At 59.6% G+C, this 55,986-nt stretch carries 53 protein-coding genes, 1 pseudogene and 1 riboswitch (2 of these 55 running past the window's edge); of the genes and pseudogenes, 34 read left to right on the top strand and 20 right to left on the bottom strand.

Going from position 1 to position 55,986, the window contains the following annotated elements; translation table 11 throughout:
- From ACEN8Z_RS23820 to gcl, 7 genes are all read right to left on the bottom strand, one after another.
- A protein-coding gene (locus ACEN8Z_RS23820) for an ion transporter (protein WP_007983287.1) crosses the window boundary here: on the bottom strand, nucleotides 1-642 show its 5' portion. The gene continues 183 nt to the left of window position 1, outside the view; only the first 642 of its 825 coding nucleotides appear in the window; the start codon lies at nucleotides 640-642; the stop codon falls past the left edge of the window.
- Between the two features lie 21 nt (nucleotides 643-663).
- Entirely contained in the window at nucleotides 664-1,578 is a 915-nt protein-coding gene (locus tag ACEN8Z_RS23815) for an urea transporter (RefSeq protein ID WP_495595865.1), read from the bottom strand.
- Between the two features lie 150 nt (nucleotides 1,579-1,728).
- Nucleotides 1,729-3,144 carry a pyruvate kinase gene (gene pyk / locus ACEN8Z_RS23810; RefSeq protein WP_007983282.1) on the bottom strand — a complete coding sequence of 472 codons (1,416 nt, stop codon included), beginning with the start codon at nucleotides 3,142-3,144 and terminating at the stop codon, nucleotides 1,729-1,731.
- Nucleotides 3,134-4,414: a glycerate kinase type-2 family protein gene (locus ACEN8Z_RS23805; protein WP_007998049.1), complete on the bottom strand. Its 1,281-nt coding sequence runs from the start codon at nucleotides 4,412-4,414 to the stop codon at nucleotides 3,134-3,136. The genes pyk and ACEN8Z_RS23805 overlap by 11 nt, the downstream gene beginning before the upstream one ends.
- Before the next feature lie 160 nt (nucleotides 4,415-4,574).
- The gene (locus ACEN8Z_RS23800) at nucleotides 4,575-5,468 is read right to left on the bottom strand and encodes a 2-hydroxy-3-oxopropionate reductase (RefSeq protein ID WP_116263121.1); all 894 of its coding nucleotides are present in this window, start codon (nucleotides 5,466-5,468) and stop codon (nucleotides 4,575-4,577) included.
- Between the two features lie 123 nt (nucleotides 5,469-5,591).
- Nucleotides 5,592-6,374, bottom strand: coding sequence for a hydroxypyruvate isomerase (gene hyi, locus ACEN8Z_RS23795; protein WP_116263120.1), 783 nt, complete (start codon nucleotides 6,372-6,374; stop codon nucleotides 5,592-5,594).
- A 143-nt stretch (nucleotides 6,375-6,517) separates the two neighbouring features.
- Nucleotides 6,518-8,293: a glyoxylate carboligase gene (gene gcl, locus ACEN8Z_RS23790; protein WP_495595864.1), complete on the bottom strand. Its 1,776-nt coding sequence runs from the start codon at nucleotides 8,291-8,293 to the stop codon at nucleotides 6,518-6,520.
- Between the two features lie 281 nt (nucleotides 8,294-8,574).
- Between gcl and ACEN8Z_RS23785 the strand changes: the two genes are divergently transcribed.
- Both ACEN8Z_RS23785 and ACEN8Z_RS23780 read left to right on the top strand, forming a co-directional pair.
- Nucleotides 8,575-9,015 (top strand): GlcG/HbpS family heme-binding protein, encoded by a 441-nt coding sequence (locus tag ACEN8Z_RS23785; protein WP_495595863.1) that lies wholly within the window; start codon nucleotides 8,575-8,577, stop codon nucleotides 9,013-9,015.
- Nucleotides 9,016-9,229: 214 nt separating this feature from the next.
- Nucleotides 9,230-9,688 carry an REP-associated tyrosine transposase gene (locus ACEN8Z_RS23780; RefSeq protein ID WP_495598186.1) on the top strand — a complete coding sequence of 153 codons (459 nt, stop codon included), beginning with the start codon at nucleotides 9,230-9,232 and terminating at the stop codon, nucleotides 9,686-9,688.
- Nucleotides 9,689-9,797: 109 nt separating this feature from the next.
- Here ACEN8Z_RS23780 and ACEN8Z_RS23775 read toward each other — a convergent pair whose 3' ends face one another.
- Nucleotides 9,798-10,406: a TetR/AcrR family transcriptional regulator gene (locus ACEN8Z_RS23775; protein ID WP_108231338.1), complete on the bottom strand. Its 609-nt coding sequence runs from the start codon at nucleotides 10,404-10,406 to the stop codon at nucleotides 9,798-9,800.
- Between the two features lie 134 nt (nucleotides 10,407-10,540).
- Between ACEN8Z_RS23775 and ACEN8Z_RS23770 the strand changes: the two genes are divergently transcribed.
- Nucleotides 10,541-11,455, top strand: a complete 915-nt coding sequence (locus tag ACEN8Z_RS23770; protein WP_495595862.1) for a DUF808 domain-containing protein — start codon at nucleotides 10,541-10,543, stop codon at nucleotides 11,453-11,455.
- Between the two features lie 127 nt (nucleotides 11,456-11,582).
- On the opposite strand, the gene ACEN8Z_RS23765 is transcribed toward ACEN8Z_RS23770, so the two are convergent.
- Nucleotides 11,583-12,371: an MlaA family lipoprotein gene (locus ACEN8Z_RS23765; protein WP_495595861.1), complete on the bottom strand. Its 789-nt coding sequence runs from the start codon at nucleotides 12,369-12,371 to the stop codon at nucleotides 11,583-11,585.
- Nucleotides 12,364-13,662, bottom strand: coding sequence for a serine/threonine protein kinase (locus ACEN8Z_RS23760; RefSeq protein ID WP_442098048.1), 1,299 nt, complete (start codon nucleotides 13,660-13,662; stop codon nucleotides 12,364-12,366). The genes ACEN8Z_RS23765 and ACEN8Z_RS23760 overlap by 8 nt, the downstream gene beginning before the upstream one ends.
- A 225-nt stretch (nucleotides 13,663-13,887) precedes the next feature.
- On the opposite strand from ACEN8Z_RS23760, the gene ACEN8Z_RS23755 reads away from it, so the two are divergent.
- On the top strand, nucleotides 13,888-14,256 hold the full coding sequence (locus ACEN8Z_RS23755; RefSeq protein ID WP_495595860.1) for a hypothetical protein: 369 nt from the start codon (nucleotides 13,888-13,890) through the stop codon (nucleotides 14,254-14,256).
- Nucleotides 14,257-14,379: 123 nt separating this feature from the next.
- Here the strand turns inward: ACEN8Z_RS23755 and ACEN8Z_RS23750 are convergent, their stop codons facing one another.
- Nucleotides 14,380-15,975: a glycoside hydrolase family 17 protein gene (locus tag ACEN8Z_RS23750; RefSeq protein WP_495595859.1), complete on the bottom strand. Its 1,596-nt coding sequence runs from the start codon at nucleotides 15,973-15,975 to the stop codon at nucleotides 14,380-14,382.
- Between the two features lie 288 nt (nucleotides 15,976-16,263).
- Here ACEN8Z_RS23750 and ACEN8Z_RS23745 point away from each other — a divergent pair, with 288 nt between their 5' ends.
- The 3 genes from ACEN8Z_RS23745 (at nucleotide 16,264) to ACEN8Z_RS23735 (ending at nucleotide 19,367) form a co-directional block, all read left to right on the top strand.
- The gene (locus ACEN8Z_RS23745) at nucleotides 16,264-17,115 is read left to right on the top strand and encodes a glycine betaine ABC transporter substrate-binding protein (protein ID WP_033052380.1); all 852 of its coding nucleotides are present in this window, start codon (nucleotides 16,264-16,266) and stop codon (nucleotides 17,113-17,115) included.
- Nucleotides 17,116-17,400: 285 nt separating this feature from the next.
- The gene (locus ACEN8Z_RS23740; RefSeq protein WP_007998061.1) at nucleotides 17,401-17,712 is read left to right on the top strand and encodes a DUF485 domain-containing protein; all 312 of its coding nucleotides are present in this window, start codon (nucleotides 17,401-17,403) and stop codon (nucleotides 17,710-17,712) included.
- Nucleotides 17,709-19,367, top strand: a complete 1,659-nt coding sequence (locus ACEN8Z_RS23735) for a cation acetate symporter (protein WP_495595858.1) — start codon at nucleotides 17,709-17,711, stop codon at nucleotides 19,365-19,367. Before ACEN8Z_RS23740 ends, ACEN8Z_RS23735 begins: the two co-directional genes overlap by 4 nt.
- A 487-nt stretch (nucleotides 19,368-19,854) precedes the next feature.
- Here ACEN8Z_RS23735 and gltA read toward each other — a convergent pair whose 3' ends face one another.
- A complete protein-coding gene (gene gltA / locus ACEN8Z_RS23730) occupies nucleotides 19,855-21,144 on the bottom strand; it encodes a citrate synthase (RefSeq protein ID WP_007977501.1) in 1,290 nt (429 codons plus the stop codon).
- Nucleotides 21,145-21,507: 363 nt separating this feature from the next.
- Between gltA and sdhC the strand changes: the two genes are divergently transcribed.
- The 12 genes and pseudogenes from sdhC to ACEN8Z_RS23670 form a co-directional block, all read left to right on the top strand.
- A complete protein-coding gene (gene sdhC, locus ACEN8Z_RS23725) occupies nucleotides 21,508-21,882 on the top strand; it encodes a succinate dehydrogenase, cytochrome b556 subunit (RefSeq protein WP_033052382.1) in 375 nt (124 codons plus the stop codon).
- Nucleotides 21,876-22,244, top strand: a complete 369-nt coding sequence (gene sdhD, locus ACEN8Z_RS23720; RefSeq protein ID WP_007977503.1) for a succinate dehydrogenase, hydrophobic membrane anchor protein — start codon at nucleotides 21,876-21,878, stop codon at nucleotides 22,242-22,244. Before sdhC ends, sdhD begins: the two co-directional genes overlap by 7 nt.
- 3 nt (nucleotides 22,245-22,247) lie before the next feature.
- Nucleotides 22,248-24,020 (top strand): succinate dehydrogenase flavoprotein subunit, encoded by a 1,773-nt coding sequence (gene sdhA, locus ACEN8Z_RS23715; protein WP_007998069.1) that lies wholly within the window; start codon nucleotides 22,248-22,250, stop codon nucleotides 24,018-24,020.
- An 11-nt stretch (nucleotides 24,021-24,031) separates the two neighbouring features.
- Nucleotides 24,032-24,736: a succinate dehydrogenase iron-sulfur subunit gene (locus tag ACEN8Z_RS23710; RefSeq protein WP_007998071.1), complete on the top strand. Its 705-nt coding sequence runs from the start codon at nucleotides 24,032-24,034 to the stop codon at nucleotides 24,734-24,736.
- A gap of 253 nt (nucleotides 24,737-24,989) precedes the next feature.
- Entirely contained in the window at nucleotides 24,990-27,821 is a 2,832-nt protein-coding gene (locus tag ACEN8Z_RS23705) for a 2-oxoglutarate dehydrogenase E1 component (RefSeq protein WP_495595857.1), read from the top strand.
- 42 nt (nucleotides 27,822-27,863) lie between these two features.
- Nucleotides 27,864-29,081, top strand: coding sequence for a 2-oxoglutarate dehydrogenase complex dihydrolipoyllysine-residue succinyltransferase (odhB, locus tag ACEN8Z_RS23700; RefSeq protein ID WP_007984589.1), 1,218 nt, complete (start codon nucleotides 27,864-27,866; stop codon nucleotides 29,079-29,081).
- A 98-nt stretch (nucleotides 29,082-29,179) separates the two neighbouring features.
- The gene (lpdA, locus tag ACEN8Z_RS23695; RefSeq protein ID WP_007998079.1) at nucleotides 29,180-30,616 is read left to right on the top strand and encodes a dihydrolipoyl dehydrogenase; all 1,437 of its coding nucleotides are present in this window, start codon (nucleotides 29,180-29,182) and stop codon (nucleotides 30,614-30,616) included.
- A gap of 181 nt (nucleotides 30,617-30,797) precedes the next feature.
- Nucleotides 30,798-31,964, top strand: a complete 1,167-nt coding sequence (gene sucC, locus ACEN8Z_RS23690; RefSeq protein WP_003223015.1) for an ADP-forming succinate--CoA ligase subunit beta — start codon at nucleotides 30,798-30,800, stop codon at nucleotides 31,962-31,964.
- A complete protein-coding gene (gene sucD / locus ACEN8Z_RS23685; protein WP_003223019.1) occupies nucleotides 31,964-32,845 on the top strand; it encodes a succinate--CoA ligase subunit alpha in 882 nt (293 codons plus the stop codon). Before sucC ends, sucD begins: the two co-directional genes overlap by 1 nt.
- Nucleotides 32,846-33,200: 355 nt before the next feature.
- Nucleotides 33,201-34,514 carry a branched-chain amino acid transport system II carrier protein gene (gene brnQ / locus ACEN8Z_RS23680; RefSeq protein ID WP_495595856.1) on the top strand — a complete coding sequence of 438 codons (1,314 nt, stop codon included), beginning with the start codon at nucleotides 33,201-33,203 and terminating at the stop codon, nucleotides 34,512-34,514.
- Between the two features lie 247 nt (nucleotides 34,515-34,761).
- Nucleotides 34,762-35,499 (top strand): DUF599 domain-containing protein, encoded by a 738-nt coding sequence (locus ACEN8Z_RS23675; protein ID WP_007998084.1) that lies wholly within the window; start codon nucleotides 34,762-34,764, stop codon nucleotides 35,497-35,499.
- Between the two features lie 20 nt (nucleotides 35,500-35,519).
- Nucleotides 35,520-35,636: pseudogene (locus tag ACEN8Z_RS23670) on the top strand (MAPEG family protein); the annotation flags it as partial.
- Nucleotides 35,637-35,703: 67 nt separating this feature from the next.
- On the opposite strand, the gene ACEN8Z_RS23665 reads toward ACEN8Z_RS23670, so the two are convergent.
- Nucleotides 35,704-35,973 (bottom strand): hypothetical protein, encoded by a 270-nt coding sequence (locus ACEN8Z_RS23665; RefSeq protein ID WP_495595855.1) that lies wholly within the window; start codon nucleotides 35,971-35,973, stop codon nucleotides 35,704-35,706.
- A gap of 158 nt (nucleotides 35,974-36,131) precedes the next feature.
- On the opposite strand from ACEN8Z_RS23665, the gene ACEN8Z_RS23660 reads away from it, so the two are divergent.
- The 4 genes from ACEN8Z_RS23660 (at nucleotide 36,132) to ACEN8Z_RS23645 (ending at nucleotide 39,838) form a co-directional block, all read left to right on the top strand.
- Nucleotides 36,132-36,608: a PaaI family thioesterase gene (locus ACEN8Z_RS23660; protein WP_495595854.1), complete on the top strand. Its 477-nt coding sequence runs from the start codon at nucleotides 36,132-36,134 to the stop codon at nucleotides 36,606-36,608.
- A complete protein-coding gene (locus tag ACEN8Z_RS23655; protein WP_007984572.1) occupies nucleotides 36,605-37,057 on the top strand; it encodes a PaaI family thioesterase in 453 nt (150 codons plus the stop codon). The genes ACEN8Z_RS23660 and ACEN8Z_RS23655 overlap by 4 nt, the downstream gene beginning before the upstream one ends.
- 81 nt (nucleotides 37,058-37,138) lie before the next feature.
- The gene (htpG, locus tag ACEN8Z_RS23650; RefSeq protein ID WP_495595853.1) at nucleotides 37,139-39,043 is read left to right on the top strand and encodes a molecular chaperone HtpG; all 1,905 of its coding nucleotides are present in this window, start codon (nucleotides 37,139-37,141) and stop codon (nucleotides 39,041-39,043) included.
- 66 nt (nucleotides 39,044-39,109) lie between these two features.
- Complete coding sequence (locus ACEN8Z_RS23645) at nucleotides 39,110-39,838, top strand: dienelactone hydrolase family protein (protein ID WP_007998095.1); 729 nt, start codon at nucleotides 39,110-39,112, stop codon at nucleotides 39,836-39,838.
- 160 nt (nucleotides 39,839-39,998) lie between these two features.
- On the opposite strand, the gene ACEN8Z_RS23640 is transcribed toward ACEN8Z_RS23645, so the two are convergent.
- The 5 genes from ACEN8Z_RS23640 to purM form a co-directional block, all read right to left on the bottom strand.
- Nucleotides 39,999-40,859 (bottom strand): pirin family protein, encoded by an 861-nt coding sequence (locus ACEN8Z_RS23640; protein ID WP_495595852.1) that lies wholly within the window; start codon nucleotides 40,857-40,859, stop codon nucleotides 39,999-40,001.
- Nucleotides 40,860-40,921: 62 nt separating this feature from the next.
- The gene (locus ACEN8Z_RS23635; RefSeq protein ID WP_008049704.1) at nucleotides 40,922-41,338 is read right to left on the bottom strand and encodes an OsmC family protein; all 417 of its coding nucleotides are present in this window, start codon (nucleotides 41,336-41,338) and stop codon (nucleotides 40,922-40,924) included.
- A 141-nt stretch (nucleotides 41,339-41,479) separates the two neighbouring features.
- Nucleotides 41,480-42,193 (bottom strand): DUF3108 domain-containing protein, encoded by a 714-nt coding sequence (locus ACEN8Z_RS23630; protein WP_442098058.1) that lies wholly within the window; start codon nucleotides 42,191-42,193, stop codon nucleotides 41,480-41,482.
- An 8-nt stretch (nucleotides 42,194-42,201) separates the two neighbouring features.
- A complete protein-coding gene (gene purN / locus ACEN8Z_RS23625) occupies nucleotides 42,202-42,852 on the bottom strand; it encodes a phosphoribosylglycinamide formyltransferase (protein ID WP_116263219.1) in 651 nt (216 codons plus the stop codon).
- Entirely contained in the window at nucleotides 42,852-43,910 is a 1,059-nt protein-coding gene (gene purM, locus ACEN8Z_RS23620) for a phosphoribosylformylglycinamidine cyclo-ligase (protein ID WP_007984558.1), read from the bottom strand. Before purM ends, purN begins: the two co-directional genes overlap by 1 nt.
- Nucleotides 43,911-44,294: 384 nt before the next feature.
- Between purM and ACEN8Z_RS23615 the strand changes: the two genes are divergently transcribed.
- From ACEN8Z_RS23615 to ACEN8Z_RS23590, 6 genes are all read left to right on the top strand, one after another.
- Entirely contained in the window at nucleotides 44,295-45,347 is a 1,053-nt protein-coding gene (locus ACEN8Z_RS23615; protein WP_495595851.1) for a DUF2066 domain-containing protein, read from the top strand.
- A 36-nt stretch (nucleotides 45,348-45,383) separates the two neighbouring features.
- Complete coding sequence (locus ACEN8Z_RS23610) at nucleotides 45,384-46,457, top strand: AI-2E family transporter (RefSeq protein ID WP_007998106.1); 1,074 nt, start codon at nucleotides 45,384-45,386, stop codon at nucleotides 46,455-46,457.
- Nucleotides 46,458-46,688: 231 nt separating this feature from the next.
- Nucleotides 46,689-47,393 (top strand): DnaA regulatory inactivator Hda, encoded by a 705-nt coding sequence (hda, locus tag ACEN8Z_RS23605; protein WP_007998108.1) that lies wholly within the window; start codon nucleotides 46,689-46,691, stop codon nucleotides 47,391-47,393.
- A 222-nt stretch (nucleotides 47,394-47,615) separates the two neighbouring features.
- A complete protein-coding gene (locus ACEN8Z_RS23600; RefSeq protein ID WP_108231357.1) occupies nucleotides 47,616-48,263 on the top strand; it encodes an NlpC/P60 family protein in 648 nt (215 codons plus the stop codon).
- 165 nt (nucleotides 48,264-48,428) lie between these two features.
- On the top strand, nucleotides 48,429-48,965 hold the full coding sequence (locus ACEN8Z_RS23595) for a C40 family peptidase (protein ID WP_495595850.1): 537 nt from the start codon (nucleotides 48,429-48,431) through the stop codon (nucleotides 48,963-48,965).
- Nucleotides 48,966-48,983: 18 nt separating this feature from the next.
- A complete protein-coding gene (locus ACEN8Z_RS23590) occupies nucleotides 48,984-49,646 on the top strand; it encodes an O-methyltransferase (protein WP_495595849.1) in 663 nt (220 codons plus the stop codon).
- 109 nt (nucleotides 49,647-49,755) lie between these two features.
- Here the strand turns inward: ACEN8Z_RS23590 and ACEN8Z_RS23585 are convergent, their stop codons facing one another.
- Both ACEN8Z_RS23585 and ACEN8Z_RS23580 read right to left on the bottom strand, forming a co-directional pair.
- Complete coding sequence (locus tag ACEN8Z_RS23585) at nucleotides 49,756-51,069, bottom strand: PQQ-dependent sugar dehydrogenase (RefSeq protein ID WP_495595848.1); 1,314 nt, start codon at nucleotides 51,067-51,069, stop codon at nucleotides 49,756-49,758.
- Between the two features lie 67 nt (nucleotides 51,070-51,136).
- Nucleotides 51,137-51,721, bottom strand: coding sequence for a hypothetical protein (locus ACEN8Z_RS23580; protein ID WP_495595847.1), 585 nt, complete (start codon nucleotides 51,719-51,721; stop codon nucleotides 51,137-51,139).
- A gap of 153 nt (nucleotides 51,722-51,874) precedes the next feature.
- A riboswitch (cobalamin riboswitch) is annotated at nucleotides 51,875-52,107 on the top strand.
- A gap of 82 nt (nucleotides 52,108-52,189) precedes the next feature.
- Between ACEN8Z_RS23580 and cobO the strand changes: the two genes are divergently transcribed.
- The 5 genes in view from cobO to cobD are tightly spaced (each overlapping or abutting the next) and all read left to right on the top strand, a layout consistent with a single transcriptional unit that may run on beyond the window.
- Nucleotides 52,190-52,801 carry a cob(I)yrinic acid a,c-diamide adenosyltransferase gene (gene cobO, locus ACEN8Z_RS23575; RefSeq protein ID WP_008001272.1) on the top strand — a complete coding sequence of 204 codons (612 nt, stop codon included), beginning with the start codon at nucleotides 52,190-52,192 and terminating at the stop codon, nucleotides 52,799-52,801.
- Nucleotides 52,798-54,135, top strand: coding sequence for a cobyrinic acid a,c-diamide synthase CobB (locus ACEN8Z_RS23570; RefSeq protein WP_495595846.1), 1,338 nt, complete (start codon nucleotides 52,798-52,800; stop codon nucleotides 54,133-54,135). The genes cobO and ACEN8Z_RS23570 overlap by 4 nt, the downstream gene beginning before the upstream one ends.
- The gene (gene bluB, locus ACEN8Z_RS23565) at nucleotides 54,132-54,782 is read left to right on the top strand and encodes a 5,6-dimethylbenzimidazole synthase (protein WP_495595845.1); all 651 of its coding nucleotides are present in this window, start codon (nucleotides 54,132-54,134) and stop codon (nucleotides 54,780-54,782) included. The genes ACEN8Z_RS23570 and bluB overlap by 4 nt, the downstream gene beginning before the upstream one ends.
- Nucleotides 54,779-55,687, top strand: a complete 909-nt coding sequence (cbiB, locus tag ACEN8Z_RS23560) for an adenosylcobinamide-phosphate synthase CbiB (RefSeq protein ID WP_442098070.1) — start codon at nucleotides 54,779-54,781, stop codon at nucleotides 55,685-55,687. Before bluB ends, cbiB begins: the two co-directional genes overlap by 4 nt.
- Nucleotides 55,680-55,986, top strand: the 5' end (the start) of a protein-coding gene (gene cobD, locus ACEN8Z_RS23555) for a threonine-phosphate decarboxylase CobD (RefSeq protein WP_495595844.1). 686 nt of this gene lie beyond the right edge of the window; 307 of the gene's 993 nt are visible here — the first part of the coding sequence; the start codon lies at nucleotides 55,680-55,682; its stop codon lies off the right edge, out of view. The genes cbiB and cobD overlap by 8 nt, the downstream gene beginning before the upstream one ends.

Below are 55,986 nucleotides of genomic sequence, written 5' to 3'. Positions count from 1 at the left end.
CATCGACGAGATGACCTGGCCCAGGGCGGTCTTGGGCACGATGTCGCCGTAACCGACGGTGGTCAGGGTGACGATCGCCCAGTAGATGCCCTTGGGAATACTGGTGAAGCCATGTTGCGGACCTTCGACCACGTACATCAAGGTGCCGAACACGATGACCAGAGTGCAGACGCTGAGCAGGAACACGAGGATTTTCTGCTTGCTGCCGCGCAAGGCATCGAGCAGGTAATGGGCTTGTTTGAGGTAGGGACCGAGCTTGAGCACGCGGAAGATCCGCAGCATCCGGATGATCCGGATGATCAGCAAGTACTGGGCATCGCTGTAGTACAGCGCGAGGATGCCGGGCACGATGGCCAGCAGATCCACCAGCCCATAGAAACTGAACGCGTAGTGCAGCGGTTTGGGCGAGCAGTACAGGCGCAGGATGTACTCGCCGAGGAAAATGATCGTGAAGCCCCACTCGATGTACGCCAGCAGGCTGGCGTAGTTCTGGTGGACGTCATCGATGCTGTCGAGAATCACCACCACCAGGCTGGCGAGGATGATCAGCAGCAGGGTGGTGTCGAAACGTCGCCCGGCGACGGTGTCGGTCTGGAAAATAATCACGTACAGGCGATTACGCCACGTGTCGTTGCTGATCATGCACATCGCCTTGGCCGCAAATCAGCGCAGCCTAGGTTGATTCTCCCCGGGAGCGCAAGGTGCGCTTTCGACCGTGGCTTTGCCGAGCATTTGCACAACGCAGCGGATCAGCCAGCAGGCAAGAATGAACGGCGCAGTCAGCGTAGGCAGACCGATGGCGGCAAACACCGGCGTCAGCAACAGCGCCAGGCCAATGCCAACCAGCGGCAGCCACGGTTGGCAACGCCGCGAGCTGAAGGCGAGGGCGGCCAGCACGGCGTTATAGCCACCGAGGCCGAGCAGTGCGGTGTAGAAATCGTGGTGCAGCAGGCTCCAGCCCATGCCCGCGACAGACGCCAGCAATGCCCAGCAAAATGCGCGGCGATCGGTGATCAGCAAACCGGCGGCAATCATCGCACCGGCCAGCGGATGACCGAGGAACATCACCTGGCCGATGCCTTTGAGTGGTGCGGCGAGCATGTTCAGCGTGCTGACTTCGATCAAATGCGGCTCTGTCGAGGGCGTGGCGAAGCACAGCAGCAACCAGCCCAGCCCGACGAAGGGCGCGGTGTAGGCTGGCAGGCATTGGCTGAACCGGACGCGCTTGAGCCACTGCTGGGTGATCATCGCACTCAGACCGCCGGCGGCCAGAATCAGTGGCGGCATCATCGCCGACCAGGGGAAGTACAGGCTCAGCAACAGACCGAGCAGAACGCCGTTGTAGCTGAACAATCCGGCCTGACGGTCAGCCTTGGCATAGTTGCGGCGTTGCGCGGTGAGCAACCCGGCGACACCGCCGAGCAAGGCGCCGCCGAGCAAGGCGGGCGCAGTGAACAGGATGGCCAGGACGCACAGCAGGCCGCACAGCGGATTGCGCTGGAGGAAGATCTGGCTGAAGCCGTTGAGCAATGCTTCGGCCCAGTCGGGGCAGTGGGTGTTGAAATGGTTGGCAGGCATGATGAAGTCTGTGGTGTTTCCAGTGATTCGTGTCGCCTGCTTCGCGAGCAAGCCCGCTCCCACATTGAATCTTTGTTCAGTCATTGATTCTGTGGTGCACACAGATCAACTGTGGGAGCGGGCTTGCTCGCGAAGAGGCCAGTTCAAGCGCTAGATCAATGTCTCGATACGCAAAGAGTTAGTCGATCCCGGCTGCCCAAACGGCACACCGGCGGTGATCAATAACGTGTCGCCACGCTGCGCCATGCCCTGGGCCTGGGCGATCTCCAGCGCTGTGGAGCAGACTTCATCGACCTGACGCAGGCGATCGTTGACCACCGAGTGCACGCCCCACGCCACACTCAGGCGACGGGCGGTCTGCAGGTTCGGTGTCAGGTTGAGGATCGGCACCGTCGGCCGCTCCCGCGCCGCACGCAGGCTCGACGCGCCGGACTCGCTGTAGTTCACCAGCACCGCCACCGGCAGCACGTTGCTGATACGGCGAATGGCGCAGCTGATCGCGTCGGAAACAGTCGCCTCGGCTTTTGGCCGGCTGACGTCGAGTTGAGTCTGATAGTCCGGACCGTTTTCCACCTGGCGGATGATCTTGCTCATCATCTGCACGGCTTCAAGCGGGTATTCGCCGGACGCGGTTTCTGCCGACAGCATCACCGCGTCCGCACCTTCGGCCACGGCGTTGGCCACATCGGTGACTTCGGCGCGGGTTGGCGCGGGCGAGAAGCGCATCGACTCCAGCATCTGCGTGGCCACCACCACCGGCTTACCGAGCTGGCGGCAGGTGCTGATGATGTTCTTTTGAATCTGCGGCACGCTTTCGGCCGGCACTTCCACGCCCAGGTCACCACGGGCGACCATGATCGCATCGCTCAATTCGGCGATCTCGCGCAGTTGTTCGACGGCCGAGGGCTTCTCGATCTTGGCCATCAGGAAGGCCTTGTCGCCGATCAGGGTGCGGGCTTCGCGAATGTCGTCCGGACGTTGCACGAACGACAGCGCCACCCAGTCCACCCCCAGCTCCAGACCGAAGGTCAAGTCGCGGCGATCCTTGGCGGTCAGCGGGCTCAGGTCGAGCACCGCTTGCGGTACGTTCACGCCTTTACGGTCCGACAGTTCGCCGCCATTGAGCACGGTGGTGTCGATGGCGTCGGCGTACTTGGTCACCACCCGCAGACGCAACTTGCCGTCGTCCAGCAGCAGGTCCATGCCCGGCTCCAGGGCCGCGATGATTTCCGGGTGTGGCAGGTTGACCCGGCGCTCATCGCCCGGCGTGGCATCGAGGTCCAGGCGCAAGGCCTGGCCACGCACCAGTTGCACTTTGCCTTCGGCGAACTTGCCGACCCGCAGTTTCGGGCCTTGCAGGTCCATCAGAATGCCCAATGGATAATTCAGCTGGCGCTCGACTTCACGAATCCACTGAAAACGCTGGGCGTGGTCGGCGTGATCGCCATGGCTGAAGTTCAGGCGGAAGATGTTGACCCCGGCCAGCACCAGTTCGCGGATGTCGTCGATCCCGTCGATGGCCGGGCCGAGCGTGGCGAGGATTTTGACCTTTTTGTCAGGCGTCATGTTTAGTGCTCTCGAGGATCAGGATGGCGCGGAAGTCATTGACGTTGGTGCGGGTCGGCTCGGTAACGATCAGGGCGTCGAGAGCCTCGAAATAGCCGTAGCCATTGTTGTTGTCCAACTCGTCGCTGGCGCTCAGGCCCATTGCTGCGGCGCGGGCGTAGCTGTCCGGGGTCATGATCGCGCCGGCGTTGTCTTCGGAACCGTCGATGCCATCGGTATCGCCGGCCAGGGCATACACGCCGGGCAGGCCCTTGAGGCTGTCGGTCAGGCTCAGCAGGAACTCGGCATTGCGCCCGCCACGGCCGTTGCCGCGTACGGTGACGGTGGTTTCGCCGCCCGAGAGAATCACGCAGGGCGCAGCCAGTGGCTGGCCATGCAGCACGATTTGTCGCGCGATGCCGGCGTGGACTTTCGCCACCTCGCGGGATTCGCCTTCCAGGTCGCCGAGGATCAGCGGACTGAACCCGGCCTGACGGCATTTCACCGCCGCCGCTTCAAGCGATTGTTGCGGGCGGGCGATCAACTGGAAATGACTGCGGGCCAGGCTCGGATCACCGGGTTTGACCGTCTCCGATTCCGGGCTTTGCAGCCAACTGCGCACCGAGGCTGGAACCTCGATGGCGTAGCGTTTGAGGATCGCCAGGGCTTCGGCGGAAGTGCTCGGGTCGGCTACGGTGGGACCGGAGGCAATGACCGTGGCGAGGTCGCCCGGTACATCGGAAATCGCGTAGGTGTAAACCGTGGCAGGCCAGCAGGCTTTGCCCAGGCGGCCGCCCTTGATTGCCGAGAGGTGCTTGCGCACGCAGTTCATTTCGCCGATGGTCGCGCCGGACTTGAGCAGGGCTTTGTTGATCGACTGCTTGTCGGCCAGGGTGATGCCTTCAGCCGGCAGTGCCAGCAGGGCAGAGCCACCGCCGGAGAGCAGGAAGATCACGCGGTCGTTTTCGCTGAGGTCGCTGACCAGCTCGAGCACACGCTTGGCCACGGCCAGGCCGGCGGCGTCCGGTACCGGATGCGCGGCTTCGACCACTTCGATTTTTTCGCATGGAGCGCCGTGACCGTAACGGGTCACCACCAGGCCTGACACTTCGCCCTGCCAGCAGCGCTCGACCACCTGGGCCATGGCGGCTGCGGCTTTGCCGGCGCCAATGACGATTACGCGTCCGCTGCGGTCGGCGGGCAAATGGGCTTCGAGGACTTGTTGCGGATGCGCCGCGTCGATGGCTGTGGCAAACAGCTCGCGCAGCAATTGTTGCGGATCGACCGACATGGCGGGCTCCCGGAATTCTTGTTATTTGAAGGGCAACTCGGGTCCCTGTAGGAGCGAGCCTGCTCGCGATAGCGGTGGATCAGTCAACATGATGTTGAATGTCAGGACCTCATCGCGAGCAGGCTCACTCCTACAGGTTTGATGCAGGTTGGGGCAGGGCTTACTTCTTATCGCGAATCGAGAAGTTCGCCATGTGTTCCAGGCCCTTGATCAGCGCCGAGTGGTCCCAGTTGCTGCCACCGATGGCCGCGCAGGTGCTGAACACTTGCTGGGTGTTGGCGGTGTTCGGCAGGTTGATGTTCAGCTCCTTGGCGCCTTGCAGGGCCAGGTTCAGGTCCTTCTGGTGCAGGCTGATACGGAAGCCTGGATCGAAAGTACCTTTGATCATGCGCTCGCCGTGCACTTCGAGGATCTTCGACGAAGCGAAGCCGCCCATCAGCGCTTCACGTACCTTGGCCGGATCGGCACCGTTTTTCGAAGCGAACAGCAGGGCTTCGGCCACGGCCTGGATGTTCAGGGCCACGATGATCTGGTTGGCCACTTTGGCGGTTTGACCGTCACCGTTGCCACCGACCAGGGTGATGTTCTTGCCCATGGCCTGGAACAGCGGCAGGGCGCGTTCGAAGGCGTCGGCATCGCCGCCGACCATGATGCTCAGGGTCGCAGCCTTGGCGCCGACTTCACCACCGGACACCGGCGCATCGAGGTACTGCGCGCCTTTTTCGTTGATTTTGGCCGCGAAAGCCTTGGTGGCGGTCGGCGAGATCGAACTCATGTCGATCACGACTTTGCCTTTGCTGACACCGGCAGCAACGCCATCGGCGCGGAACAGCACGTCATCGACCTGCGGGGTATCCGGCACCATGACGATGATGAATTCAGCTTCCTGGGCGACTTCTTTCGGGTTAGCCAGGGCAACGGCGCCAGCGGCGACCAGGTCGGCAGGCGCAGGGTCGTGGTGCGCCGACAGGAACAGGCTGTGACCGGCTTTTTGCAGGTTCGCTGCCATTGGGTGGCCCATGATGCCGGTGCCGATAAATCCGATTTTAGCCATGAGAAAATCCTCTTGTTTTTGTTGCTGCTGTAGGAGCGAGCTTGCTCGCGAAGGGCTATCTATCGAAACCGGTGTGCCTGACACACCATCGCGAGCAAGCTCGCTCCTACACAGGGTTCATTGTCAGATCGCGTTATGGGTTTTCAACCAGCCCAGGCCCGCTTCGGTCGTGGTCAGCGGCTTGTATTCGCAGCCGACCCAGCCCTGGTAACCGATGCGGTCCAGGTGTTCGAACAGGAAGCGGTAGTTGATTTCACCGGTACCTGGTTCGTTGCGTCCCGGGTTGTCCGCGAGCTGCACATGGTTGATCTCGCCCAGGTGCGATTGCAGGGTACGGGCCAGGTCGCCTTCCATGATTTGCATGTGGTAGATGTCGTATTGCAGGAACAGGTTGGCGCTGCCGACCTGCTCGCGAATCGACAGGGCTTGCGCCGTGTTGTTCAGGTAGAAGCCCGGGATGTCACGGGTGTTGATCGCTTCCATCACCAGTTTGATTCCCGCCGCTTGCAGCTTGTCGGCCGCGTACTTGAGGTTGGCGACGAAAGTTTTCTCCACGGTGGCATCGTCAAAGCCCTGCGGACGAATACCGGCCAGGCAGTTGACCTGGGTGTTGCCCAGTACCTGCGCGTAAGCAATGGCCAGATCGACACCGGCACGGAACTCTTCGACCCGGTCCGGCAGGCAAGCGATACCGCGTTCGCCCTTGCCCCAGTCACCGGCCGGCAGGTTGAACAGCACTTGGGTCAGACCGTTGGCGTCGAGTTGAGCCTTGATTTCGGCGGAGCTGAAGTCGTACGGGAACAGATATTCGACACCATTGAAACCGGCCTTGGCGGCCGCTTCGAAACGGGCGAGAAAGTCCTGTTCGGTGAACAGCATGGACAGGTTGGCTGCGAAACGCGGCATGGTGGTCTCCTGTAAAAATATGGGCCTGTAGCAGCTGCCGAGGCACGAGGCTGCGTTGCGTGTCCGCAGGACCGCCGTCGGGGGCCGCTTCGCAGCCCAACGCAGCCTCGTACCTCGGCAGCTGCTACAAGTGTCAGGACATCTTAATCAAGCAACGAAATCGCAGTCGGTGCGTCGTCGCCGACCAGCGCCAGGTCTTCGAATTCGTTGACGGCGTTGATCTCGGTGCCCATGGAAATGTTGGTCACGCGCTCCAGGATGATCTCGACGATCACTGGAACCTTGAACTCTTCGATCAGCTCCTGGGCCTTGCGCAGGGCAGGCTGGATCTGAGCCGGTTCGAATACGCGCAGTGCCTTGCAGCCGAGGCCTTCGGCCACCGCGACGTGGTCCACACCGTAGCCGTTGAGTTCAGGCGCGTTCAGGTTGTCGAAGGACAACTGCACGCAGTAGTCCATGTCGAAACCTCGCTGCGCCTGACGGATCAGACCCAGGTACGAGTTGTTCACCACAACATGAATGTAGGGCAGCTTGAACTGCGCGCCCACCGCCAGTTCCTCGATCATGAACTGGAAGTCATAGTCCCCCGACAGGGCCACGACTTTACGGTTCGGATCAGCCTTGACCACGCCCAGCGCTGCCGGAATGGTCCAGCCCAACGGGCCTGCCTGACCGCAGTTGATCCAGTGGCGAGGTTTGTAGACGTGCAGGAACTGCGCGCCGGCAATCTGCGACAGACCGATGGTGCTGACGTAGCAGGTGTCTTTACCGAACACCTGGTTCATCTCTTCGTATACACGTTGCGGTTTGACCGGCACGTTGTCGAAGTGAGTCTTGCGCTGCAGGCTGGCTTTACGCTGCTGGCAGTCTTGCAGCCAGGCACTGCGGTTCTTCAGTTTGCCGGCGGCTTGCCATTCGCGAGCGACTTCGATGAACACGGTCAACGCGGCAGCGGCGTCGGAAACGATGCCCAGGTCCGGGGTGAATACGCGGCCGATTTGGGTCGGTTCGATGTCGACGTGAATGAACTTGCGGCCTTCGGTGTACACATCGACCGAACCGGTGTGGCGGTTAGCCCAACGGTTGCCCACGCCCAGAATCACGTCGGATTTCAGCATGGTTGCGTTGCCGTAGCGGTGCGAAGTCTGCAAGCCAACCATGCCCACCATCAGTGGGTGATCGTCCGGGATCGCGCCCCAGCCCATCAGGGTCGGGATCACCGGAATGCCGGTCAGCTCGGCGAACTCCACCAGCAGGTCGGCGGCATCGGCGTTGATAATGCCGCCACCGGCCACCAGCAATGGACGCTCGGCCTGGTCCAGCATGGCCAAGGCTTTTTCAACCTGGACGCGGGTAGCGCTCGGCTTGGCCAGAGGCAGTGGTTGGTAAGCGTCGATGTCGAATTCGATTTCGGCCATCTGCACGTCGAACGGCAGGTCGATCAGCACCGGGCCTGGACGGCCGGAGCGCATTTCATAGAAGGCCTTCTGGAACGCATAAGGCACTTGGCCCGGTTCCATGACGGTGGTCGACCACTTGGTGACTGGCTTGACGATGGTGGTGATATCGACAGCCTGGAAGTCTTCCTTGTGCATACGGGCGCGGGGTGCCTGGCCTGTGATGCAGAGGATAGGAATCGAGTCGGCCGAGGCGCTGTAGAGCCCGGTGACCATGTCGGTGCCGGCAGGGCCGGAGGTGCCGATGCACACGCCGATGTTGCCGGCCTTGGTGCGGGTGTAGCCCTCGGCCATGTGCGAGGCGCCTTCAACGTGGCGAGCGAGTACGTGATCGATGCCGCCGACCTTTTGCAGGGCGGAGTACAGCGGGTTGATGGCGGCACCCGGGATGCCAAAAGCGGTATCGACCCCTTCACGGCGCATCACCAGAACGGCGGCTTCGATTGCTCTCATTTTGCTCATGGTTTTGTGCCTCTTTACGTTTTGTAATTGTATACAAGTGGCTTTGCGCAGAGTGTATTCACGGCGGACGGCGCAGGTCAATCCATTTTCTCAAGCGCTTGTTTCATTCGTCGGAAGCCCGTTCTACTGTGGCTTTTCGTCGCATGTGGCGCCTTTCGATAATTATTGTATACAAAAAAATAATTCATTGTGTTCTATTTGTCGCATCGGGCTGCGACGAAAACGCGCGGCACAAGTGCGCAGCCCACCGACTTTCCGAAAAACAAAATGAGGACGGCACCATGAGCGCTTTAACCTTGAAAGTCGCAGTCAACCTGGTCAACGAGGCCATCAACGCAGGGCGTGCAATCTGCGCGGCACCCTTGACCATCGCGGTACTGGATGCCGGCGGGCATCTGATCACCCTGCAGCGCGAAGACGGCGCCAGCCTGCTGCGCCCGCACGTCGCCATCGGCAAAGCCTGGGGCGCCATCGCGCTGGGCAAGGGCTCACGCCTGCTGGCACTGGACGCCCAGCAACGCCCGGCGTTTATCGCCGCGTTGAACAGCCTGGGGCAGGGCAGTGTCGTGCCGGCACCGGGTGGTGTGCTGGTTCGGGATCAGGACGGCAACGTGCTGGGGGCGGTGGGGATCAGCGGCGATCTGTCGGATGTTGATGAGCAGTGCGCGATCACTGCCATCGAGGTGTTGGGGTTGGTGGCGGATGCGGGGGTAGCAGCTTGATCTGCGCCGACTGAACTATCGCTTTCGCGAGCAAGCCCGCTCCCACATTGGATTTTTTGCGTACACAAACTTTGTGAACGTCAGCGATCAAGTGTGGGAGCGGGCTTGCTCGCGAAGGCGATCTCTCAGACACATCCAGCTAAAGCTCTACCCCATAGGCCCGTAGCCGCTGAACTAGCCTTTTCATGACCTCAACATGAGAGAGGGCAAGGGAATGCCTAAGCTGTCAGCATCACACCGCCTGCGTATCGGCCGCTACGCCGAGCAAAACCGCATCTATCTACTGACTGCCAACACACTAAAGCGAGAGCTCGTTTTCAGGGATTACCCCTTGGGCAGGTTGGTGGTGCATCAGTTCAGGCAAGCGCAGAGTGAGGGATTTGCCGAGTCGTTGGCCTGGGTGGTCATGCCCGATCATTTCCACTGGTTAATACAATTGCAAAGAGGATCGCTGGCGCAACTCATGTGCCAGACGAAGTCATTGAGTACTCGTGCAATCAACAGTGCAACTGGCAGAACGGGGAGTCTCTGGCAACCGAGCTTTCATGACCGTGCGCTGAGAAAAGAAGAGGATTTGGTAAAGCTGGCTCGATATGTTGTGGCTAACCCATTGCGGGCAGGGCTGGTCGGGAAGCTTGGTGATTATCCATTGTGGGATGCGATCTGGGTTTGATCTAAAACCGGGTTGCCGCCATTCGCGAGCAAGCCCGCTCCCACATTGGATCTATGGTGTTGCAAATTCCCTGTGGGAGCGGGCTTGCTCGCGAAGGCCGCGACTCGGTCTACCGCTCCGGCTCACACCCCTTGAGCACCAACCGGATAATCGTCTGCGCTGCCGCTTCGTAATCTTCTTCATCCAGCCTGGCCTTGCCGGTGATGGCGGTGATCTGCCAGTCGAAGTCGGCGTAGGTCTGGGTGGCGGCCCAGATGCTGAACATCAGGTGGTTGGGGTCGATGGGGGCGATTTGCCCGCGGTCGATCCAGGTCTGGATGCACTCGATGTTGTGTTTGGCCTGGCCATTGAGCTGTTCGACCAGATCGGTGCTCAGGTGGGGGGCGCCGTGCATGATTTCGCTGGCGAACACCTTGGAGGCGAAAGGCAGGTCGCGGGAGATGCGGATTTTCGAGCGAATGTAGCCGCTGAGCACTTCACCGGGTTCGCCGTCCGGATTGAACGGTGTCGAGGCCTGCAGGATGGGCTCGATGATGCTTTCCAGAACCTCGCGATAGAGGTTTTCCTTGGATTTGAAGTAGTAGTAGACGTTGGGCTTGGGCAATCCCGCCTTGGCTGCGATGTCGCTGGTTTTGGTCGCAGCGAAGCCTTTGTCGGCGAATTCCTCACTGGCGGCCCGCAGGATCAGTTGTTTGTTGCGCTCGCGGATAGTGCTCATAAACCGGGTGATTCCTTGCCTGTTCTGGCGGTTGCGCATGGTATCACCGGCCTCGCGCGGCGCTCAAGAATGCGCCGCAGCCCGTGATGCCGCGCTATGCTGCTGCGCATTCATTGCAGAAGGAAACCCGATTCATGGCAGGAAGCAGTTTGCTGGTACTGATCGACGACATCGCGGCCGTGCTGGATGACGTCTCATTGATGACCCAGATGGCCGCCAAGAAAACGGCCGGCGTACTCGGTGACGACCTGGCACTCAATGCCCAGCAAGTCAGTGGCGTGCGTGCCGAGCGGGAAATCCCAGTGGTCTGGGCGGTCGCCAAGGGGTCGTTCATCAATAAATTGATCCTGGTGCCGTCGGCATTGGCGATCAGTGCGTTCATTCCGTGGCTGGTCACGCCGCTGTTGATGGTCGGCGGTGCCTATCTGTGCTTCGAAGGGTTTGAAAAGCTCGCCCACAAGTTCCTGCACAGCGAGGCGGAAGACGTCGCCGACCATGCGCAGTTGGTCGAGGCGGTGGCTGACCCTGCCATCGACCTGGTGGCGTTCGAAAAGGACAAGATCAAAGGCGCGATCCGCACCGACTTCATTCTTTCGGCAGAAATCATCGCCATCACCCTCGGCACTGTGGCCGGTGCGCCATTGAGCCAGCAAATCATCGTGTTGTCGGGGATCGCCATCGTCATGACCATCGGCGTCTATGGCCTGGTGGCGGGTATCGTCAAGCTTGACGACCTTGGCCTGTGGTTGACCCAAAAACCCGGGCAGATGGCGAAAAGCATCGGCGGCGGGATTCTGCGTGCGGCACCGTACATGATGAAGAGCCTGTCGGTGATCGGCACGGCGGCGATGTTCCTGGTCGGCGGCGGGATTCTCACGCACGGTGTGCCGGCGGTGCATCACTGGATCGAAAGTGTCGGTGCGGCGGCGGGTGGCGGCGGATTTATCGTGCCGGTGTTGCTCAATGGCGTGGCGGGGATTGTGGCAGGGGCGGTGGTGTTGGCTGGTGTTACGGCTGTCAGCAAGATCTGGAAAGCGCTGAAAGGCTGACGGCCACACATAACAAGTGTGGGAGCGAGCTTGCTCGCGATGGCGGTGTAACATTCAACATCAATGTTGAATGTACCGGCCTCATCGCGAGCAGGCTCGCTCCCACAGTGTTTTTCGGCTGCCTTGTTTACTCGGCAATCTGCAACTTGCGCGCTTCGGTGTAGACGTAACGCACTTTCTCGTACTCGAACGGCGAGTTCATCTGGCCATAGCGGAAGGCGGTCTGGTAGCGCTTGTCGATGCTGCGCAGGACCCAGACTTCCGGATGGTTGGAGCTGACTTCGGCGACGTTGAGGAAGTTGATCGCACTCTCGGCCGTGTAATCCACCGCCAGGCCGCCGGTGTCACGCAGGTTGGACGGCCCGAGGATCGGCAGGACGAAGTAAGCGCCACCCGGCACGCCGTAGAAGCCCAACGTCTGACCGAAGTCTTCGCTTTGGCGCGGCAGGCCCATGGCAGTCGCCGGGTCCCACAGGCCGGCGATGCCGATGGTGGTGTTGAGCAGCAGGCGTCCGGTGGTTTCCAGCGAGCGCTGGCCCTTGAGTTGCAGCAGGCTGTTCAACAGGTTCGGCACGTCGCCGAGGTTGTTGAAGAAGTTGCTGACGCCGGTGCGCAGGAAACTTGGGGTGACGTAGCGGTAACCATTGACCACCGGCAGGAACACCCATTGGTCGAAACGGTAGTTGAAGTGATAGACGCGCCGGTTCCACTCCTCCAACGGGTCGTAGACGGCCAGCGCGTTGAGCGTCGAACGCTCGAACTCGCGTTGGTCCAGGCCCGGGTTGAATTTGAGTTTGCTCAGCGGTTCCTTGAAGCCGTCACTGTCGATGACTACGGGAGCGTTGGCTTTGCTGTTGTCGGCATTGGTGACGCCTGCACAGAGTAACGCAGCGAAAAGCAGGAGATATTTAGCCACGGAAGAACTCCAGCATGGCGTCGCTGTTGACGCGGTAGTTAATGTTGCCGCAGTGGCCGCCGTGCGGGTAAACGGTCAGGCGATCACCAAAGGTCCTGCGCAGGAAACCCAGGTCACCCGGGCCGAGGATCACGTCATCGGCGTTGTGCATGACGGCAATTTTCGGACTGTCGTGCAGATAGTCCTTCAGTGCATACAGGCTCACCTGGTCAATCAGTTGCAGCAGGCTGCCGCCGTCGGTACGGGCGCGCCACATCGGGATGACTTGTTCTGTGATGTAGCAGTCGAAGTCGCATTGCAGCGCACGCTTGAGGAATGGCGTGAGGCTCGTGCCCTCGGTGATCGGGAACTTGGGTGGGGTGATCAGGCCGCGACGGTTGATCAGGTCCGAAGTGAAGGCAATGTCGGCCGCCGAAAAGCGGAACGACGTGCCGATCAGCATGGCCATCTGTTCGTTGGTCAGGTGCTGCTTGGACTGCTGGAAGTCGTAGAGCAGGGCGTCGTTGAGGTCGATGTAGCCCTTCTGCTGGAAGTAGCGGGTCAGTTTGTTCAGTACCAGTTCATAGAACGTGGTGCTGTTGTTGATGCCCTTGACCTCGGTCTGTACCAGCTTGTCGAGGTTGGTGATCGAGGTGTAGAGGTTGACCGGCGGGTTGAGCAGCAGGACTTTCTTGAAGTTGAAGCTGCGGCGGGTTTCATCCAGGTGCGCGACGAAGGCGGCATCCAGTGCACCGAGGCTATACCCGGTCAGGTAGTAATCGGTGACCGGCACTTTCGGGTTCTGTGCCCGCACGGCCTGCATCACCCGGTACATGTCCTCGGCGTCTTCCTTGGAAACGCCCGGCGTGGCGAAGCGTGATGCGGAACTCATGAAGTCATAGCTGGTGGGCGATGACAGCTGCACCACATGGTAACCGGCCTTGTAGTAGAGCTTCTTCAGGTATTCGTTCAGGCTGCTGTCATAACGTGCGCCGGTGCCGGCGATCAGGAAAATCAGCGGCGCGGCGTGATCCTGCGTGGCGATGCGGTAATCGAGTTTCTTGACCGCCCAGAAATTGTCCGGCAATTCGAACGCCCGTTCCGGACGCAAGGTGACGCTGCGCACCGCCTGATCAATGTCATCGTCCAGCGGTAGCTCCGGACGCAAGTCCGGCGGCGTGGTCGCGATGGTCGCCTCGAACGGATTGGTCAGGGGGTAGCCATAACTGGCGGCATCAATATCGACTGCCAGTGCGGACGCACTCAATATAAGGCCGCCAAACAGGGCGGCGAAGCGCAAGGAACGGAGCATGACTAAATCCCTTAGAGGAAGGTGCCGAATGAGTTTCGCAGGCTATGACCGCCGGATCTGCGCCAAAGTGCCAACCCTCGGCACCAAAGTGGCCTGATTTCGAAGCAATAGTAGCTGGACGATACACTTCGCAGCGATTGAATGACCAGTTAACCGTTGTTATCGCTTGCGAAACGCTTTCGGGCGATTAAGCTGGCCGCCGTTTTTCGCCAATTGGAGTGCTTCATGTCCCGTCGTCTGCCCGTGATTCTGCTGCTTGTTTTGCTGCCTGTCTGGCTGGCCGCCAGTTATGGCGCGCGTTATGGCTTCATGGAGGATGCGCAGTGGGTCGGCATTTGCGTGGATGAGGCGAGCCGTTGGGAATGCCAGGTGCGTTCGAACCTGGGGCTGATGATTCACTTCGCGGTTCTGGGCTGGACTGCACTGGGCGCGGCGATCATCGGTTTTGTCGTGCCGGGGCGGGCAGGCTGGTGGCTGGCGGTGCTGGCGCTGGTGTTCGGGTTTCCGGCGCTGGCGTTGTACAACACCACTCTGGCGGTGTTTGCGGTGGTGATTGCGGGGTTGCGGTTGGTCAGGGCTTCCCGTAGCGCCTGATAGTCCGCTATCGCGAGCAAGCTCGCTCCCACAGGGTTGTCCAGTGAACACAGAATTTGTGTACGACAAAGATCCTTGTGGGAGCGGGCTTGCCCGCGAAGAGGTCAGCAAGGTTGATGAAAATTAAACCTTGCGAACCCGCAAGCAACGCCACAACGCGGCCGCCATCAACACACTCACCAGCGCCCAGCCCCAGGCCTGCTGGTTCTGCAGGCCCTCACGGAACAGCTGCGGCGCGATGCCGGCGCCGATGATGAAGGTCAGCAGGGCAATCTCCCGACGCGGCACGCTCACCGGACGGCACATATACACCAGCGCCGGCAGGATGAACGCGACACTCGGGAAGCTGCGATAACGCGGATCGAACACCAGCTCCAGCATCATCACTGCCGCCGCGAAACCTGCCGTTGCAACCAGCCAGCCAGCACGGCGCTCCAACCAGTTGAAAGCCCGCCCGCGCCAACCGGTACGAGGGCTCAACGTCAGTGCGGCATGGGCCAGCACCAGCAGATTCAGTGCGGTCAGCAATCCGACCCATAGCCATTCACTGGTAAAACGCGTGGTCACCCGTGCCAGGTCACCCCAGGCTCCAATCGAGCAGGCCGCCAATGCACCGAGCAGGGGCAGCACCAGCGCCGAGCGCGTCGTGCGAACCCGGCCACCGAGCAGCAACGTGCCGATGAAGATCAAGCCGCCTGCCGCCAGCCATTGCGACCAGTACGGTACGTTTGTCACTGGTCCGGCCAGCACGCCCTTGTCCTGGCGATCGGCATCGAACAATCCCCAGTAGCCCCCGACCGCACCTTCACTGGCGCGCTTCCACGGCTGGTCGAAGGCTTCGATCAGGTTGTAGTGCCAGCCCTGTTGCTCGGCCATGGCGACAAAGCCACGAATGAACCTGGCTTCGTTGACCCGGCTCGGCAGGGCCGTCTCGCGCTGGCGACCTTCGCTGGGCCAGCCGGTTTCGCCGATCAGTACATCCTTGGGTGCGAATTTGTTGCCGAACACCTGGCGTACTTCGGCCACATGTTGCAGGGCGGCGTCGATGTTCGACGGATCATCTTCCCAATACGGCAGCAGATGGATGGTCAGGAAGTCCACGGCGGGAGCGATTTCCGGGTGCTTGAGCCAGAACTCCCAGACGTCGGCATAGGTGACAGGCTGTTTGACCTGGCTTTTGACCTTGTTGATCAGCCTGGCCAGTTGTGCGCCAGTGACTTCCTTGCGCAGCAGGGTTTCGTTGCCGACGATCACCGCGTTCACCACATCCGGATTGGCATTGGCCGAGGCGATCAGCAGGTCGACTTCTTTCTCGGTGTCCACCGGGTTGCTGTTGACCCAGGCGCCGATCATCAGCTTCAAGCCATGCTTGCGCGCAAGGCCCGGCAGGGCTTCGAGGCCGGTCATGGAATAGGTGCGGATGCATTCGAAGTTTTTGGCCAGCAGCGCGAGGTCGGCATCCATACGCTCGGGGCGCAAGTTGAATGGCACATCGAACGGCGATTGATCCTTGTCGAACGGCGTGTAGGACGCGCATTGCAGCTTGTGCGTTGCGCTGGCCACGTCCGGCAGGATCACCGGTTTGCCGAGGCCGTACCAGAAGCCGACAAGGGCAAACAGCCCCAGCAGGCAAGCGAATAGATAAGCAGCAAAAGGGAAACGGGATGTCGCGGACATGGTCAGGCCGTGTGGGAGCAAAGCGGCGCATGTTACCTGCATTTACCGCGTGCTTGGTGGCCTGCATGAATTTGACATGCAAAGTTCGGACGGATTGGCAGGGAGGGGTATTGCGGTGAGGATTAATGGCTTTCTGATGTCGTTTCTCGATGGCTTGAGGTCGCTCGCAGAGCAGGTCGCGATGAGCGTCAGGTTGATTATCGAAGGCGTCAGTACTCCGCTGATGACAGGGCGAGTTTGCGGTGAGGCGTGATGGGGGCGCTGTGCACCATAACAATACGTTTAAGCGACTCGGCATCCGTCGAGCGCAGCACTTTCGGGGAAGTAACGATGAAGATGCGACGACTCTTGGGCGCAGGTGCGGCTTTGGTGCTGGCGATCAGTTCTACCGTGGCCAGTGCCGCCAGCAAAGAAGTGACGATCGGTTATGTCGACGGCTGGTCGGACAGTGTTGCCACGACCAACGTGGCTGCAGAAGTGATCAGACAGAAACTCGGTTATGACGTGAAGCTGCAAGCCGTCGCCACCGGGATCATGTGGCAGGGCGTGGCCACCGGCAAACTCGACGCCATGCTGTCGGCCTGGCTGCCGGTGACGCACGGCGAATACTGGACGAAGAACAAGGATCAGGTCGTCGATTACGGCCCGAACTTCAAGGACGCGAAAATCGGTTTGATCGTGCCGGAGTACGTTAAGGCCAAGACCATCGAGGACCTGAAAACCGACGACAGCTTCAAGAATCGCATCGTTGGCATCGACGCCGGTTCAGGCGTGATGCTCAAGACCGATCAGGCGATCAAGGACTATGACCTGACCGGTTATCAACTCAAGGCCAGTTCCGGCGCCGGCATGATTGCTGAACTGACCCGTGCCGAGAAGAAAAACGAATCCATTGCCGTGACCGGTTGGGTGCCGCACTGGATGTTCGCCAAGTGGAAACTGCGTTTCCTCGAAGACTCGAAAGGCGTGTACGGCGCGGCTGAAACCGTGAACAGCATCGGCAGCAAAGAACTGGGAACCAAGGCGCCGGAAGTGGCTAAGTTCCTGAAGAACTTCCAGTGGGCCTCCAAAGACGAAATCGGTCAGGTCATGCTGGCGATCCAGGATGGTGCCAAGCCTGAAGCGGCGGCGAAGGATTGGATCGCCAAACACCCTGAGCGTGTTGCCGACTGGACTAAATGATTTGAGCTGACGCGTCTGGTCAGCACCTTGCAGGGCCGCTTGGCAAACTTATGCCAAGCGGCCCTTTGCTTTTCTGTAGGAGCGAGCTTGCTCGCGATGGGCGTGAACGTTAACGCGTGCTGTCTGAAAAAAGTGCGGCGTCTTCAAATTCTTCGCGAGCAAGCTCGCTCCTGCAATTGGCAGTTCTGTCATGTGGTTCTAAGACTAAGGTCGTCTGGAACCTGCCCCGCAGCCGCATAGAGTGGATACCGTTCCAACTAAATCTGTGCTGCGAGGATAAAAACAATGAACGACAGCATTTACCTCTCGATTCAAAACAGCCCGCGCTTCAAGGAGCTGGTTAGCAAGAGGGAACGATTCGCCTGGATTCTATCGGCGATCATGCTTGGGCTTTACTCCGCCTTCATCCTTTTAATTGCCTACGGGCCGCAAGTGCTGGGGACGAAAATCGGTCCCGAGTCTTCGATTACCTGGGGCATACCGATTGGCGTCGGGCTGATTGTTTCGGCCTTCGTCCTGACCGGTATCTACGTACGACGTGCCAATGGCGAGTTTGACGACCTGAACAATGCGATTCTCAAGGAGGCTCAGCAATGATCCGGCGTCTACTGGCTCTATTGAGCATCGCGGCTTTTGCACCGGGCGCCTGGGCGGCTGACGCCCTGACCGGTGAAGTGCACAAACAACCCCTCAACGTCGCCGCGATCCTGATGTTCGTGGTGTTCGTGGGTGCAACCCTGTGCATTACTTACTGGGCCTCCAAGCGCAACAAGTCGGCTGCGGACTACTATGCGGCGGGTGGCAAGATCACCGGATTCCAGAACGGCCTGGCGATTGCCGGCGACTACATGTCGGCCGCCTCGTTCCTGGGGATTTCCGCGCTGGTGTTCGCTTCCGGCTATGACGGGCTGATCTATTCGATCGGCTTCCTGGTGGGCTGGCCGATCATTCTGTTCCTGATCGCCGAGCGCCTGCGTAACCTGGGCAAGTACACCTTTGCCGACGTGGCGTCCTACCGCCTCGGGCAAACCCAGATTCGCACGTTGTCCGCCTGTGGTTCGCTGGTGGTGGTGGCGTTCTACCTGATCGCCCAGATGGTGGGTGCCGGCAAGCTGATCCAGCTGCTGTTCGGCCTCGACTATCACGTCGCGGTGATTCTGGTGGGCGTGCTGATGTGCCTTTACGTGTTGTTCGGCGGCATGCTGGCGACCACCTGGGTGCAAATCATCAAGGCTGTTCTGCTGCTGTCCGGCGCCTCCTTCATGGCGCTGATGGTGATGAAGCACGTCAACTTCGACTTCAACGTGCTGTTTTCCGAGGCCATCAAAGTTCACCCTAAAGGTGACGCGATCATGAGCCCGGGCGGCCTGGTGAAAGATCCGGTCTCGGCGTTCTCCCTCGGCCTGGCACTGATGTTCGGTACCGCTGGCCTGCCGCACATCCTGATGCGCTTCTTCACCGTGAGTGACGCAAAGGAAGCCCGCAAGAGCGTGCTGTACGCAACCGGCTTCATTGGCTACTTCTACATCCTGACCTTCATCATCGGTTTCGGCGCGATCCTGCTGGTCAGCACCAACCCGGCCTTCAAAGACGCAGCCGGCGCGTTGCTCGGTGGCAACAACATGGCGGCGGTACACCTGGCCAACGCGGTCGGTGGCAGCATTTTCCTGGGCTTCATCTCGGCCGTGGCGTTCGCGACCATTCTGGCGGTCGTTGCCGGTCTGACCCTGGCTGGTGCCTCGGCGGTGTCCCACGACCTGTATGCCAGCGTGATCAAGAAGGGCAAGGCCAACGAGAAGGATGAGATTCGCATTTCGAAGATCACCACCGTTGCTCTGGGTGTGTTGGCCATCGTTCTGGGCATTCTGTTCGAAAGCCAGAACATCGCGTTCATGGTGGGTCTGGCGTTCTCCATCGCGGCGAGCTGCAACTTCCCGGTATTGCTGCTTTCCATGTACTGGAAAAAGCTGACCACTCGCGGTGCGATGATCGGCGGCTGGATGGGCCTGATCAGTGCTGTAGGCCTGATGGTCCTTGGCCCGACCATTTGGGTGCAGATCATGCATCACGAGAAAGCCATCTTCCCGTATGAGTACCCGGCGCTGTTCTCGATGATGATTGCCTTTGTCGGGATCTGGTTCTTCTCGGTTACCGATAAGTCCACTGCGGCTGACAATGAGCGGGCGCTGTTCTTCCCGCAGTTTGTTCGTTCGCAGACCGGGTTGGGGGCGAGTGGGGCGGTTTCGCACTAAGGCTTCCAGGCTTTATATATAAGTTGCACTGACATTGAATGCCCCGGTCGAGAGATCGGGGCATTTTTTGTTGGGCGATAATCGACCTATTTTTTTGTGGTCGTGTACACCTCCCCTCAGTCTGCCGAGGGGGCGGGTGGATCAAGATCAAGAGCCGGCCTGTTGAGTGGTGAGGAGCTGCGGGTGTGCGCCGCTTTGCTCTTCTGTAGGAGCGAGCTTGCTCGCGAAAAACCTGAGAGCACCGCGGGGTGTCAGGCTCCCCGCATCATCGTTGACCTCCATCGCGAGCAAGCTCGCTCCTACAGGCCGGGCGGCGTTCCGTTTTTCCAAGTAACCCGCTGTAAAGGTGGCCGTTACCGCAGCAATGGATATGTACGTCAACTTAGCCGACGCCAAATGCTACACAAACAAAAACGGCCTCCTGCTCTTTATATAAAAAGCAGAGGCCGTTCCCGGTACAACTCAACACGCTACAGCAAGACAGCTCTTACTTGCGGTCTTCCAGCTTGGTGATGTCACGCGACTCGTAGCCGGTGTACAGCTGGCGCGGACGGCCGATCTTGTACGGGCTGGAGAGCATTTCTTTCCAGTGGGAGATCCAGCCGACAGTCCGCGCCAGGGCGAAGATCACGGTGAACATGCTGGTTGGAATGCCGATCGCCTTGAGGATGATCCCCGAGTAGAAGTCGACGTTCGGGTACAGCGAGCGTTCGATGAAGTACGGGTCGGTCAGGGCGATCTCTTCCAGGCGCATGGCCAGTTCGAGTTGCGGATCGTTCTGGATGCCCAGTTCCTTCAGTACTTCGTCGCAGGTCTGCTTCATGACGGTGGCGCGTGGGTCGCGGTTTTTGTAAACGCGGTGACCGAAGCCCATCAGTTTGAACGGATCGTTCTTGTCCTTGGCCTTGGCGATGAACTTGTCGATGTTTGAAACATCGCCGATTTCATCGAGCATGGTCAGTACGGCTTCGTTTGCACCGCCGTGGGCAGGGCCCCACAGTGCAGCGATACCTGCGGCGATACAGGCGAACGGGTTGGCACCCGAAGAGCCCGCCAGGCGCACGGTGGACGTCGAGGCGTTCTGCTCGTGGTCGGCATGGAGGATGAAGATCCGGTCCATGGCCTTGGCGAGTACCGGGCTGATCGGTTTGATCTCGCACGGGGTGTTGAACATCATGTGCAGGAAGTTTTCCGCATACGACAGGTCGTTGCGCGGGTACATCATGGGTTGGCCCATGGAGTACTTGTAAACCATTGCGGCCAGGGTCGGCATCTTGGCAACCAGGCGGATCGCGGAAATTTCGCGATGCTGCGGGTTATTGATGTCCAGGGAGTCGTGGTAGAACGCCGAGAGGGCGCCGACTACGCCGCACATGACGGCCATCGGGTGGGCGTCGCGACGGAAGCCGTTGAAGAAGGTCTTCAGCTGCTCGTGAACCATGGTGTGGTTCTTCACGGTGCTGACGAACTGGGCCTTCTGTTCTGCGGTCGGCAGTTCGCCGTTGAGCAGCAGATAGCAGGTTTCCAGGTAGTCCGACTTTTCAGCCAGCTGTTCGATCGGGTAGCCGCGGTGCAGCAGAATGCCGTTGTCGCCGTCGATATAGGTGATCTTCGACTCGCACGAGGCGGTCGACATGAAGCCTGGGTCAAAGGTGAAACGGCCCGTGGCCGTCAGGCCCCGAACATCGATAACATCGGGACCAACGGTGCCGGTTAAAATGGGCAGCTCGACGGGGGCTGCGCCCTCGATGATCAACTGCGCTTTTTTGTCAGCCATGTGGCCTCCTATTTATGCTTGAAATCATCAGACAGACCCCCCACGCAGGGCCCGCACCACTATAGTGAGATAAATTCGAATGTCAATTTGCCTAAAGTCTTGCTCCAGAAGGCTTTAACCGGACTTTTTTCTCGAAATTGGCTGCCATTTACGCCTTTTATGTCAGTTGCGCAATCCGCTGTTCGGGTTAGGTGTTTGCGTTGTCATTAGTAGCCTAACTGTCTATACTCGGCCACCGACCGCCAAGGGCTTTTGGGCCTGCTTTATTGGGGGTCGCATCCCTGGGTGGTGGTTACCTGACCAGTGCACTCCCCAACAACTTTGCCCTGATTGTTAGGGGCTCTTCAGTGTGAAAAAAAAGCCGTGAAAAGCCAACGACCTGTAAACCTAGACCTAAGGACCATCAAACTCCCCATCACCGGCGTTACGTCGTTTCTTCACCGTGTTTCCGGCATCATCCTCTTCCTGGGCCTTGGCTTCATGCTTTATGCATTGGGCAAATCCCTGGGTTCCGAGGAAGGTTTTGCCGACGTGAAGGCAACCTTGACCAGTCCTCTGGCCAAGTTCGTAGCATGGGGCCTCCTGTCCGCTCTTCTTTATCACCTGGTAGCCGGTGTGCGCCACTTGATCATGGATATGGGCATCGGTGAGACGCTGGAAGGCGGCCGCCTGGGCTCGAAAATTATCATCGCCGTTTCCGTGGTGCTGATCGTTCTGGCAGGAGTTTGGATATGGTAACCAGCGTTACGAACCTTTCGCGTTCCGGTCTTTATGACTGGATGGCGCAACGTGTGTCTGCGGTCGTTCTCGCGGCTTATTTCATTTTCCTGATCGGATACCTCGCTGCGAATCCTGGCATTGGTTATGACCAATGGCATGGCCTGTTCGCCCACAACGGGATGCGTATCTTCAGTCTGCTGGCCCTTGTGGCCCTGGGCGCCCACGCCTGGGTCGGCATGTGGACCATCGCGACCGACTACCTGACGCCAATGGCGCTGGGCAAGTCCGCGACTGCAGTACGTTTCCTATTCCAGGCAGTATGCGGCGTTGCGATGTTCGCTTACTTCGTCTGGGGCGTGCAGATTCTCTGGGGTATCTGATTCATGGCTAACATTCCAACGATTTCTTTCGACGCCATCATTATTGGTGGTGGCGGTGCCGGCATGCGCGCAGCGCTGCAACTGGCACAGGGCGGTCACAAGACTGCCGTGATCACCAAGGTTTTCCCGACCCGTTCGCACACTGTATCCGCTCAAGGCGGCATCACCTGCGCGATCGCGTCCGCTGACCCGAACGATGACTGGCGCTGGCACATGTACGATACCGTCAAGGGTTCCGACTACATCGGTGACCAGGACGCTATCGAATACATGTGTCAGGAAGGCCCGGCCGCGGTCTACGAGCTGGACCACATGGGTATGCCGTTCTCGCGTACCGAACAGGGCCGTATCTATCAGCGTCCGTTTGGCGGTCAGTCGAAGGATTACGGAAAAGGCGGGCAGGCTGCCCGTACTTGCGCCGCTTCCGACCGTACTGGTCACGCGCTGCTGCACACCCTTTATCAGGGCAACCTGAAAGCCGGTACCGTGTTCCTGAACGAGTACTACGCTGTCGATCTGGTGAAGAACGGCGAAGGCGAGTTCGTCGGCGTGATCGCGATCTGCATCGAAACCGGTGAAACCACCTACATCCGCGCGAAAGCCACCGTGCTGGCGACCGGCGGTGCCGGTCGTATCTACGCTTCGACCACCAACGCCCTGATCAACACCGGTGACGGCGTTGGTATGGCGCTGCGTGCCGGCGTACCGGTACAAGACATTGAAATGTGGCAGTTCCACCCGACCGGTATCGCCGGCGCCGGTGTACTGGTTACAGAAGGTTGCCGTGGTGAAGGTGGATACCTGATCAACAAGCACGGCGAGCGTTTCATGGAGCGTTATGCTCCGAACGCCAAAGACCTTGCCGGTCGTGACGTGGTTGCCCGTTCGATGGTTAAAGAGATCATCGCCGGCAACGGTTGCGGTCCGAATGGCGACCACGTAATGCTCAAACTCGACCACCTGGGCGAGGAAGTGCTGCACAGCCGTCTGCCAGGCATCTGCGAACTGTCGAAGACTTTCGCACACGTTGACCCGGTTGTTGCTCCGGTTCCGGTTGTTCCGACCTGCCACTACATGATGGGCGGCGTTGCCACCAACATTCATGGCCAGGCGATCACCCAGGACGCCGATGGCGTGGATCAGATCATTCCTGGTCTGTTCGCCGTGGGTGAAGTGGCTTGCGTTTCAGTTCACGGCGCCAACCGTCTGGGTGGCAACTCGCTGCTCGACCTGGTGGTATTCGGCCGCGCTGCCGGCCTGCACCTGGAAAAAGCACTGACCGACGGTATCGAATACGACGACGCCACCGACGCCGATATCAATGCGGCCCTGGCGCGCCTGTCCGCTCTGAACGAGCGTACCGAAGGTGAGGACGTGGCTACCCTGCGTCGCGAACTGCAAAACTGCATGCAGAACTACTTCGGTGTATTCCGTACCGGCGAATACATGCAGAAGGGTATTGCCCAGCTGGCTGACCTGCGCAAGCGCATCGCCAACGTGAAGATCAACGATAAGTCGCAGGCGTTCAACACTGCCCGTATCGAAGCGCTGGAACTGCAAAACCTGCTGGAAGTGGCTGAAGCTACCGCCATCGCTGCCGAAGTGCGTAAAGAGTCCCGCGGTGCTCACGCCCGTGAAGACTTCGAAGACCGTGACGACGAAAACTGGCTGTGCCACACCCTGTACTTCCCGGGTGACAAGCGCGTGACCAAGCGTGCTGTGAACTTCTCGCCGAAGACTGTTCCGACTTTCGAACCTAAAGTCCGGACTTATTAAGGGTGACCGCCATGTTGCAAGTCAGTGTTTATCGCTACAACCCTGATCAGGACGCTGCGCCGTTCATGCAGGAATTCCAGGTCGATACCGGTGGTAAAGACCTGATGGTGCTGGACGTGCTGGCCCTGATCAAAGAGCAGGACGAGGGTTTCTCCTATCGTCGCTCTTGCCGTGAAGGTGTTTGCGGTTCCGACGGCATGAACATCAACGGCAAAAACGGCCTGGCGTGCATCACGCCGCTGTCTGCTGTCGTAAAAGGTAACAAGTTGATCGTTCGTCCTCTGCCAGGTTTGCCGGTTATCCGTGACCTGGTCGTCGATATGAGCATCTTCTACAAGCAATACGAGAAGGTTAAGCCATACCTGCAGAACGACACGCCGGCTCCGGCCATCGAGCGTCTGCAGTCCCCTGAAGAGCGTGAAAAGCTCGACGGTCTGTACGAGTGCATCCTGTGCGCTTGCTGCTCGACCTCTTGCCCGTCCTTCTGGTGGAACCCGGACAAGTTCCTGGGTCCAGCTGCCCTGCTGCAAGCGTACCGCTTCCTGGCAGACAGCCGTGACACCAAGACGTCCGAGCGTCTGGCTTCGCTGGATGACCCGTTCAGCGTATTCCGCTGCCGCGGGATCATGAACTGCGTCAGCGTATGTCCGAAAGGCCTGAACCCGACTAAGGCCATCGGTCACATCCGTAACATGCTGCTTTCCAGCGGCGTGTGATTCAGCTGCTGTACCCGCTGTACCCGTAGATGCTACGGCGCAGGCTTCAACCGGCGCCGTAGTTTTAACCTGAGCAGCAGCTTAAAAGGCTGCGGCTCTTATTTTGAAGAAATGAGACAAGCAGGGGCATCCGGGCTGGTACCCGGACTATCAGTGTGATCCTAGTGGCTTGTTTTGGTCGCTGCATTCGGACTTCTGCAAGTTTGCTCGGTGTCGACACCGATGGTGTTCCCCTAACCGAGGGTGACCAAGCATGCAAGAAAGCGTGATGCAGCGCATGTGGAACAGTGCCTACCTATCCGGTAGTAACGCTGCCTATGTGGAAGAGCTTTACGAGCTCTACCTGCACGACCCTAACGCTGTGCCAGAAGAGTGGCGCACCTACTTCCAGAAGTTGCCTGCTGACGGCAACTCTGCCACCGATGTTTCGCACTCCACAATTCGCGATCATTTCGTCTTGCTGGCAAAGAACCAGCGCCGCGCCCAACCGGTTTCCGCCGGCAGCGTGAGCAGTGAGCACGAGAAGAAGCAAGTTGAAGTGCTGCGATTGATCCAGGCCTACCGTATGCGTGGCCACCAGGCAGCCCAGCTTGACCCGCTGGGGCTGTGGCAGCGTCCTGCACCTGCAGACCTGTCGATCAATCATTACGGCTTGACCAATGCCGATCTTGATACGACCTTCCGTGCCGGCGACCTGTTCATCGGCAAAGAGGAAGCGAGCCTACGCGAAATTCACGAAGCGTTGCAGCAGACATATTGCCGCACCATCGGCGCTGAATTCACGCACATCACCGATTCCGAGCAGCGCCAGTGGTTCCAGCAGCGACTGGAAAGCGTGCGCGGTCGTCCGACGTACTCCGCCGACATCAAGAGCCACTTGCTCGAGCGCGTGACCGCCGGCGAAGGCCTGGAAAAATACCTGGGCACCAAATATCCGGGTACCAAGCGTTTCGGTCTGGAAGGCGGCGAAAGCCTGATTCCGATGCTCGACGAGCTGATCCAGCGTTCCGGTTCCTACGGCACCAAGGAAATCGTCATCGGCATGGCCCACCGTGGCCGTCTGAACGTATTGGTCAACACCTTCGGCAAGAACCCGCGCGAGCTGTTCGACGAGTTCGAAGGCAAGAAGAAGGTCGAGCTGGGTTCCGGTGACGTCAAATACCACCAGGGCTTCTCGTCCAACGTGATGACCACCGGCGGTGAAGTTCACCTGGCCATGGCGTTCAACCCGTCCCACCTGGAAATCGTTTCCCCGGTGGTCGAGGGTTCGGTTCGCGCCCGTCAGGACCGTCGCAACGATCCAACCGGTGAGAAGGTTCTGCCGATCTCCATCCACGGTGACGCTGCGTTCGCCGGTCAGGGCGTGGTCATGGAAACCTTCCAGATGTCGCAAACCCGCGGTTTCAAGACCGGCGGTACCGTGCACATCGTGATCAACAACCAGGTTGGTTTCACCATCAGCAACCCGCTGGACTCGCGCTCCACCGAGTACGCGACCGACGTTGCGAAAATGATCCAGGCGCCGATCCTCCATGTGAATGGTGATGATCCGGAAGCCGTATTGTTCGTGACCCAGCTGGCCATCGACTACCGCATGCAGTTCAAGCGTGACGTGGTGATCGACCTGGTCTGCTACCGTCGTCGCGGCCACAACGAGGCTGACGAGCCAAGCGGTACCCAGCCTCTGATGTATCAGCAGATCACCAAACAGCGCACCACCCGTGAGCTGTATGCCGATCGTCTGACCCAGGGCGGTGTGATGGACGCAGAGCGTGTTCAGGCGAAAGTCGACGAATACCGCAACGCGCTGGACAACGGTCTGCACGTAGTGAAAAGCCTGGTCAAAGAGCCGAACAAAGAGTTGTTCGTGGACTGGCGTCCGTATCTGGGCCACGCCTGGACCGCGCGTCACGACACTCGCTTCGACCTCAAGACCTTGCAGGAACTGTCCGCCAAGCTGCTGGAAATCCCGGAAGGCTTCGTGGTTCAGCGCCAGGTTGCCAAGATCTACGAAGACCGCCAGAAGATGCAAGCCGGCGGCCTGCCGATCAACTGGGGTTACGCTGAAACCATGGCGTACGCGACCCTGGCGTTCGAAGGTCACCCGATTCGCATGACTGGCCAGGACATCGGCCGCGGTACGTTCTCGCACCGCCATGCTGTCCTGCACAACCAGAAAGACGCGGGCACCTACATCCCGCTGCAGAACCTGTACGACGGTCAGCCGCGTTTTGACCTGTACGACTCGTTCCTGTCCGAAGAAGCGGTATTGGCGTTCGAGTACGGTTACTCGACCACCACGCCGAATGCCCTGGTTATCTGGGAAGCCCAGTTCGGCGACTTCGCCAACGGCGCCCAGGTAGTGATTGACCAGTTCATCACCAGTGGCGAGCACAAGTGGGGCCGTCTGTGCGGTCTGACGATGCTGCTGCCGCACGGTTATGAAGGTCAGGGTCCGGAGCACTCCTCGGCTCGTCTGGAGCGTTACCTGCAGCTGTGCGCCGAGCACAACATTCAGGTTTGCATGCCGACGACGCCGGCTCAGATCTACCACTTGCTGCGCCGTCAGGTCATTCGCCCGCTGCGCAAACCACTGGTAGTCCTGACTCCGAAGTCGCTGCTGCGCCACAAGCTGGCCATCTCGACGCTGGAAGACCTGGCCGAAGGTTCGTTCCAGACCGTCATCCCGGAAATCGATGCTCAAGACCCGAAAAAGGTCGAGCGCGTTGTTCTGTGTAGCGGCAAGGTCTACTACGACCTGCTGGAAAAACGCCGTGCCGAAGGTCGTGACGACATCGCCATCGTGCGTATCGAGCAGCTGTACCCATTCCCTGAGGACGACCTGAAAGAAGTCCTGGCGCCTTACACCAACGCCAAGCATGCCGTCTGGTGTCAGGAAGAGCCGATGAACCAGGGTGCGTGGTACTGCAGCCAACACCACATGCGTCGCAGCATCAGCAACCTCAACAAGTCTCTCGTACTCGAGTACGCGGGCCGTGAGGCTTCTGCTGCACCTGCATGCGGTTACGCATCGATGCACGCCGAACAGCAGGAACAACTGCTGCAAGACGCCTTTACTGTTTAACGCCTTCGCGCACCTGAAACCGAATTTAAGGAACCACAGACAATGGCTATCGAGATCAAAGCCCCCACTTTCCCGGAATCGGTTGCCGATGGCACCGTTGCCACCTGGCACAAACAACCGGGCGACGCGGTCAAGCGCGACGAACTGATCGTCGACATCGAAACCGACAAGGTCGTACTGGAAGTGCTGGCTACCGCTGACGGCGTGCTGGGCGCTATCGTCAAGAACGAAGGCGACACCGTTCTGTCCGACGAAGTCCTGGGCTCCATCGTTGAAGGCGGCGCTGCTGCCGCTGCTCCCGCTGCCGCTGCTGCTCCGGCCGCTGCTGCCGCTCCGGCTGCCGGCGCGGACGAAGACGCTATCGCAGCTCCAGCTGCTCGCAAGCTGGCCGAAGAAAACGGCATCAACCTGGCTTCCGTCAAAGGCACCGGCAAAGATGGTCGTGTAACCAAGGAAGACGTGGTTGCCGCTGTCGAAGCCAAGAAAGCTGCTCCTGCTGCCGCACCTGCCAAGGCTGCTGCTCCGGCTGCCGCCGCTCCTGTGTTCGCTGCTGGCGACCGCATCGAGAAGCGCGTTCCGATGACCCGCGTTCGCGCCACTGTGGCCAAGCGTCTGGTTGAAGCTCAATCGAACATGGCGATGCTGACCACTTTCAACGAAGTCGACATGACCGAAGTCATGGCGCTGCGTTCGAAGTACAAGGACCTGTTCGAGAAGTCCCACAACGGCGTACGCCTGGGCTTCATGTCGTTCTTCGTGAAAGCGGCTACCGAGGCGCTGAAGCGCTTCCCGGCTGTCAACGCGTCGATCGACGGCGGCGACATCGTTTACCACGGCTACGCTGACGTCGGCGTTGCAGTTTCCAGCGATCGCGGCCTGGTTGTACCGGTTCTGCGTAACGCCGAACTGATGAGCCTGGCTGAAATCGAAGGCGGCATCGCCACCTTCGGCAAGAAAGCCCGCGACGGCAAACTGTCGATGGACGAAATGACCGGTGGTACGTTCACCATCACCAACGGCGGTACTTTCGGTTCGATGATGTCGACCCCGATCGTCAACCCGCCACAAGCCGCCATCCTGGGCATGCACAACATCATCCAGCGTCCTATGGCCATCAACGGTCAGGTCGTTATCCGTCCGATGATGTACCTGGCACTGTCCTACGATCACCGTCTGATCGATGGCAAAGAAGCTGTGACCTTCCTGGTGACCATCAAGAACCTGCTGGAAGATCCGGCTCGTCTGTTGCTGGATATCTGATAGAAGCAGCCATGAGCTGCAGGCTCGAGCTGTCGGAAAACCCGCAGCCTGGCTTGCAGCTTGCGGCTTGAAGCTTTTCGCTAAAGAGGATTTTTTGAATGTCGCAGAAATTTGACGTAGTAGTGATCGGTGCGGGCCCTGGCGGTTACGTCGCTGCCATCAAGGCCGCGCAGTTGGGTCTCTCCACTGCCTGCATCGAGAAGTACACCGACAAGGAAGGCAAACTGGCTCTGGGCGGTACCTGCCTGAACGTCGGCTGCATTCCATCCAAGGCCCTGCTGGACAGCTCGTGGAAATTCCACGAAGCCCAGGACGGTTTCGCGATCCACGGTATCAATCACGCTGGCGTGACCATGGACGTGCCAGCGATGGTCGGCCGTAAGGCCAACATCGTCAAAGGCCTGACCTCCGGCGTTGCGACCTTGTTCAAAGCCAACGGTGTGACCTCCATCCAGGGTCACGGCAAGCTGCTGGCCGGCAAGAAAGTTGAAGTCACCAAGCCAGACGGTTCGGTAGAAATCATCGAAGCCGAAAACGTCATCCTCGCTCCGGGCTCGCGTCCGATCGACATTCCACCGGCTCCGGTCGACCAGAATGTGATCGTCGATTCGACTGGCGCTCTGGAATTCCAATCGGTTCCAAAACGTCTGGGCGTGATCGGCGCCGGCGTTATCGGTCTGGAACTGGGTTCGGTCTGGTCGCGTCTGGGTGCAGAAGTGACTGTCCTTGAAGCCCTGGACACCTTCCTGATGGCAGCGGACACCGCTGTTTCCAAGGAAGCGCTGAAAACCCTGACCAAACAGGGTCTGGACATCAAGCTGGGCGCTCGCGTCACCGGTTCCAAAGTGAACGGCGACGAAGTCGTGGTGAACTACACCGATGCCAAGGGCGAACAGAACATCACTTTCGACAAGCTGATCGTAGCCGTTGGTCGCCGTCCGGTGACCACTGATCTGCTGGCTGCCGACTGCGGCGTGACCCTGGACGAGCGCGGTTTCGTGCACGTTGACGATCACTGCGCCACCACCGTACCAGGCGTTTACGCCATCGGCGACGTGGTTCGCGGCATGATGCTGGCGCACAAGGCGTCCGAAGAAGGCATCATGGTTGTCGAGCGCATCAAGGGCCACAAGGCCCAGATGAACTATGATTTGATCCCTTCGGTTATTTATACTCACCCGGAAATCGCGTGGGTCGGTAAAACCGAGCAGGCCTTGAAAGCCGAAGGCGTTGAAGTTAACGTCGGCACCTTCCCGTTCGCAGCCTCTGGCCGTGCCATGGCTGCCAACGATACCGGCGGTTTCGTCAAGGTCATCGCAGATGCCAAGACAGACCGCGTACTGGGCGTCCACGTGATTGGCCCAAGCGCTGCCGAACTGGTTCAGCAGGGCGCGATCGGTATGGAATTCGGCACCAGCGCTGAAGACCTGGGCATGATGGTTTTCTCCCATCCGACCCTGTCTGAAGCCTTGCACGAAGCTGCTTTGGCAGTGAATGGCGGCGCCATCCACATCGCCAACCGCAAGAAGCGTTAAGACATAATAAGAAACCACGGCGGTTTGGCCCGTCGTGAGCCTTGCACGCAAGACTCACCGCGGAATATCCGCTGGACGCAGTCTTGCATAGCTCAGCTATGCAAGCAGCAGTCACAGGTGGTGCGGCACTTGAATGAGTGCAGCACCGAATGCGCAGTACCTAACGAAGACGGTAATAAGCATGAATCTTCACGAGTATCAGGGTAAGCAGCTGTTCGCTGAGTACGGCCTGCCAGTTTCCACCGGTTACGCGGTAGACACCCCGGAAGCAGCAGCAGAAGCTTGCGACAAAATCGGCGGCAGCGAGTGGGTTGTCAAAGCCCAGGTCCACGCCGGTGGTCGCGGTAAAGCGGGCGGCGTAAAGCTGGTTCGCAACAAAGAAGACGCCAAAGCCTTCGCACAGCAGTGGCTGGGCAAGCGTCTGGTGACTTACCAGACTGACGCCAATGGTCAGCCAGTCACCAAGATCCTGGTTGAATCGTGCACTGATATCGCTAAAGAGCTGTACCTGGGCGCTGTCGTTGACCGTTCGAGCCGTCGTATCGTGTTCATGGCTTCCACCGAAGGTGGCGTGGACATCGAGAAAATCGCTCACGACACTCCAGAAAAAATTCTGAAAGCCACTATCGATCCACTGGTTGGCGCTCAGCCATTCCAGGGTCGCGAGCTGGCATTCCAGTTGGGTCTGGAAGGCAAGCAAGTTGCCCAGTTCGCCAAGATCTTCGTAGGTCTGGCCAAACTGTTCCAGGATCACGATCTGGCCCTGCTGGAAGTGAACCCGCTGGTGATCAAGGCTGACGGCGATCTGCACTGCCTGGACGCCAAGATCAACATCGACGCCAACGCCATGTACCGTCAGCCTAAGCTGAAGACTTTCCACGATCCGTCGCAAGACGATCCGCGCGAAGCGCACGCTGCCAAGTTCGAACTGAACTACGTAGCGCTGGAAGGCAACATCGGTTGCATGGTCAACGGTGCTGGCCTGGCCATGGGTACCATGGACATCGTCAACCTGCATGGCGGCAAGCCAGCCAACTTCCTCGACGTAGGCGGCGGTGCTACCAAGGAACGCGTTACCGAAGCGTTCAAGATCATCCTGTCCGACACTAACGTCGCTGCAGTACTGGTCAACATCTTCGGCGGCATCGTTCGTTGCGACATGATTGCCGAAGGCATCATCGGTGCAGTGAAAGAAGTCGGCGTGAAAATCCCGGTTGTTGTTCGCCTTGAAGGTAACAACGCTGAGCTGGGCGCTAAAGTACTGGCAGAAAGCGGTTTGAACATCATCGCTGCTACCAGCCTGACCGACGCTGCTCAACAAGTTGTCAAAGCTGCGGAGGGCAAATAATGAGCGTCCTGATCAATAAAGACACCAAAGTTATCTGCCAGGGTATTACCGGTTCGCAAGGTAGTTTCCACACCCAGCAAGCCATCGAGTACGGCACCAAGATGGTTGGTGGTGTAACTCCGGGCAAAGGCGGCACCGAGCACCTGGGTCTGCCAGTGTTCAACACCGTTAAAGACGCTGTAGCTGCCACTGGCGCTACCGCCAGCGTGATCTACGTTCCGGCTCCTTTCTGCAAGGACTCGATCCTGGAAGCTGCTTTCGGCGGCATCAAGCTGATCGTCTGCATCACCGAAGGCATTCCTACCCTGGACATGCTGGACGCTAAAGTTAAGTGCGACGAGCTGGGTGTTACCCTGATCGGCCCTAACTGCCCAGGCGTGATCACTCCAGGCGAATGCAAGATCGGCATCATGCCAGGTCACATTCACTTGCCAGGCAAGGTCGGTATCGTTTCCCGTTCCGGCACCCTGACCTACGAAGCTGTGAAGCAGACTACTGACGCCGGTTTCGGTCAGTCGACTTGCGTCGGCATCGGTGGTGACCCGATCCCGGGTTCGAACTTCATCGACATCCTGAAGCTGTTCCAGGAAGACCCGAAGACCGAAGCGATCGTGATGATCGGCGAGATCGGCGGTTCGGCTGAGGAAGAAGCGGCTGCCTACATCAAGGCACACGTGACCAAGCCGGTTGTTTCCTACATCGCTGGTGTGACTGCTCCTCCGGGCAAGCGCATGGGCCATGCTGGCGCAATCATCTCTGGCGGCAAAGGCACTGCAGACGAGAAATTCGCTGCTCTGCAAGACGCAGGCGTTAAAACCGTGCGTTCGCTGGCAGACATCGGCAAGGCCCTGGCCGAGCTGACTGGTTGGGCTGTCAAGTAAGCCTCGCGCTTGGCTGACGCTTCACCAAACAAAGGCCACCTTCGGGTGGCCTTTGTCGTTTCCGGCATTTGTGTTGACTCTGCTGGCCCCGGGCGGCGTTCCGACGAAGGCGGACTTACAGGCACCAACCATTTACATGCATAAACGCGACAGAAAAATGTCGTATATCGGAATGTTTGCCCACTAACAGTGCGTTTATCGGCCAAATTCGTTAGGCTACTCGCCATTTTTGCGTCCGCGGCCCACAAGGCTGCAACGCGCTAAAAGGGTCGGTCTTATACGGACTGACAGCATTTCCCTCATCCATAGGGAAATCCCTCTCTAAATTCCGATTCAGTAGTGTGGTATTTCCTTAATGAAAGTGTTGAAAGGCCAGGACATCCTGGCACTTGGTTTTATGACGTTTGCCCTGTTCGTCGGGGCTGGCAACATCATCTTCCCGCCTATCGTCGGTTTGCAGTCCGGGCCTAATGTCTGGATGGCGGCGCTGGGTTTCCTGGTCACCGCGGTCGGGCTGCCGGTGATCACCGTTGTGGCCCTGGCCAAGGTCGGTGGTGCAATGGATGCGTTGAGCAGCCCGATCGGTAAAGTGGCGGGTGGCCTGTTGGCGGCTGCTTGCTACCTGGCCGTAGGACCGCTGTTCGCGACGCCTCGTACCGCGACGGTATCGTTCGAAGTGGGCCTGGCGCCGCTGACCGGCGAGAGCCCGCTGGCTTTGTTCCTGTACAGCTCGGTTTACTTCCTGCTGGTGTTCTTCATCTCGCTGTACCCGGGCCGTTTGCTGGATACCGTAGGGCGCTTTCTCGCTCCGCTGAAGATAATCGCCCTGGCCGTGCTGGGCATTGCAGCATTCGCCCTGCCGGCCGGTGACATTGGCCAAGCCACGCCTGAATACGTGGCAGCGCCGTTTTCCCAAGGCTTCATCAATGGTTACCTGACCATGGATACCTTGGGCGCCCTGGTGTTCGGCATCGTCATCGTCAACGCCATCCGTTCGCGCGGCGTCGAGTCGCCAGCACTGATCACCCGCTACGCGATTATCGCCGGTCTGATTGCCGGTGTGGGCCTGGCACTGGTTTATGTCAGCCTGTTCCGTCTCGGTTCGGGCAGCCATGAAGTGGCCGCAGGTGCTACCAACGGTGCAGCGGTACTACACGCCTATGTGCAGCACACTTTCGGTTCCCTAGGCAGCGGTTTCCTCGCGGTGCTGATTTCTCTGGCGTGCCTGGTGACTGCGGTTGGTCTGACCTGTGCCTGCGCCGAATACTTCAGCCGCGTGCTGCCACTGTCCTACAAGACGCTGGTGATCATCCTCGCTGCGTTCTCGCTGCTGGTATCCAACCTGGGCCTGACCAAGCTGATTGCGTTCTCGATCCCGGTACTGACCGCGATCTACCCGCCGTGCATCGCCCTGGTGGCTCTGAGCTTCTGCAAGGACTTCTGGCATGAGCAGGGTCGCATTGTCGGCCCGGTGATGCTGGTGTCGTTCATCTTCGGCTTGATCGACGCCCTCAAGGGCGCCGGTCTGGCGGACTGGATGCCGACGCAAATGGCCCACCTGCCGCTGAGCGAGCAGGGCCTGGCCTGGCTGGTGCCTTCGGTGATGACGCTGGTGGTTGCCGTTGTCTGCGACCGTCTGCTGGGCAAGCGCGAAGAAGCGCTGGCTTAAGCTTTACCGGTCCGTCACAAAACAGAAATGCCCCGTATCAATCGATACGGGGCATTTTTTTATGGGTATCAGGTAGTGTCTTTTTTCTTAGGCTAACGTCGAATCACTGCAAAACCCTTTGTGGGAGCGAGCTTGCTCGCGATGGGGGCAGTCCATTCAAGATTGATGTCGGCTGACCCGCCGCAATCGCGAGCAAGCTCGCTCCCACAGGGGCTGTGTAATCCGCAAATACATCACAAGGACCTGCATGTCGTTCATCCAAGCCAATCTGATACACATTCTTGCCGCCATCTGGTTCGTCATCTGCTGGGGCGGGTACACCCGCTATGCCACCTGGAAAGGCCGTGACACCGCGTGTCTGGCCAGTGTGCTGCACCTGTATCGTGAGGACTGGATGCGCCGCATGCTGCTGCGTGACAACCGCATCGCCGATGCCAGCGTGATCGGCAATCTGGAGCGCAATGCTTCGTTCTTCGCTTCCAGTACATTGATTATCCTGGCCGGTATTCTCACAGTGCTGGGTGCGTCGGAGCGGGCGGTGTCGTTGCTGGCGGATATCCCGATGGTGCAACAGGCGTCCCAGGGCATGTCGGAAATCAAGTTGCTGTGCCTGGCGCTGGTGTTTGTCTATGCGTTCTTCACGTTCAGCTGGTGCATGCGCCAGTACAACTTCGCCGCCATTCTGGTCGGCTCGGCGCCGATGGTCGGTGAACGCCATGTGTCCGAGCAGGAGCGCAAGGCCTTTGCCGCCCGTGCAGCCCGTGTCATCTCCATGGCCGCCAACCAGTTCAACTTTGGCCTGCGCTCTTATTACTTCGGCATGACCATGCTGGCCTGGTTCGTCAGCCCATGGCTGTTCATGTTGATGAGTGCCGGTGTGGTGTTCGTATTGTATCGCCGAGAGTTTCATTCCGACGTTCTCGACGTGATGGTCTATACCCCTACAGAAGCGCCATTGCTTGAGGCGAATAAAGAGGCTGCCTGATCGGGCGCCTGCGCGCTGGCTATCTAGTGTGTTACTGGACGGATCTGACTCGGTAGCGCAATCTGGTTTGGCTGGCGGGTTTAATCTGTTCGCTGTTGCTGATGATTAGTCCGACTTATCGTACGATTTTGCTCTAACCGCTTTTTTGAAGACAAAAGAAAACCCGCACTTGGCGGGTTTTCTTTTATCACGCTAAAAACCGGATTAGTTCTTAGGTGCTTCCGGAGCGGCCGGAGCGGCCGGAGCAGCCGGAGCAGCCGGAGCCGCCTCTTTAGCCGCTTCCGCCTGATCTTTGGCGGCTTCGGCGTTTTCTTTCGCCGCGTCGTTCACTTTATCCTGAGCTTCGTTCATTTTTTGCTGGGCTTGCTCAGCATGTTGGTTAGCATCTTGAGCTTTGTCCTCGGATTTTTTATCGCAGGCAGCGAGACCGAGGGAAGCGGTCAACATCAAGGCAATAGCTAAAGTCTTACGCATGGGGTGTTTCTCCTGATGAAAAGCATCTACTGGCCTTAAGAACCCACGCATCAGGGTTAAGTTCCTTAATTATTTCAGATATATAAGTTTGTTCTAATGCGGAACTTTTACCCGGACCGCCACCGCATTGTACGGATTTAAACAAGAGTTTTTATCAAATGGCTGAAAACCCCGTTTTTGAGCGTGCGATGCGCTTTCTGTCGGCACTGCGACACTGTCAGGTACTTGGACTACGCGTTCACAGTGCCAACAGCGAAGGGCTGACGATTGTGCTGCCGTACAGCCCGCAGATCGTCGGCAATCCCGAAACCGGCGTGATTCATGGCGGGGCGCTGACTTCGCTGATGGACACGGCCTGTGGCATGGCGACGCTCTGCGTGCTCCCGGAATTCGAGGTCTGCCCGACCCTCGATCTGCGCATCGACTACATGCATGCCGCCGAGCCGCATAAAGATGTCTACGGCTTTGCCCAATGCTACCGCGTCACCACCGACGTGATTTTCGCCCGTGGCTTTGCCTATCAGGATGACCCCGAGCAACCCATTGCTCATGTGGTGGGCACTTTCATGCGCATGGGTAAGGGTCTCAAGGGCACCAAGGGCTTTGGTGGCGCGGTTGCCGGAGGTGCGCAGTGAGCGAGTCTCTAAAGGAGCAACTGCAAAAGGCCCATGAGCAGGGCGATTATGCCTCGCTGCTGGATTTGATTCCCTATGCCCGGCTGATCGGCGTCGAATGTTCACGGGTGGGAGATGAGTTGCTGTTCAAGCTGCCAGCGAACAAGGACAACATCGGTAACCCATTGTTGCCGGCGATTCATGGCGGTGTGATCGCCGGTTTCATGGAGTTGGCCGCCGCGCTGCACCTGTTGGTGTTTACCGGATCGCCCGGGGTGCCGAAAATCATCGATTTCTCTCTGGATTACCTGCGTGCCGGGCAGTTTCGCGATACCTGGGCCCGATGTCAGGTGTGTCGCCAGGGTCGCCGGGTCGCCAACGTGGCGATTACCGCCTGGCAAAGCACCGAAGCCGAACCCATTGCCACGGCCCGTGCACATTTCAAACTCGAAGAGCCCTTGAAATCCTGAACGGTGCCCCAAACTCTGAGGACAACCCGCCGCCGACCCTCAAGGTCGCGGCTTATGCCATCTGATTGGAGTTTGATGACCATGAGTGTGGAAACTCAAAAGGAAACCCTGGGCTTCCAGACCGAGGTGAAGCAACTGCTGCATCTCATGATCCATTCGCTGTATTCCAACAAGGAAATTTTCCTTCGCGAATTGATCTCGAACGCCTCTGACGCTGTCGACAAATTACGTTTCGAAGCCCTGGCCAAGCCAGAGCTGCTGGAAGGTGGCGCCGAACTGAAAATCCGCGTGAGCTTCGACAAGGACGCTAAAACCGTCACCCTCGAAGACAACGGTATCGGCATGAGCCGCGAAGACGCGATCACCCACCTGGGGACCATCGCCAAGTCCGGCACCGCCGATTTCATGAAACACCTGACCGGCGACCAGAAGAAAGACTCGCACCTGATCGGCCAGTTCGGTGTCGGTTTCTACTCCGCCTTCATCGTCGCTGACAAAGTCGATGTGTTCAGCCGTCGTGCCGGCAGCGCTGCCAGCGAAGGCGTGCACTGGTCGTCCAAGGGCGAAGGTAACTTCGAAGTTGCGACCATCGACAAGACCGAGCGCGGCACTCGCATCGTCCTGCACCTGAAATCCGGTGAAGACGAGTTCGCCGATGGCTGGCGCCTGCGCAACATCATCAAGAAGTACTCCGACCACATCGCCTTGCCGATCGAGTTGCCGAAAGAAGTGGCAGCCACCGAGGGCGAGGAGAAACCGGCCGTTGAATGGGAAACCGTCAACCGCGCCAGTGCCCTGTGGACCCGTCCCCGTACCGAGATCAAGGACGAGGAATATCAGGAGTTCTACAAGCACATCGCTCACGATTTCGAAAACCCGCTGAGCTGGAGCCACAACAAGGTCGAAGGCAAGCTGGAGTACAGCTCGCTGCTATACGTGCCGAGCCGCGCTCCGTTCGACCTGTACCAGCGTGAAGCGCCGAAAGGCCTGAAATTGTACGTGCAGCGCGTATTCGTCATGGATCAGGCTGAGTCCTTCCTGCCGTTGTACCTGCGCTTCATCAAGGGCGTGGTCGATTCCAACGACCTGTCGCTGAACGTGTCGCGGGAAATCCTGCAGAAAGACCCGATCATCGATTCCATGAAGTCGGCGCTGACCAAGCGTGTTCTGGACATGCTGGAAAAACTGGCGAAGAACGAGCCTGAGCAGTACAAAGGCTTCTGGAAAAACTTCGGTCAGGTCATGAAAGAAGGCCCGGCAGAAGACTTCGCCAACAAAGAAAAAATCGCCGGCCTGCTGCGTTTCGCCTCGACCCATGGCGACGATGGCGAACAGGTTGTTGGCCTGGCCGAGTACCTGGCGCGTGCCAAGGAAGGTCAGGACAAGATCTACTACCTGACCGGCGAAACCTACGCGCAGGTCAAGAACAGCCCGCACCTGGAAGTCTTCCGCAAGAAAGGCATCGAAGTGCTGCTGCTGACCGATCGCATCGACGAGTGGCTGATGAGCTATCTCAGCGACTTCGACGGCAAGAGCTTTGTCGACGTGGCGCGCGGTGACCTGGACCTCGGCAACCTGGACTCGGAAGAGGACAAGAAGGCTGCGGAAGAAGTCGCCAAGGCTAAGGAAGGTCTGGTTGAGCGTCTGAAAACCGCGCTGGGCGAATCCGTTGCGGAAGTTCGAGTGTCCCATCGTCTGACTGATTCTCCGGCGATCCTGGCCATCGGCGAGCAGGACCTGGGCTTGCAGATGCGTCAGATCCTCGAAGCCAGCGGCCAGAAGGTTCCGGATTCGAAGCCGATCTTCGAATTCAACCCGGCTCACCCGCTGATCGAGAAGCTCGACAACGAGCAGAGCGACGAGCGCTTCGGCGACCTGTCGCACATCCTCTTCGATCAGGCGGCCCTGGCGGCCGGCGACAGCTTGAAAGACCCGGCGGCCTATGTGCGCCGTCTGAACAAACTGTTGGTCGAGCTATCAGCTTAACTGTGTTGTAGAAAACCCGCTTCGGCGGGTTTTTTCATTCTGGTGTTCAAAAATCAGGAGTCAGAAATGAGCCAAATCACTGTACGTTCCGTTGCCTATCAGATTGATGGTCAGGCCTACGAAAGCCGTCTGGCCTTCGATGCCGACCATAAAGGCCCGCGTCCGGGTTTGTTGATGGCGCCGAACTGGATGGGCGTCAGCGCCGGTGCCGAGGAGATCGCCAGGTCGGTGGCATCCAAGGGTTATGTGGTGCTGATCGCAGACCTTTACGGTCAATCGGTTCGTCCGACGAACAATGACGAGGCCGGCGCGGCAATGATGCCGTTGAAGAATGACCGCGCATTGCTGCGCAAGCGCATGCAGGCGGCGTTCGAGCAGTTACAGGGGCAGGGCGAGGCGGCAGTCGATACGTCGAAGCTGGCGACCTACGGTTTCTGCTTCGGCGGTTGCTGCGCCCTGGAGTTTGCCCGTACCGGTGCGCCAGTGAAAGCGGCGGTATCGTTCCACGGCACGCTGGACACACCGAACCCGGCCGATGCGAAAAACATCCAGGGTAAGGTGCTGGTACTGCACGGTGCCTCCGATCCACTGGTGCCAAAGGAGCAGTTGCCGGCATTCGAAGATGAAATGAACGCGGCAGGTGTGGACTGGCAGTTGCTGAGCTACGGCGGTGCGTTCCACTCATTCACCGACCCGCACGCCAAGGTGCCGGGCATGATGATGTATGACGCGAAGATCGCTGCTCGGGCGTTCACCTCGATGCATAACTTGCTGGATGAAGTGTTCAAGGGTTGATCTGGTGTCAGGCACCGATTTTGTCAGTGCCTGAACCGGCCTCTTCGCGAGCAAGCTCGCTCCCACAGGGGAAATGTGTCGTGTGCAATTCCTGTGACCGACGCGGTCAACTGTGGGAGCGAGCTTGCTCGCGATGGCGATGTTACGAACACCGAAGAATCTAAGGCAATTCGATCCTCTCAACTTCCCCCGGCACCGTCGGCCAGTCCCCGGCCGCCCAGCGCCGCCGTGCTTCATCAATCGCTGCCGGATCGCTCGCGACAAAATTCCCTTTGATCCGCCGTGGCCCGTCCAGCGGTGCGCCGCCAAACAACACGGCGTGGCTGTCGCTTTCAGCAAACAGGGTCATCTCTTCCCCGGCAGGCAGTACCACCAGCGAATGAGGCTCTATCGTCTCGCCATCCAGTTGCACTTCGCCGCTCAACACATACAGCGCACGTTCCTCATGCTCGGTGGGGATCAGCAGCGTTGTCGCCGTTTGCAGGTGCAATTCCGCGTACAACGTAGGAGAAAGCACCGGCACTGGTGATTCCAGGCAAAAGCCTGACCCGGCAATCATGCGAATCTTCACCCCCAGGTTCTCGCTGACGGGCAATGTGGAAGCCGGATGGTGGCTGTAATGCCCCGGACCTTGTTCTTTATCCTTGGGTGAAGCCAGCCAGATCTGCAAACCGTGCATCGTGAAGCCGCTTTTTTTCAGGGCCTCAGGCGTGCGTTCCACGTGGGCAATGGCACTGCCAGCCGTCATCCAGCTGACGTCGCCAGTCCCGACCACTTGATCGGAGCCGAGGCTGTCCTTGTGCTGGATCTGCCCCTGGAACAAGTAAGTGAGGGTCGACAGGCCAATGTGCGGATGCTGGCGGATGTTCATGCCTTTGCCCGGCGGATAACGGGTTTCCAGCATGTGATCGAAAAACACGAATGGCCCGACGCTGCGGCACTTGGCAGATGGCAGTGGACGCAGAATTGGCTGACCTTCGACATCTTCGGTGCGGGGGCGGATCACGAGTGGAGTGTTCATGGTGCGTTCCAGGCTGAGCGGGTAATGCATTCGAGCATAACCCGCTTGCGCAACCCTTGCCGCTATTGGCTGAACGCACCTTCTGACAAATGAGTTTCGATGCTGACTTCAGAGGTGGTCATCAGCTTGTGGATCGGGCAGCGATCGGCCACGCGGTGCAGTTCGTCGCGCTGGGCGTCGGTGAGTACGCCCTTGAGGGTCAGTTTGACGTGCAGCGCGTACTGGCCCTTCTGTTCCAGGCTGTTGTCGCGCTTGACCTCGACGCCGACACCGGTCAGCGGGATGTCCTTCTTCCTGGCATACAGCTTCAAGGTCAAGGCTTTGCAGGCACCCAGCGCGGCATCGAAATAATCGTGCGGCTCCGGCGCCGAGCCCTCTCCGCCAGCCGTGACGGGCACGTCGGCGAAGAGTTCATGGTCATCGATCTGGACGCTGTGGCGAAAGCCTTCGGCAGAAACGGTGTTGACAGTAACGGTCATGGGAAACCTCGCGGGCGACAGGAAATCTCATTCGATCAAAAAAGACCTTGAAGGTATAGAGCCATCGCGCTTGTCGGCGTTCCAATTTTCGAACTCACAAAAAAGCCCCGCAATGGCGGGGCTTCATGGTATCGATCCGGATCAGCTGCCTTTGACTTCCTTGCCGTTGACCGTACCGTTCAGGAGCATGATGTTGTACTCCTTGCCGTCGGTTTCGACCTGTTGCAGGCGGACCAGCAGGTAATCCCAGTCCTTGGCGAACCACATCACGGTGATGCGTTTGTTTTGTGTCGGGTCGCGCACACGTTCAACCTTGATCGCATCGATCTTGCCGGCCTTGGTGTCGACCTTTTCAGCGCCCAGCACGCGGAAGTCATAGGTATCGACTTCACTGCCGTCCACTACCTGATAGGTCATGCTTTTCTTGCCGATGGCAACGTCTTGCTGCAAGGCCAGCTGATAGCTGGATTTGTCGAGCATGCCACGGTTCAGTGGAACCTTCACTGCGTCACCGCGATCGGTGCCGGTGATCATTTTGGTGTTCCAGTCGAAGTCCAGATCCGACTTCTTGGCCTTGCCCAGGCCGCCACGTTCAAAGTGGTACGACTCTGGAAGAAGCGTGTCCTTGTCCAGTGTCAGGGTGCTTTCCTCGGACAGGCTGGCGATCATCATCGACGCCTTGAAACTCAGTTTCCATTTGCCGTCGCTGGTTTTTTCGAGGCTGCGCTCGGCAGTGCCACTCATGGGCAGCTGTTTCCAGTCGGCGGTGTAGCTGGCGGAGAAAGGTTGAAGGTCTGCCGCCTGGGCGAAGGGCAAGGCGAGCAGAGCGCAAGCGAAGAGCAGGGCGCGACGCATAAAATCTCCTAGTTTCGAATCAAGTGGCCGCTGGCCGCGAGTAACTGTCCATCCAGTAAAGCACCTTGCTCGCCGAGAGCCAGACGACCTTCGGCAAACCAGCGGACGGCCATCGGGTAGATCAGGTGTTCCTGAACATGGACCCGCTGCGCCAGACTCTCCGGCGAATCCTGTAACTCTACCGGTATTACAGCCTGTACGACCAGTGGTCCGCCATCGAGTTCCTCGGTGACGAAGTGCACGGAGCAGCCGTGCTCGGTGTCGCCAGCCTCCAGCGCGCGCTGATGAGTGTGTAGCCCTTTGTATTTGGGTAGCAGCGAGGGATGGATATTCAGCAGGCGACCCTGATAGTGGCGTACGAAGCCAGCGCTGAGAATGCGCATGAATCCGGCCAGTACCACGAGTTCGGGATTGAAGGCGTCGATCAGTTCGATCAGCGCGGCGTCGAAGGCCTCGCGACCTTCGAAAGCCTTGTGATCCAGGGTGCGGGTGTCGATACCCGCGTCCCTGGCACGTTGCAGGCCGTAGGCGTCGGCGCGGTTGGAAATCACCGCAGCGATGCGGACCGGGCTGTCGCCGGTCCGCGTGCTGTCGATCAGAGCCTGCAAGTTACTGCCGGTGCCGGACAACAGCACCACCACATCACAGGTCTTAGGCATCAGTGAGCCTTGAGGTTCTTCAGTTCAACCTGGGCTGCGCCTTCGGCAGCGGTGGAGATCTGGCCGATGACCCAAGGCTGCTCGCCCGCTTCGCGCAGAACGTTCAGGGCGGTTTCAACGTGCTCCTGAGCCACGCAGATGACCATGCCCACGCCGCAGTTCAGCACGCGGTGCATTTCGTTCTCGTCAACGTTGCCTTTCTCTTGCAGCCAGTCGAACACTGCCGGGCGGTTCCAGCTGGCCACGTCAACCACAGCCTGCGCGCCTTTTGGCAGAACGCGCGGGATGTTGTCCAGCAGGCCGCCACCGGTGATGTGGGCCATGGCTTTGACAGCGCCGGTTTCCTTGATCAGCTTGAGCAGCGGCTTCACGTAGATGCGGGTCGGGGCCATCAGCAGGTCGGTCAGCGGCTTGCCGTCGAGCTGGGTGTTTTCGATGTCGGCGCCGGACACTTCGATGATCTTGCGGATCAGCGAGTAGCCGTTGGAGTGCGGGCCGGAAGACGGCAGGGCGAGCAGGGCATCGCCGGCAGCGACCTTGGAGCCGTCGATGATTTCGGATTTTTCCACGACGCCGACGCAGAAGCCGGCCAGGTCGTAGTCTTCGCCTTCGTACATGCCCGGCATTTCAGCGGTTTCGCCGCCAACCAGCGAGCAGCCCGACAGTTCGCAGCCAGCGCCGATGCCGGTCACAACCTGGGCAGCGGTGTCGACGTTCAGTTTGCCGGTGGCGTAGTAGTCGAGGAAGAACAGCGGCTCGGCGCCACACACCACCAGGTCGTTGACGCACATGGCAACCAGGTCGATGCCGATGCTGTCGTGCTTGTTCAGGTTCAGTGCCAGGCGCAGCTTGGTGCCGACGCCGTCAGTACCGGAAACCAGCACAGGCTGCTTGTAGCCGGCCGGGATTTCGCAGAGGGCGCCAAAACCGCCCAGGCCGCCCATGACTTCCGGGCGCGCAGTGCGCTTGGCGACGCTCTTGATGCGTTCGACCAATGCTTCACCGGCGTCGATGTCTACACCGGCGTCCTTGTAGCTCAGGGAGGGTTGCTTGCTCATGATCCAGGCCTTTAGGGGGGGATTTCTGGGTAACGACCGAGTCCATCGGGACCGCCGAAACAGGCGAAGGCGAGGGCCGTGCACGAATTTCAGGGTACCCGGCTGTTGCCGGTCTGCGAAGGCGCGCGATTTTATCAGGCTTGAGCCGCAGCGGCCATCCTCAGGCCGACAGCAGGGCCATATCCGCTCAAAAAAACCATAAAAGCGCGGTGTCGGTGGCATCCTGCATGGCTGTATAAGGTATCGCGATTAACCGTCTATCGTTATGACAGTGCGAAAACTTACCTGGAACGTGTGAATGTTTTGCGTCGGGCAGTGGTCACAGCCTTGCTCGATCGTCTTCATGCGGTCTGTTTCAGCCGCTCTTGTCGTCAGGAATCTTCCATGCGTTTTTGTAAATTCTTGCTTGTGAGTTGTTTGTCAGTGGTCAGCCTGGTCAGTCATGCCGAAACTGTCAAAGGCCTTTATCAGGTGCGCGAACCAGTGAATGGCCAGTCGCCCGAGGAGCGCGATCAGGCGACTCAGCGTGCGCTGGACACATTGGTATTGCGCCTGACCGGCGACCCCAAGGCCGCTCAAAGTCCGGGGTTGGCAGCGATTCGCAAAGACCCGCAACAGATCATCAGCCAATACGGCTTTGATGCCGGGCCACCGGAAGTCCTGAAAGTCGATTTCGATCCGGGTACCACCGAGCAGGCCTTGCGCCGCGCCGGCCTGGCCATGTGGGGGCCCAATCGGCCGTCGATCCTCGGCTGGTGGTTGAATGATTCCACCGAGGGCTCCAGTCTGGTGGGCGACGGCCAGGCCAGCGCGGCGCCGCTGCGTCGGGCTGCCCAGCACCGTGGCTTGCCATTGCGCTTGCCATTGGCCGACCTGAACGAACAGATCGTCGCGACCGCGCCGAATCTGGAAGGCGCAGATCCCGCGCCTTTGCATGCTGCATCGGAACGCTACAACGCCGACGCCTTGCTCGCGGTACACGCCCAGGAAGAGGGCGGGCAATGGCAAGCCAAGTGGCGTCTGTGGCTGGGCGATCAGAAAGATGCCGGTACCGTGCAGGGCGCCGATCAGGCCGCCGTGGCCGATGCGGTGATGCTGGCGGTCAACGAGCGCCTGGCACCGCGGTTTGTCGCCAGACCCGGTGCGTCGAGCGAGCAATTGCTGGAAGTGCAAGGCATGAATCTTGAGCACTACGCGTCGCTTGGCCGTTTGCTGGAGCCATTTGGCGGGCGCGTACAACGTGTCGAGGGCGACCGGATTCTCTATCGGGTCAATGGCAGTGTCGATCAGCTGCGTGCACAGCTGTCGCTGGCCAGGCTCCAGGAAACACCGGCGGGTCAAGCACCGGCCCCGGCCGCGCCCGTTCAGCCCGCTTCCGACGGTTCGGTGCCTGCCGCAGCGCCGGCCCCAACCCCGCAACTGCGTTTTCGCTGGTAGTTTTTCTTTCTTTATATAGAAGCAATGGAGTGGTTCATGGCCGATACGCGGCGTTGGTTCTGGCTCGGTGGGGTGGTCCTGCTTTGTGCGTTTGTCTGGTTGTTGCATCCGATCCTGACGCCGTTTCTGGTGGCGCTGCTGTTGGCCTACCTTTTCGACCCGCTGGTGGATCGGCTGGAGAAGGCAGGCTTGTCCCGAACCTGGGGTGTCGTGGCGGTGTTTACCCTGTTTGCATTGATCCTCACCACGCTGCTGTTGGTATTGGTGCCGCTGCTCGCCAGGCAGTTGTTTCGTTTGTATGAGCTGGCCCCGCAGATGCTCGACTGGCTACAGCACACGGCGTTGCCCTGGGCGCAATCGAAGTTCGGCTTGTCGGAAGGTTTCTGGAAGTTCGACAAGCTCAAGGCCGCCATCAGCGAGCATATGAGTCAGACTTCCGATGTTGTCGGCGTGGTGCTGAGCCATGCGACTGCCTCGGGGCTGGCGTTGATTGGCTGGTTGGCGAATCTGGTGTTGATTCCGGTGGTGAGCTTTTATTTGTTACGGGATTGGGACTTGATGATGGCCAAGATCCGCAGCCTGCTACCCCGCGATCGTGAAGAGCGCGCGGTATTGCTGGCAGGTGAATGCCATGTAGTGCTCGGAGCGTTCATTCGCGGACAATTGCTGGTGATGGTGGCCTTGGGTGTGATCTACGCAGCAGGCCTGATGCTGGTCGGATTGGAGCTGGGCTTGTTGATTGGCCTGATTGCCGGTTTGGCGGCCATCGTGCCATACATGGGGTTTATCATCGGCATTGGCGCCGCGCTGATTGCGGGGTTGTTCCAGTTCGGCGGCGATCTTTACCCGATGCTCGGCATCGTCGCGGTGTTCATGGTCGGCCAGGCACTGGAGGGTATGGTGCTGACACCGTTGCTGGTCGGTGACCGGATTGGCCTGCACCCGGTGGCGGTGATTTTCTCGATTCTGGCCGGTGGTGAGCTGTTTGGCTTTACTGGCGTGCTACTGGCATTGCCAGTCGCGGCGGTGATCATGGTGTTGGTGCGCCATGTGCATGATTTGTATAAGGATTCTGAAGTTTACGGCGGTGTCGACGAACCGCAGCTGTAGGGGGGCGTCGATCGGCAATGGCAGGCTGCCCGGGTTCGTGCCAGGTCAGCCTGCTTGCTTCGCGCGACTGTCACATGCACCGCCAAAGAAACTGCCATAAAACCGGTGCATTAACGCAAACCTTTGATTTTGCTTGTGGTCTGTCGCATTGTGCGGCCCGGCTCACGGGTATAAACTTCGCAAACTTTACACAGAGGCCACTAACGGTTCCTTTGGAACTGTTCAGTCAGCATGAAACCGATTCAGCTGCCCCTAGGTGTGCGTCTGCGTGACGACGCCACCTTTATCAACTACTACCCAGGCGCCAATGCCGCTGCACTCGGCTATGTCGAGCGGCTGTGCGAAGCCGACGCCGGCTGGACCGAGAGCCTGATCTACCTTTGGGGCAAGGACGGGGTAGGGCGTACGCACCTGTTGCAGGCCGCCTGCCTGCGCTTCGAGCAATTGGGGGAGCCGGCGGTGTACCTGCCGTTGGCCGAGTTGCTGGATCGCGGTACCGAAATCCTCGACAACCTGGAACAGTACGAACTGGTCTGCCTGGATGATTTGCAAGTGGTTGCCGGGCGAGCGGACTGGGAAGAGGCGCTGTTTCATCTGTTCAATCGCTTGCGCGACAGCGGCCGACGTTTGCTGATTGCCGCCTCGACATCCCCGCGCGAGTTGCCGGTGAAGCTGGCGGATCTCAAATCCCGCCTGACCCTGGCCTTGATCTTTCAGATGCGCCCGTTGTCCGATGAGGACAAGTTGCGTGCGCTGCAATTGCGCGCATCCCGTCGCGGGCTGCATCTGACCGACGAAGTCGGGCATTTCATTTTGACTCGCGGCACCCGCAGCATGAGTGCGCTTTTCGAGCTGCTCGAGCGTCTCGATCAGGCCTCCCTCCAGGCTCAGCGCAAGCTGACAATCCCGTTTTTGAAAGAAACCCTCGGCTGGTAAACCCGCTGAAGCCGGGGCCTTTAGCGAGTTCGGCATATCTCAGGCGCCAGAAACCCCGCTTTCCTGCAAGGTTGCAGGCTGCGCGTATGTTTAAAATGGGCTTAAGCGCTTAGATGTAAACGAGAAACGGATAAGTCACAAAAAGATCGATTGAATTTGCAAATGAGGTTGATAGCGGGCATAGTCTCGGCTTCTTTACAACTTTCAGCCACGGTCGTGCCCATGCTAAATCGCTTCGCACCCCTCGTGCCTCTCGCACTCGTTACCCTGTTGTTCGGTTGCGCTGCCCACACTCCGGTGTCCCAGCAAGAGCAGCAACAGCAGGTCAAGAATTCTGCAACTGCCCAGTCTTCCGCTCTTTACCAGGACGCTTTTTACCAGGAAGAGAAGGCTACCGAAAATGAGCTCGCAGACTTCGCTGGTGGCAAGTCCTACCAGCTTCCGGTCCTGGCCGACAGCATCCTCGAACGCGGCATGTCCCTGATCGGTACCCGTTACCGTTTCGGCGGTACTTCCGAAGCCGGCTTCGATTGCAGCGGTTTCATCGGCTACCTGTTCCGCGAAGAAGCGGGCATGAACCTGCCACGCTCCACCCGCGAAATGATCAACGTGGACGCTCCGCTGGTCTCGCGCAGCAAGCTTGAGCCGGGCGATCTGCTGTTCTTCGCAACCAACGGCCGTCGCGGTCGCGTCAGTCACGCCGGGATCTACCTGGGTGACAACCAGTTCATCCACTCCAGCAGCCGCCGCAGCGGTGGTGTGCGGATCGATAGCTTGGGTGACAGCTACTGGAGCAAGACCTTCATCGAAGCCAAGCGCGCCCTGGCGATGGCACCTAACGCGTCGCCAATCGTCACTGCTCGTAAATAAGCAGACAATTTGTAGGGCGAACTTAAAGTCTTACTTGAAGTTTGTCGCGTAGCCGCTAAAATCTTGATCTACAAATGATGGCAAACCGCCTGCGTCCCACGCAGGCGGTTTTCTTTTCTGCGCTCCCCGCAGAAAAAGCCGCAGCCAGATCAGGATGTTCTGCTTATGACGACGTCGGCCCGCCTCGCAATCATGTTCTTCGCAGCGCTGCTCAGTGCCTGCGCCAGCCGCACACCGCCTCCTGCACCGGTGGTTCGCGCCCCCATCGTATTTGGTTCCTCGCAAGCGTTTTCGCCCGAAGCGGAAGACGTGCTGTTTCGCGCGCTTGGTCTGGTGGGTACACCTTATCGCTGGGGTGGCAATACGCCGGATTCCGGATTTGATTGCAGCGGCCTGATCGCCTACGTGTATCGCGATGTCGCCGGTATTTCCTTGCCGCGCACCACTCGCGAGATGATCTCCATGCAGGCGGCGAGCGTGGGCAAGGACGGCCTGCAAACCGGTGACCTGATTTTCTTCGCCACCAATGGCGGCTCCCAGGTCAGTCATGCCGGCATCTACGTGGGAGAAGGCCGTTTCGTCCACGCGCCGGCCACCGGCGGCACCGTGAAGCTCGACAGCTTGTCCAAGGCGTATTGGCAAAAAGCTTATCTGAGCGCCAAGCGTGTTCTGCAGCCTGAACATCTGGCGCGCAATCCGTAACTTCCGGAGCTGGTGGTCATGACTGCTCGCACGCTGAATCTCGACGACGCCCTGTACCAATACCTGCTCGATGTTTCCCTGCGCGAAACGCCATTGCTCAAGCGCTTGCGCGATGAGACCCAGGCGCTGCCGATGGCGCGTTGGCAGGTGGCGCCGGAGCAGGGGCAGTTTCTCGCCTTGCTGGTGAAACTGACGGGGGCCAGGCGCTTGCTCGAAGTCGGCACCTTCACCGGTTACAGCTCCCTATGCATGGCGGCGGCATTGCCCGCTGACGGTTCGCTGATTTGCTGTGATATCCCCGGCGACTACAACGCCACCGCGCGGCGGTACTGGCAGGAAGCGGGGCTCACCGGGCGGATCGACCTGCGACTGGCGCCGGCACTGGAAACCCTGGTCGAGCTTGAGCGACAAGGGCAGGGCGAGTCGTTCGACCTGGTGTTCATCGACGCCGACAAGGCCAACTACCCGGGTTATCTGGAACACGCCCTGCGATTGCTGCGCACCGGTGGGCTGGCGGTGTTCGATAACACGCTGTGGAGCGGGCGGGTGCTTGAGGCCAGTCCCGAGAGCGCGGACACCCGGGCGATCCAGGCGCTCAACCGGGCCTTGAAAGACGATGCGCGGGTGGATCTGTCGTTGTTGCCTATAGGCGATGGATTGACGCTCTGCCGCAAGCGCTGACCCCCTGTAGGAGCGAGCTTGCTCGCGATGGCGGTTGGTCAGGCAACATCAAAGTGAATGTGCCGACCTCATCGCGAGCAGGCTCGCTCCCACAAGAAATGTATTGCCGTTACCTGGCAGCCGAAACCCGCCACACCTTGTTCCCCACATCATCGGCCACCAGCAGGTCGCCTTGCTGGTCGATCACCACGCCTACCGGGCGACCCATCGCTTGTTCCTTGTCGTTGAGGAAGCCGGTGAGCACGTCAACCGGTTTTCCCGCAGGTTTGCCGGTGCTGAACGGCACGAAAATCACTTTGTAGCCACTGTGGGGTTTGCGGTTCCACGAGCCGTGCTGACCGATGAATGCCCCTTGCGTGAAAGGCGCCGGCAGCTTGCTGTTTTCGGCGAAGGTCAGGCCCAGGGATGCCGTGTGCGGGCCGAGCGCGTAGTCCGGGGCAATGGCCTTGGCCACCAGGTCCGGGTTTTGCGGCTCGACGCGAATGTCGACATGCTGCCCGTAGTAACTGAACGGCCAGCCATAGAACCCGCCGTCCTTCACTGAGGTGATGTAGTCCGGTACCAGATCGCTGCCGATTTCGTCCCGTTCGTTGACCGCGGTCCACAGCGCGCCACTGTGCGGTTCCCAGGCCATGCCGTTGGGGTTGCGCAGGCCGGAGGCGAAGATGCGGTGCTGGCCGGTGACACGATCCACTTCCCAGATCGCTGCGCGACCTTCTTCCTTGTCCATGCCGTTTTCGGCGACGTTGCTGTTGGAGCCCACGGTGACGTAGAGCTTGCTGCCGTCCTTGCTGGCAATGACGTTTTTGGTCCAGTGGTGATTCAGCGGGCCGCCGGGCAAATCGACCACTTTGACGGGTTGCGACTTGATCGCCGTTTCGCCGGTTTCATAGTGGAATCGCAACAAGCGATCAGTATCGGCAACGTACAGATCTTTGCCGACCAATGTCATGCCAAACGGCGAGTTGAGGTTTTGCAGAAACACGGTTCGAGTTTCCGCGATGCCGTCGTGATCCTTGTCCCGTAGCAACGTGATGCGGTTCGGGCTGGGCACGGTAGAGCCGGCACGCCCCATGACTTTCTTCATGACCCAGCCGCGAATGCCATTGCCGTCTTCGGGTTTGGGTGGTGCGGCGGTTTCCGCCACCAGCACATCGCCATTGGGCAGCACATAAAGCCAGCGCGGGTGATCCAGGTGTTCGGCAAAAGCGGCCACTTGGGTGCCATTGGCGGCGATGGGCTTTGCACCCTCCGGCCAGCCAATGGCAGGTGCAATGTTCACGGTCGGAACCAGGGTCTTGTTGGGTTCTGGTAGTTGAGGTGACGGGCCGGTGCCGTCGGAGACTTGCAGCCTGGAGGTCTCGCCACAAGCGGCGAGCCCTCCGCAGAGCGCGATAACGAGAACGAGCGGGGGCGTGTGCATGCTGGTGTTCCCTATGAATGCCTTGTTCTAATCATAGAGAAGCGTTGTCGTCCGATGGTTCAACCCCTCAACCGCGAGCCTCCTTGAACAGCACGGCAATGCCGGGGTGATAGTTGCCGGCTTCGTTGCGCAACTTGCGATAGGCGTAAGGGAAATACCAGGCGACAGCGCAGGTGTGTTCCTTTTGCAGGTCGTCGACCATGTCCTGGAGTTCTTCCGGCGTGGCGCCTTGCTGGGCTTTTTGCGGGGCGACGAACAGGCAGCCGAGCTTCAGGTCGCTGGCATGGCTCACTCGCTTTGCGTCGCTGGCGATGTCGAGCAGGGCCTGGTTCAGATTCAGGCTGTTGACCCGTGGCCAGCGCTGGCTGGTCTGGATGTAGGCGCGGGTCTCGGCTGAGGCGAGGAACAGATCGGCGCGGCTGTTGCGTTCGCCTTCTTCGGTCTGTTTACGGGTTGGCGTCTGTTGCAGCGTGACCATCTCGGCCATCCAGGCGGCGGCAGACAGCAGTCCGAGATTGGCTTTTTCGTCGTGCCAGTACGGTGTGTCGCCATCACCGCGGACGGCGTTATAGCGGTCGATGCATTCGAACCAGCGCTCGAGCACCGGGCGCAGGAATTCCAGCTTTGGATTGCTGATGATCATGCCTTGCATGGGCTCACCCTTGTTGTTGTGTTATGGGGTTGTGGCTCTTTGATATCATTGCTGGGAGTGTGGCACAAGATTGACGTCAGTTTATTGATTGGCAGCAGTTATTCGGCAGGTGGCCTCCCGGCTTTAATTGACGCTCCACCCCCAACCCTCTAACCTTCGCGGCTTGTTTCAGGTGCTCTGTGGCTTGGGTCGACAGAGTGAAACAGGGAAGCCGGTGAGTGAGTTCTTCTGTTGGTCGAAGGCCCGCAATTCCGGCGCTGCCCCCGCAACGGTAAATGAGTGAAAACTGTGTCTGGTGCCACTGTGTCGATTCGATGCGGGAAGGCGCACAGTCTGGCCCTGCGCCACTCATGAGCCCGGAGACCGGCCTGATTCATCCAGCGGCATCACGGTGGGCGATGCCAGGCTTTTTGCCTTCTATTGTTGTGCCTGCCCGCCGTTATTCCAGCCTCAACGGAGAGCTCCCCCATGACTGATACCCCCGATCGTGACGAACGCCATCTGGCGCGCATGCAGCGCAAAAAAGCCGTGATCGACGAGCGCATCGCCAATTCCCCGAACGAGTGCGGCCTGTTGCTGGTGCTGACCGGCAACGGCAAAGGCAAGAGCAGTTCGGCCTTCGGCATGCTCGCCCGCGCCTTGGGGCACGGCATGCAATGTGGCGTGGTGCAGTTCATCAAGGGCCGCAGCAGCACGGGCGAAGAGTTGTTCTTCCGACGCTTTCCCGAGCAGGTGCGCTTTCACGTGATGGGCGAAGGCTTTACCTGGGAAACCCAGGATCGTCAGCGCGACATCGCCGCCGCCGAAGCCGCCTGGGCGGTGTCGCAGGAACTGCTGCGTGATCCGTCCATCGGTCTGGTGGTGCTCGATGAGCTCAACATCGCCCTCAAGCACGGCTACCTCGATCTCGATCAGGTGCTCAGCGACCTGCAGTCCCGGCCACCGATGCAACACGTGGTGGTCACCGGTCGTGCCGCCAAACCGGAAATGATCGAGATGGCCGACACTGTCACCGAAATGGGCATGATCAAACACGCCTTCCAGGCCGGGATCAAAGCGCAGAAAGGCGTCGAGCTGTGAACACGCCTCGTCATTGCCCGGCGGTACTGATTGCCGCGCCGGCCTCCGGCCAGGGCAAGACCACCGTCACCGCCGCGTTGGCCCGATTGCATCGCAATCAGGGGCGCAAGGTTCGCGTATTCAAGTGCGGTCCGGACTTTCTCGATCCAATGATCCTCGAGCGCGCCAGCGGTGCGCCGGTGTATCAACTGGACATGTGGATGGTCGGCGAGCAGGAGAGTCGTCGACTGTTGTGGGAAGCCGCCGCTGAAGCCGACCTGATCCTGATCGAAGGTGTCATGGGGCTGTTCGACGGTACGCCGTCGAGCGCCGATCTGGCGCGGCATTTCGGTGTCCCGGTATTGGGCGTGATCGATGGCACCGCCATGGCCCAGACTTTTGGCGCATTGGCCCTGGGGCTCGCGCGTTATCAGCCGGACTTGCCGTTCGCCGGCGTGCTGGCCAATCGTGTCGGCACGCTGCGCCACGCGCAACTGCTCGAAGGCAGCCTGACGGAAGGTTTGCGCTGGTACGGCGCGCTGTCCCGGGAAACCGGGATCGAATTGCCGAGCCGACACCTTGGGCTGGTGCAGGCCAGTGAGTTGAACGATCTCGACCTGCGCCTCGATGCGGCGGCCGATGCCCTGGCCAGCAGTTGCGAGGTCGCGCTGCCACCGGCGGTCGAGTTCGCCGCCCCCGATGCCATCGCAGTCGAACCGCTGCTGGCCGGTGTGCGCATTGCCGTCGCCCGTGATGAAGCCTTTGCTTTCACCTACGGCGCGAGCCTGGATTTGCTGCGGGCAATGGGCGCCGAGTTGTCGTTCTTCTCGCCGATCCGCGACCGTGCGTTGCCGGAGGCGGACAGCCTGTATCTGCCGGGTGGTTACCCGGAACTGCACCATGTTGCACTGGCGCAAAATACCGCGATGCTCGACGCGATCCGCGCGCACCACGCCGCCGGCAAACCGTTGCTCGCCGAGTGTGGCGGCATGCTGTATCTGCTCGATTCCCTGACCGATGTCGAGGGCATTCGCGCCGAACTGGTTGGCTTGCTGACCGGTGATGCGGTCATGCAAAAGCGTCTGGCAGCGCTGGCGTTGCAAGCGGTGGAGTTGCCGGAAGGTTCGCTGCGCGGGCACACCTATCACCATTCGCTGACCACCACCGAACTGGCACCGATTGCCCGTGGCTTGAGCCCTAACGGCGGGCGCGGAGCGGAGGCGGTTTACCGTGAAGGGCGGATGACCGCTTCTTACGTGCACTTTTATTTTCCGTCCAACCCCTCGGCGATTGCCGCATTGTTTGCGCCAGACCAAAACCCTGTGGGAGCGGGCTTGCCCGCGAAGAGGCCATGACCGACAACGCATTCTCCGAAGTCGAGCGCGCAGCGGTCTATCGCGCCATCGCCGAGCGCCGCGACATGCGCCACTTCAGCGGCGGCACCGTCGAGCCCGAATTGCTCCGGCGTCTGCTCGAGGCTGCACACCAGGCGCCCAGTGTCGGCCTGATGCAACCCTGGCGCTTCATCCGCATCAGTGATCGCGCTTTGCGCGGGCAAATCCAGGCCCTGGTGGAAGAAGAACGCGTCCGTACTGCCGAAGCCCTCGGCGAGCGCAGCGATGAGTTCATGAAGCTCAAGGTGGAAGGCATCCACGATTGCGCCGAGGTACTGGTCGCCGCACTGATGGACGACCGTGAACGGCATATCTTCGGCCGCCGCACCTTGCCGGAAATGGACATGGCTTCGCTGTCCTGTGCGATCCAGAACCTGTGGCTGGCGTCCCGCGCGGAAGGGCTGGGCATGGGCTGGGTGTCGCTGTTCGAGCCGCAAGCCCTGGCCGATTTGTTGAAGTTGCCGCCGGGAGCCAAACCGCTGGCGGTGCTGTGCCTGGGGCCGGTCAAGGAATTCTATCCGGCGCCGATGCTGGTGCTCGAAGGCTGGGTGCAGGCGCGTCCACTGCATGAATTGCTGTATGAAAACTATTGGGGAGTGAGTCAATGAGTGTGGCGTTGTTGAGTGTCGCCGCGGTGGCGCTGGATGCGCTGCTGGGCGAACCCAAACGCTGGCATCCGCTGGTGGCGTTCGGCCGCTTTGCCGACCGCATCGAGCAACGTTTCAATGGCGACGGTCGCGGCTGGCGCAGCCATGGCGTCACCGCGTGGGTGATTGCCGTGTTGCCGCTGACGCTATTGGTCACGGCATTTTCCTGGGCACCTTATATCGGCTGGATCGTCGAGATTCTCGCGCTCTATTGCGCCCTCGGCATGCGTAGCCTCGGTGAACATGTCACGCCTGTAGCCAAGGCCTTGCGCGGCGATGATCTTGATGAAGCGCGCAAACGCGTGAGTTATCTGGTCAGTCGTAAAACCAGTGATCTGGATAAAACCGAAGTCGCCCGTGCCGCCACCGAGTCGGTACTGGAAAATGGCAGCGACGCGGTGTTCGCGGCGTTGTTCTGGTTTGCCGTGGCCGGTGCGCCGGGCGTGGTGCTCTACCGCCTGAGCAATACGCTGGATGCTATGTGGGGCTATCGCAATGAGCGCTTCGAACGGTTCGGCTGGGCGGCGGCGAAGGTCGACGACGTGCTCAATTACATTCCTGCGCGTCTGGTGGCACTGACCTACGCGCTGTTGGGCAAAACCCGGCTGGCGTTGAAATGCTGGCGCACCCAGGGCCCGACCTGGGACAGCCCGAACGCTGGTCCGGTGATGGCGGCAGGGGCGGGAGCCCTCGGCGTCGAACTGGGCGGGGCGGCGATTTATCACGGCGAACTGCATCAGCGTCCGCAGTTGGGCGAAGGCGTGCCGGCGGATGCCGACTCCATTGACCGGGGCTGGCAATTGGTCCAGCGCGGGGTATGGTTGTGGTTGCTGATTCTCTGCCTGGGGGCCGAATTTTATGCTTGAGCACGGTGGGCGACTGCGCAAGGCCGCGCTCGAATACGGCATAGATGAAGCCGACTGGCTGGACCTGTCCACGGGTCTTGCGCCCTGGCCGTTCCCGGTGCCGGAAGTTCCGCTGCGGGCTTGGGCCCGTTTGCCGGAGGCTGACGACGGTCTGGAGCAGGCCGCCTGTGATTACTACGGCACCTTGCAGGCATTGCCGGTGGCCGGCTCGCAAATGGCGATTCAACTGCTGCCGCGATTGCGTCGGGCGGGCAAGGTCGGCGTGTTGTCGCCGTGTTATGCCGAGCACGCCGAAGCGT

The sequence above is a fragment of the Pseudomonas sp. Pseusp10 genome, from assembly GCF_059492225.1.
Note: the sequence above shows the minus strand (reverse complement) of the source record. Positions and strands in the feature narration are given on the sequence as shown.

Coding starts and splice junctions, on each gene's coding strand:
- cbiB (WP_442098070.1), top strand. CDS start 54,779: ATGAGTGTGGCGTTGTTGAGTGTCGCCGCGGTGGCGCTGGATGCGCTG.
- bluB (WP_495595845.1), top strand. CDS start 54,132: ATGACCGACAACGCATTCTCCGAAGTCGAGCGCGCAGCGGTCTATCGC.
- lpdA (WP_007998079.1), top strand. CDS start 29,180: ATGTCGCAGAAATTTGACGTAGTAGTGATCGGTGCGGGCCCTGGCGGT.
- ACEN8Z_RS23710 (WP_007998071.1), top strand. CDS start 24,032: ATGTTGCAAGTCAGTGTTTATCGCTACAACCCTGATCAGGACGCTGCG.
- ACEN8Z_RS23705 (WP_495595857.1), top strand. CDS start 24,990: ATGCAAGAAAGCGTGATGCAGCGCATGTGGAACAGTGCCTACCTATCC.
- odhB (WP_007984589.1), top strand. CDS start 27,864: ATGGCTATCGAGATCAAAGCCCCCACTTTCCCGGAATCGGTTGCCGAT.
- ACEN8Z_RS23665 (WP_495595855.1), bottom strand. CDS start 35,973: ATGCGTAAGACTTTAGCTATTGCCTTGATGTTGACCGCTTCCCTCGGT.
- sdhA (WP_007998069.1), top strand. CDS start 22,248: ATGGCTAACATTCCAACGATTTCTTTCGACGCCATCATTATTGGTGGT.
- ACEN8Z_RS23600 (WP_108231357.1), top strand. CDS start 47,616: ATGCTAAATCGCTTCGCACCCCTCGTGCCTCTCGCACTCGTTACCCTG.
- ACEN8Z_RS23615 (WP_495595851.1), top strand. CDS start 44,295: ATGCGTTTTTGTAAATTCTTGCTTGTGAGTTGTTTGTCAGTGGTCAGC.
- hyi (WP_116263120.1), bottom strand. CDS start 6,374: ATGCCGCGTTTCGCAGCCAACCTGTCCATGCTGTTCACCGAACAGGAC.
- purM (WP_007984558.1), bottom strand. CDS start 43,910: ATGAGCAAGCAACCCTCCCTGAGCTACAAGGACGCCGGTGTAGACATC.
- hda (WP_007998108.1), top strand. CDS start 46,689: ATGAAACCGATTCAGCTGCCCCTAGGTGTGCGTCTGCGTGACGACGCC.
- ACEN8Z_RS23755 (WP_495595860.1), top strand. CDS start 13,888: ATGTCCCGTCGTCTGCCCGTGATTCTGCTGCTTGTTTTGCTGCCTGTC.
- ACEN8Z_RS23675 (WP_007998084.1), top strand. CDS start 34,762: ATGTCGTTCATCCAAGCCAATCTGATACACATTCTTGCCGCCATCTGG.
- gltA (WP_007977501.1), bottom strand. CDS start 21,144: ATGGCTGACAAAAAAGCGCAGTTGATCATCGAGGGCGCAGCCCCCGTC.
- ACEN8Z_RS23640 (WP_495595852.1), bottom strand. CDS start 40,859: ATGAACACTCCACTCGTGATCCGCCCCCGCACCGAAGATGTCGAAGGT.
- ACEN8Z_RS23815 (WP_495595865.1), bottom strand. CDS start 1,578: ATGCCTGCCAACCATTTCAACACCCACTGCCCCGACTGGGCCGAAGCA.
- ACEN8Z_RS23760 (WP_442098048.1), bottom strand. CDS start 13,662: ATGCTCCGTTCCTTGCGCTTCGCCGCCCTGTTTGGCGGCCTTATATTG.
- sdhD (WP_007977503.1), top strand. CDS start 21,876: ATGGTAACCAGCGTTACGAACCTTTCGCGTTCCGGTCTTTATGACTGG.
- ACEN8Z_RS23595 (WP_495595850.1), top strand. CDS start 48,429: ATGACGACGTCGGCCCGCCTCGCAATCATGTTCTTCGCAGCGCTGCTC.
- ACEN8Z_RS23745 (WP_033052380.1), top strand. CDS start 16,264: ATGAAGATGCGACGACTCTTGGGCGCAGGTGCGGCTTTGGTGCTGGCG.
- ACEN8Z_RS23590 (WP_495595849.1), top strand. CDS start 48,984: ATGACTGCTCGCACGCTGAATCTCGACGACGCCCTGTACCAATACCTG.
- ACEN8Z_RS23610 (WP_007998106.1), top strand. CDS start 45,384: ATGGCCGATACGCGGCGTTGGTTCTGGCTCGGTGGGGTGGTCCTGCTT.
- gcl (WP_495595864.1), bottom strand. CDS start 8,293: ATGAGCAAAATGAGAGCAATCGAAGCCGCCGTTCTGGTGATGCGCCGT.
- brnQ (WP_495595856.1), top strand. CDS start 33,201: ATGAAAGTGTTGAAAGGCCAGGACATCCTGGCACTTGGTTTTATGACG.
- ACEN8Z_RS23805 (WP_007998049.1), bottom strand. CDS start 4,414: ATGTCGGTCGATCCGCAACAATTGCTGCGCGAGCTGTTTGCCACAGCC.
- pyk (WP_007983282.1), bottom strand. CDS start 3,144: ATGACGCCTGACAAAAAGGTCAAAATCCTCGCCACGCTCGGCCCGGCC.
- ACEN8Z_RS23630 (WP_442098058.1), bottom strand. CDS start 42,193: ATGCGTCGCGCCCTGCTCTTCGCTTGCGCTCTGCTCGCCTTGCCCTTC.
- sucC (WP_003223015.1), top strand. CDS start 30,798: ATGAATCTTCACGAGTATCAGGGTAAGCAGCTGTTCGCTGAGTACGGC.
- htpG (WP_495595853.1), top strand. CDS start 37,139: ATGAGTGTGGAAACTCAAAAGGAAACCCTGGGCTTCCAGACCGAGGTG.
- ACEN8Z_RS23645 (WP_007998095.1), top strand. CDS start 39,110: ATGAGCCAAATCACTGTACGTTCCGTTGCCTATCAGATTGATGGTCAG.
- cobO (WP_008001272.1), top strand. CDS start 52,190: ATGACTGATACCCCCGATCGTGACGAACGCCATCTGGCGCGCATGCAG.
- ACEN8Z_RS23635 (WP_008049704.1), bottom strand. CDS start 41,338: ATGACCGTTACTGTCAACACCGTTTCTGCCGAAGGCTTTCGCCACAGC.
- ACEN8Z_RS23660 (WP_495595854.1), top strand. CDS start 36,132: ATGGCTGAAAACCCCGTTTTTGAGCGTGCGATGCGCTTTCTGTCGGCA.
- ACEN8Z_RS23585 (WP_495595848.1), bottom strand. CDS start 51,069: ATGCACACGCCCCCGCTCGTTCTCGTTATCGCGCTCTGCGGAGGGCTC.
- ACEN8Z_RS23800 (WP_116263121.1), bottom strand. CDS start 5,468: ATGGCTAAAATCGGATTTATCGGCACCGGCATCATGGGCCACCCAATG.
- ACEN8Z_RS23735 (WP_495595858.1), top strand. CDS start 17,709: ATGATCCGGCGTCTACTGGCTCTATTGAGCATCGCGGCTTTTGCACCG.
- ACEN8Z_RS23580 (WP_495595847.1), bottom strand. CDS start 51,721: ATGCAAGGCATGATCATCAGCAATCCAAAGCTGGAATTCCTGCGCCCG.
- sucD (WP_003223019.1), top strand. CDS start 31,964: ATGAGCGTCCTGATCAATAAAGACACCAAAGTTATCTGCCAGGGTATT.
- ACEN8Z_RS23785 (WP_495595863.1), top strand. CDS start 8,575: ATGAGCGCTTTAACCTTGAAAGTCGCAGTCAACCTGGTCAACGAGGCC.
- ACEN8Z_RS23770 (WP_495595862.1), top strand. CDS start 10,541: ATGGCAGGAAGCAGTTTGCTGGTACTGATCGACGACATCGCGGCCGTG.
- ACEN8Z_RS23740 (WP_007998061.1), top strand. CDS start 17,401: ATGAACGACAGCATTTACCTCTCGATTCAAAACAGCCCGCGCTTCAAG.
- purN (WP_116263219.1), bottom strand. CDS start 42,852: ATGCCTAAGACCTGTGATGTGGTGGTGCTGTTGTCCGGCACCGGCAGT.
- ACEN8Z_RS23750 (WP_495595859.1), bottom strand. CDS start 15,975: ATGCAGGTAACATGCGCCGCTTTGCTCCCACACGGCCTGACCATGTCC.
- ACEN8Z_RS23780 (WP_495598186.1), top strand. CDS start 9,230: ATGCCTAAGCTGTCAGCATCACACCGCCTGCGTATCGGCCGCTACGCC.
- ACEN8Z_RS23775 (WP_108231338.1), bottom strand. CDS start 10,406: ATGAGCACTATCCGCGAGCGCAACAAACAACTGATCCTGCGGGCCGCC.